At 38.3% G+C, this 55,114-nt stretch carries 65 protein-coding genes and 6 pseudogenes (1 of these 71 cut by a window edge); 24 read left to right on the forward strand and 47 right to left on the reverse strand.

The window, feature by feature from the left end; all coding sequences use genetic code 11:
• Positions 1–102 (forward strand): annotated as a pseudogene (locus tag ACNPNW_RS12195) (IS5/IS1182 family transposase); the annotation flags it as partial.
• A gap of 39 nt (positions 103–141) precedes the next feature.
• The gene (locus tag ACNPNW_RS12200) at positions 142–351 is read left to right on the forward strand and encodes a hypothetical protein (protein ID WP_448767000.1); all 210 of its coding nucleotides are present in this window, start codon (positions 142–144) and stop codon (positions 349–351) included.
• Between the two features lie 39 nt (positions 352–390).
• Here ACNPNW_RS12200 and ACNPNW_RS12205 read toward each other — a convergent pair whose 3' ends face one another.
• Positions 391–1,398 (reverse strand): AraC family transcriptional regulator, encoded by a 1,008-nt coding sequence (locus ACNPNW_RS12205; protein WP_448767001.1) that lies wholly within the window; start codon positions 1,396–1,398, stop codon positions 391–393.
• Between the two features lie 115 nt (positions 1,399–1,513).
• Here ACNPNW_RS12205 and ACNPNW_RS12210 point away from each other — a divergent pair, with 115 nt between their 5' ends.
• Positions 1,514–2,161, forward strand: coding sequence for a hypothetical protein (locus ACNPNW_RS12210; RefSeq protein ID WP_448767002.1), 648 nt, complete (start codon positions 1,514–1,516; stop codon positions 2,159–2,161).
• Between the two features lie 231 nt (positions 2,162–2,392).
• On the opposite strand, the gene ACNPNW_RS12215 is transcribed toward ACNPNW_RS12210, so the two are convergent.
• Both ACNPNW_RS12215 and hisF read right to left on the reverse strand, forming a co-directional pair.
• Positions 2,393–2,836 carry a hypothetical protein gene (locus ACNPNW_RS12215; protein ID WP_448767003.1) on the reverse strand — a complete coding sequence of 148 codons (444 nt, stop codon included), beginning with the start codon at positions 2,834–2,836 and terminating at the stop codon, positions 2,393–2,395.
• A 53-nt stretch (positions 2,837–2,889) separates the two neighbouring features.
• A complete protein-coding gene (gene hisF, locus ACNPNW_RS12220; RefSeq protein WP_004659983.1) occupies positions 2,890–3,648 on the reverse strand; it encodes an imidazole glycerol phosphate synthase subunit HisF in 759 nt (252 codons plus the stop codon).
• A gap of 101 nt (positions 3,649–3,749) precedes the next feature.
• On the opposite strand from hisF, the gene ACNPNW_RS12225 reads away from it, so the two are divergent.
• The 3 genes and pseudogenes from ACNPNW_RS12225 to ACNPNW_RS12235 all read left to right on the forward strand — a co-directional run.
• The gene (locus ACNPNW_RS12225; RefSeq protein ID WP_004659984.1) at positions 3,750–4,706 is read left to right on the forward strand and encodes a homoserine kinase; all 957 of its coding nucleotides are present in this window, start codon (positions 3,750–3,752) and stop codon (positions 4,704–4,706) included.
• A gap of 4 nt (positions 4,707–4,710) precedes the next feature.
• Positions 4,711–5,328, forward strand: a complete 618-nt coding sequence (locus tag ACNPNW_RS12230) for a DUF1294 domain-containing protein (RefSeq protein ID WP_004659985.1) — start codon at positions 4,711–4,713, stop codon at positions 5,326–5,328.
• Between the two features lie 31 nt (positions 5,329–5,359).
• A pseudogene (locus ACNPNW_RS12235) lies at positions 5,360–5,458 on the forward strand (DUF4870 family protein); the annotation flags it as partial.
• A gap of 54 nt (positions 5,459–5,512) precedes the next feature.
• Here ACNPNW_RS12235 and ACNPNW_RS12240 read toward each other — a convergent pair.
• Complete coding sequence (locus ACNPNW_RS12240) at positions 5,513–6,847, reverse strand: ISNCY family transposase (RefSeq protein ID WP_042084965.1); 1,335 nt, start codon at positions 6,845–6,847, stop codon at positions 5,513–5,515.
• 95 nt (positions 6,848–6,942) lie between these two features.
• On the opposite strand from ACNPNW_RS12240, the pseudogene ACNPNW_RS12245 reads away from it, so the two are divergent.
• The 4 genes and pseudogenes from ACNPNW_RS12245 to ACNPNW_RS12260 form a co-directional block, all read left to right on the forward strand.
• A pseudogene (locus tag ACNPNW_RS12245) lies at positions 6,943–7,239 on the forward strand (DUF4870 family protein); the annotation flags it as partial.
• Between the two features lie 12 nt (positions 7,240–7,251).
• Positions 7,252–7,563 (forward strand): antibiotic biosynthesis monooxygenase family protein, encoded by a 312-nt coding sequence (locus tag ACNPNW_RS12250; RefSeq protein ID WP_004659987.1) that lies wholly within the window; start codon positions 7,252–7,254, stop codon positions 7,561–7,563.
• A 214-nt stretch (positions 7,564–7,777) separates the two neighbouring features.
• Positions 7,778–8,338, forward strand: a complete 561-nt coding sequence (locus tag ACNPNW_RS12255; RefSeq protein ID WP_144583734.1) for a translesion error-prone DNA polymerase V autoproteolytic subunit — start codon at positions 7,778–7,780, stop codon at positions 8,336–8,338.
• Positions 8,335–9,624, forward strand: a complete 1,290-nt coding sequence (locus ACNPNW_RS12260) for a Y-family DNA polymerase (protein ID WP_005006021.1) — start codon at positions 8,335–8,337, stop codon at positions 9,622–9,624. Before ACNPNW_RS12255 ends, ACNPNW_RS12260 begins: the two co-directional genes overlap by 4 nt.
• A 155-nt stretch (positions 9,625–9,779) precedes the next feature.
• Here the strand turns inward: ACNPNW_RS12260 and ACNPNW_RS12265 are convergent, their stop codons facing one another.
• The 14 genes and pseudogenes from ACNPNW_RS12265 to ACNPNW_RS12325 all read right to left on the reverse strand — a co-directional run bounded on the left by ACNPNW_RS12265 (position 9,780) and on the right by ACNPNW_RS12325 (position 18,414).
• Entirely contained in the window at positions 9,780–10,028 is a 249-nt protein-coding gene (locus ACNPNW_RS12265) for a hypothetical protein (RefSeq protein ID WP_005006022.1), read from the reverse strand.
• 34 nt (positions 10,029–10,062) lie between these two features.
• Entirely contained in the window at positions 10,063–10,524 is a 462-nt protein-coding gene (locus tag ACNPNW_RS12270) for a hypothetical protein (RefSeq protein ID WP_005006024.1), read from the reverse strand.
• Positions 10,525–10,546: 22 nt separating this feature from the next.
• Positions 10,547–10,774: pseudogene (locus tag ACNPNW_RS19350) on the reverse strand (DUF8336 domain-containing protein); the annotation flags it as partial.
• A gap of 10 nt (positions 10,775–10,784) precedes the next feature.
• Complete coding sequence (locus ACNPNW_RS12275; protein WP_005006026.1) at positions 10,785–11,018, reverse strand: hypothetical protein; 234 nt, start codon at positions 11,016–11,018, stop codon at positions 10,785–10,787.
• 331 nt (positions 11,019–11,349) lie between these two features.
• Complete coding sequence (locus ACNPNW_RS12280) at positions 11,350–11,775, reverse strand: hypothetical protein (protein WP_448767004.1); 426 nt, start codon at positions 11,773–11,775, stop codon at positions 11,350–11,352.
• Between the two features lie 38 nt (positions 11,776–11,813).
• On the reverse strand, positions 11,814–11,969 hold the full coding sequence (locus ACNPNW_RS12285) for a hypothetical protein (RefSeq protein ID WP_005006030.1): 156 nt from the start codon (positions 11,967–11,969) through the stop codon (positions 11,814–11,816).
• 181 nt (positions 11,970–12,150) lie between these two features.
• Positions 12,151–13,299 (reverse strand): hypothetical protein, encoded by a 1,149-nt coding sequence (locus tag ACNPNW_RS12290; RefSeq protein ID WP_005006031.1) that lies wholly within the window; start codon positions 13,297–13,299, stop codon positions 12,151–12,153.
• Between the two features lie 180 nt (positions 13,300–13,479).
• A complete protein-coding gene (locus ACNPNW_RS12295) occupies positions 13,480–14,238 on the reverse strand; it encodes a zinc-finger-containing protein (protein WP_081311903.1) in 759 nt (252 codons plus the stop codon).
• A gap of 101 nt (positions 14,239–14,339) precedes the next feature.
• Positions 14,340–14,948 carry a hypothetical protein gene (locus tag ACNPNW_RS12300; protein WP_005006032.1) on the reverse strand — a complete coding sequence of 203 codons (609 nt, stop codon included), beginning with the start codon at positions 14,946–14,948 and terminating at the stop codon, positions 14,340–14,342.
• A 31-nt stretch (positions 14,949–14,979) separates the two neighbouring features.
• Positions 14,980–15,813, reverse strand: a complete 834-nt coding sequence (locus tag ACNPNW_RS12305) for a hypothetical protein (protein ID WP_005006035.1) — start codon at positions 15,811–15,813, stop codon at positions 14,980–14,982.
• Between the two features lie 12 nt (positions 15,814–15,825).
• On the reverse strand, positions 15,826–16,467 hold the full coding sequence (locus ACNPNW_RS12310; RefSeq protein ID WP_005006038.1) for a hypothetical protein: 642 nt from the start codon (positions 16,465–16,467) through the stop codon (positions 15,826–15,828).
• A gap of 220 nt (positions 16,468–16,687) precedes the next feature.
• Entirely contained in the window at positions 16,688–17,218 is a 531-nt protein-coding gene (locus ACNPNW_RS12315) for a hypothetical protein (protein WP_005006040.1), read from the reverse strand.
• 200 nt (positions 17,219–17,418) lie between these two features.
• Positions 17,419–17,907 (reverse strand): hypothetical protein, encoded by a 489-nt coding sequence (locus ACNPNW_RS12320; protein WP_005006043.1) that lies wholly within the window; start codon positions 17,905–17,907, stop codon positions 17,419–17,421.
• A 72-nt stretch (positions 17,908–17,979) separates the two neighbouring features.
• Positions 17,980–18,414 carry a DUF6573 family protein gene (locus tag ACNPNW_RS12325; protein WP_005006045.1) on the reverse strand — a complete coding sequence of 145 codons (435 nt, stop codon included), beginning with the start codon at positions 18,412–18,414 and terminating at the stop codon, positions 17,980–17,982.
• A gap of 152 nt (positions 18,415–18,566) precedes the next feature.
• Between ACNPNW_RS12325 and ACNPNW_RS12330 the strand changes: the two are divergent.
• Positions 18,567–18,743, forward strand: a pseudogene (locus ACNPNW_RS12330) (cold shock domain-containing protein); the annotation flags it as partial.
• Positions 18,744–18,926: 183 nt separating this feature from the next.
• Positions 18,927–19,064, forward strand: a pseudogene (locus ACNPNW_RS12335) (excalibur calcium-binding domain-containing protein); the annotation flags it as partial.
• 69 nt (positions 19,065–19,133) lie between these two features.
• Here the strand turns inward: ACNPNW_RS12335 and ACNPNW_RS12340 are convergent.
• From ACNPNW_RS12340 to ACNPNW_RS12380, 9 genes are all read right to left on the reverse strand, one after another.
• Positions 19,134–19,472, reverse strand: coding sequence for a hypothetical protein (locus ACNPNW_RS12340; protein ID WP_005006049.1), 339 nt, complete (start codon positions 19,470–19,472; stop codon positions 19,134–19,136).
• 157 nt (positions 19,473–19,629) lie between these two features.
• A complete protein-coding gene (locus ACNPNW_RS12345; protein ID WP_005028536.1) occupies positions 19,630–20,727 on the reverse strand; it encodes an adenine nucleotide alpha hydrolase family protein in 1,098 nt (365 codons plus the stop codon).
• 176 nt (positions 20,728–20,903) lie between these two features.
• A complete protein-coding gene (locus ACNPNW_RS12350) occupies positions 20,904–21,380 on the reverse strand; it encodes a hypothetical protein (RefSeq protein ID WP_005006052.1) in 477 nt (158 codons plus the stop codon).
• A gap of 72 nt (positions 21,381–21,452) precedes the next feature.
• The gene (locus tag ACNPNW_RS12355; RefSeq protein ID WP_005006055.1) at positions 21,453–21,767 is read right to left on the reverse strand and encodes a hypothetical protein; all 315 of its coding nucleotides are present in this window, start codon (positions 21,765–21,767) and stop codon (positions 21,453–21,455) included.
• A gap of 12 nt (positions 21,768–21,779) precedes the next feature.
• The gene (locus tag ACNPNW_RS12360) at positions 21,780–22,622 is read right to left on the reverse strand and encodes a hypothetical protein (protein ID WP_005006057.1); all 843 of its coding nucleotides are present in this window, start codon (positions 22,620–22,622) and stop codon (positions 21,780–21,782) included.
• Between the two features lie 250 nt (positions 22,623–22,872).
• Positions 22,873–23,403: a hypothetical protein gene (locus ACNPNW_RS12365; protein WP_005006061.1), complete on the reverse strand. Its 531-nt coding sequence runs from the start codon at positions 23,401–23,403 to the stop codon at positions 22,873–22,875.
• Between the two features lie 43 nt (positions 23,404–23,446).
• Positions 23,447–24,010: a hypothetical protein gene (locus ACNPNW_RS12370; RefSeq protein ID WP_063454734.1), complete on the reverse strand. Its 564-nt coding sequence runs from the start codon at positions 24,008–24,010 to the stop codon at positions 23,447–23,449.
• Between the two features lie 146 nt (positions 24,011–24,156).
• A complete protein-coding gene (locus ACNPNW_RS12375) occupies positions 24,157–24,915 on the reverse strand; it encodes a Fic/DOC family protein (protein WP_005006069.1) in 759 nt (252 codons plus the stop codon).
• Between the two features lie 69 nt (positions 24,916–24,984).
• Positions 24,985–25,197 carry a hypothetical protein gene (locus tag ACNPNW_RS12380; RefSeq protein ID WP_005006071.1) on the reverse strand — a complete coding sequence of 71 codons (213 nt, stop codon included), beginning with the start codon at positions 25,195–25,197 and terminating at the stop codon, positions 24,985–24,987.
• A gap of 197 nt (positions 25,198–25,394) precedes the next feature.
• Here ACNPNW_RS12380 and ACNPNW_RS12385 point away from each other — a divergent pair, with 197 nt between their 5' ends.
• Positions 25,395–25,850 carry a hypothetical protein gene (locus ACNPNW_RS12385; RefSeq protein WP_005006073.1) on the forward strand — a complete coding sequence of 152 codons (456 nt, stop codon included), beginning with the start codon at positions 25,395–25,397 and terminating at the stop codon, positions 25,848–25,850.
• A gap of 103 nt (positions 25,851–25,953) precedes the next feature.
• Here the strand turns inward: ACNPNW_RS12385 and ACNPNW_RS12390 are convergent, their stop codons facing one another.
• From ACNPNW_RS12390 to ACNPNW_RS12415, 6 genes are all read right to left on the reverse strand, one after another.
• Positions 25,954–26,490: a hypothetical protein gene (locus ACNPNW_RS12390; RefSeq protein WP_032056393.1), complete on the reverse strand. Its 537-nt coding sequence runs from the start codon at positions 26,488–26,490 to the stop codon at positions 25,954–25,956.
• Positions 26,491–27,100: 610 nt separating this feature from the next.
• Positions 27,101–27,595 (reverse strand): hypothetical protein, encoded by a 495-nt coding sequence (locus tag ACNPNW_RS12395; protein WP_228199072.1) that lies wholly within the window; start codon positions 27,593–27,595, stop codon positions 27,101–27,103.
• Positions 27,596–27,688: 93 nt separating this feature from the next.
• Entirely contained in the window at positions 27,689–28,114 is a 426-nt protein-coding gene (locus tag ACNPNW_RS12400) for a hypothetical protein (RefSeq protein WP_005006077.1), read from the reverse strand.
• Between the two features lie 41 nt (positions 28,115–28,155).
• Entirely contained in the window at positions 28,156–29,049 is an 894-nt protein-coding gene (locus ACNPNW_RS12405) for a hypothetical protein (protein ID WP_005006080.1), read from the reverse strand.
• Complete coding sequence (locus ACNPNW_RS12410) at positions 29,049–29,477, reverse strand: hypothetical protein (RefSeq protein WP_005006083.1); 429 nt, start codon at positions 29,475–29,477, stop codon at positions 29,049–29,051. Before ACNPNW_RS12410 ends, ACNPNW_RS12405 begins: the two co-directional genes overlap by 1 nt.
• A gap of 227 nt (positions 29,478–29,704) precedes the next feature.
• Entirely contained in the window at positions 29,705–30,514 is an 810-nt protein-coding gene (locus tag ACNPNW_RS12415) for a hypothetical protein (RefSeq protein ID WP_223213866.1), read from the reverse strand.
• A 201-nt stretch (positions 30,515–30,715) separates the two neighbouring features.
• On the opposite strand from ACNPNW_RS12415, the gene ACNPNW_RS12420 reads away from it, so the two are divergent.
• Positions 30,716–31,042 carry an H-NS histone family protein gene (locus ACNPNW_RS12420; RefSeq protein WP_448767005.1) on the forward strand — a complete coding sequence of 109 codons (327 nt, stop codon included), beginning with the start codon at positions 30,716–30,718 and terminating at the stop codon, positions 31,040–31,042.
• 79 nt (positions 31,043–31,121) lie between these two features.
• On the opposite strand, the gene ACNPNW_RS12425 is transcribed toward ACNPNW_RS12420, so the two are convergent.
• The 4 genes from ACNPNW_RS12425 to ACNPNW_RS12440 form a co-directional block, all read right to left on the reverse strand.
• On the reverse strand, positions 31,122–31,391 hold the full coding sequence (locus ACNPNW_RS12425; RefSeq protein WP_005028520.1) for a hypothetical protein: 270 nt from the start codon (positions 31,389–31,391) through the stop codon (positions 31,122–31,124).
• Positions 31,391–31,735 (reverse strand): hypothetical protein, encoded by a 345-nt coding sequence (locus ACNPNW_RS12430; protein ID WP_005006095.1) that lies wholly within the window; start codon positions 31,733–31,735, stop codon positions 31,391–31,393. Before ACNPNW_RS12430 ends, ACNPNW_RS12425 begins: the two co-directional genes overlap by 1 nt.
• A 239-nt stretch (positions 31,736–31,974) precedes the next feature.
• A complete protein-coding gene (locus ACNPNW_RS12435) occupies positions 31,975–33,057 on the reverse strand; it encodes an AcrVA2 family anti-CRISPR protein (RefSeq protein WP_005006100.1) in 1,083 nt (360 codons plus the stop codon).
• A gap of 76 nt (positions 33,058–33,133) precedes the next feature.
• Complete coding sequence (locus tag ACNPNW_RS12440; protein ID WP_063454684.1) at positions 33,134–33,865, reverse strand: type I-E CRISPR-associated protein Cas6/Cse3/CasE; 732 nt, start codon at positions 33,863–33,865, stop codon at positions 33,134–33,136.
• A gap of 281 nt (positions 33,866–34,146) precedes the next feature.
• On the opposite strand from ACNPNW_RS12440, the gene ACNPNW_RS12445 reads away from it, so the two are divergent.
• Genes ACNPNW_RS12445 through ACNPNW_RS12455 form a run of 3 tightly spaced genes read left to right on the forward strand, consistent with a single transcriptional unit; the run spans position 34,147 to position 37,294 of the window.
• A complete protein-coding gene (locus ACNPNW_RS12445; protein WP_005028515.1) occupies positions 34,147–35,262 on the forward strand; it encodes a SprT-like domain-containing protein in 1,116 nt (371 codons plus the stop codon).
• Positions 35,259–35,627 carry a hypothetical protein gene (locus ACNPNW_RS12450; protein ID WP_005006108.1) on the forward strand — a complete coding sequence of 123 codons (369 nt, stop codon included), beginning with the start codon at positions 35,259–35,261 and terminating at the stop codon, positions 35,625–35,627. Before ACNPNW_RS12445 ends, ACNPNW_RS12450 begins: the two co-directional genes overlap by 4 nt.
• The gene (locus ACNPNW_RS12455; RefSeq protein ID WP_005006110.1) at positions 35,627–37,294 is read left to right on the forward strand and encodes an SNF2-related protein; all 1,668 of its coding nucleotides are present in this window, start codon (positions 35,627–35,629) and stop codon (positions 37,292–37,294) included. Before ACNPNW_RS12450 ends, ACNPNW_RS12455 begins: the two co-directional genes overlap by 1 nt.
• A 145-nt stretch (positions 37,295–37,439) precedes the next feature.
• Here ACNPNW_RS12455 and ACNPNW_RS12460 read toward each other — a convergent pair whose 3' ends face one another.
• Positions 37,440–38,279: a hypothetical protein gene (locus ACNPNW_RS12460; RefSeq protein ID WP_227553478.1), complete on the reverse strand. Its 840-nt coding sequence runs from the start codon at positions 38,277–38,279 to the stop codon at positions 37,440–37,442.
• Between the two features lie 201 nt (positions 38,280–38,480).
• Between ACNPNW_RS12460 and ACNPNW_RS12465 the strand changes: the two genes are divergently transcribed.
• Together ACNPNW_RS12465 and ACNPNW_RS12470 are read left to right on the forward strand one after the other, a co-directional pair.
• Complete coding sequence (locus ACNPNW_RS12465; RefSeq protein WP_024160879.1) at positions 38,481–39,131, forward strand: hypothetical protein; 651 nt, start codon at positions 38,481–38,483, stop codon at positions 39,129–39,131.
• Complete coding sequence (locus ACNPNW_RS12470) at positions 39,107–39,898, forward strand: TraX family protein (protein ID WP_038350041.1); 792 nt, start codon at positions 39,107–39,109, stop codon at positions 39,896–39,898. The genes ACNPNW_RS12465 and ACNPNW_RS12470 overlap by 25 nt, the downstream gene beginning before the upstream one ends.
• Positions 39,899–39,966: 68 nt before the next feature.
• Here ACNPNW_RS12470 and ACNPNW_RS12475 read toward each other — a convergent pair whose 3' ends face one another.
• The 4 genes from ACNPNW_RS12475 to ACNPNW_RS12490 form a co-directional block, all read right to left on the reverse strand.
• A complete protein-coding gene (locus ACNPNW_RS12475; protein WP_024160733.1) occupies positions 39,967–40,713 on the reverse strand; it encodes a hypothetical protein in 747 nt (248 codons plus the stop codon).
• A 117-nt stretch (positions 40,714–40,830) separates the two neighbouring features.
• Positions 40,831–41,571, reverse strand: coding sequence for a hypothetical protein (locus ACNPNW_RS12480; RefSeq protein ID WP_044111932.1), 741 nt, complete (start codon positions 41,569–41,571; stop codon positions 40,831–40,833).
• Positions 41,572–41,605: 34 nt separating this feature from the next.
• Positions 41,606–42,145 (reverse strand): hypothetical protein, encoded by a 540-nt coding sequence (locus ACNPNW_RS12485; RefSeq protein WP_024160732.1) that lies wholly within the window; start codon positions 42,143–42,145, stop codon positions 41,606–41,608.
• Between the two features lie 80 nt (positions 42,146–42,225).
• On the reverse strand, positions 42,226–42,648 hold the full coding sequence (locus tag ACNPNW_RS12490; protein WP_024160731.1) for a hypothetical protein: 423 nt from the start codon (positions 42,646–42,648) through the stop codon (positions 42,226–42,228).
• Between the two features lie 59 nt (positions 42,649–42,707).
• On the opposite strand from ACNPNW_RS12490, the gene ACNPNW_RS12495 reads away from it, so the two are divergent.
• The 4 genes from ACNPNW_RS12495 (at position 42,708) to ACNPNW_RS12510 (ending at position 45,276) form a co-directional block, all read left to right on the forward strand.
• Complete coding sequence (locus tag ACNPNW_RS12495) at positions 42,708–43,514, forward strand: hypothetical protein (protein ID WP_448767006.1); 807 nt, start codon at positions 42,708–42,710, stop codon at positions 43,512–43,514.
• Between the two features lie 148 nt (positions 43,515–43,662).
• Entirely contained in the window at positions 43,663–44,370 is a 708-nt protein-coding gene (locus ACNPNW_RS12500; RefSeq protein WP_448767007.1) for a transglycosylase SLT domain-containing protein, read from the forward strand.
• A gap of 85 nt (positions 44,371–44,455) precedes the next feature.
• Positions 44,456–44,962, forward strand: a complete 507-nt coding sequence (locus ACNPNW_RS12505; protein WP_005006141.1) for a thermonuclease family protein — start codon at positions 44,456–44,458, stop codon at positions 44,960–44,962.
• A 5-nt stretch (positions 44,963–44,967) separates the two neighbouring features.
• Positions 44,968–45,276, forward strand: coding sequence for a hypothetical protein (locus tag ACNPNW_RS12510; RefSeq protein WP_005006143.1), 309 nt, complete (start codon positions 44,968–44,970; stop codon positions 45,274–45,276).
• A gap of 305 nt (positions 45,277–45,581) precedes the next feature.
• On the opposite strand, the gene ACNPNW_RS12515 is transcribed toward ACNPNW_RS12510, so the two are convergent.
• The 5 genes from ACNPNW_RS12515 to ACNPNW_RS12535 all read right to left on the reverse strand — a co-directional run bounded on the left by ACNPNW_RS12515 (position 45,582) and on the right by ACNPNW_RS12535 (position 54,778).
• Complete coding sequence (locus ACNPNW_RS12515) at positions 45,582–46,931, reverse strand: ISL3 family transposase (protein ID WP_047471638.1); 1,350 nt, start codon at positions 46,929–46,931, stop codon at positions 45,582–45,584.
• Positions 46,932–46,943: 12 nt separating this feature from the next.
• A complete protein-coding gene (locus ACNPNW_RS12520; protein ID WP_047471635.1) occupies positions 46,944–50,228 on the reverse strand; it encodes a type I restriction endonuclease subunit R in 3,285 nt (1,094 codons plus the stop codon).
• A gap of 10 nt (positions 50,229–50,238) precedes the next feature.
• A complete protein-coding gene (locus tag ACNPNW_RS12525; protein WP_047471632.1) occupies positions 50,239–51,282 on the reverse strand; it encodes an Abi family protein in 1,044 nt (347 codons plus the stop codon).
• A gap of 140 nt (positions 51,283–51,422) precedes the next feature.
• Positions 51,423–52,772 carry a restriction endonuclease subunit S gene (locus ACNPNW_RS12530; RefSeq protein ID WP_047471629.1) on the reverse strand — a complete coding sequence of 450 codons (1,350 nt, stop codon included), beginning with the start codon at positions 52,770–52,772 and terminating at the stop codon, positions 51,423–51,425.
• A gap of 2 nt (positions 52,773–52,774) precedes the next feature.
• Complete coding sequence (locus tag ACNPNW_RS12535; protein ID WP_047471625.1) at positions 52,775–54,778, reverse strand: type I restriction-modification system subunit M; 2,004 nt, start codon at positions 54,776–54,778, stop codon at positions 52,775–52,777.
• 168 nt (positions 54,779–54,946) lie between these two features.
• Here ACNPNW_RS12535 and ACNPNW_RS12540 point away from each other — a divergent pair, with 168 nt between their 5' ends.
• Positions 54,947–55,114, forward strand: partial view of a hypothetical protein gene (locus ACNPNW_RS12540; RefSeq protein ID WP_228269669.1) — the 5' portion only. 312 nt of this gene lie beyond the right edge of the window; only the first 168 of its 480 coding nucleotides appear in the window; its start codon is at positions 54,947–54,949; the stop codon falls past the right edge of the window.

Below are 55,114 nucleotides of genomic sequence, written 5' to 3' on the forward strand. Positions count from 1 at the left end.
GCAAGGAGTTTTGATAGCCAAGTGAATGAGATCCATGCACGTGTAGCAGTCCTTAACAGATTTACGGAATTAGGTCGACCACTTACCCAAGTTACGCCTTAAATTTGGCTCAATTAGGGGCGCTTTGCATTTCAAATCTTTGTGCAACAAAGCCACCTGACCCTGGAAAATCAGGTCGATTGTGTGAGCCTATATGGCAATCTGCAAATAACCAAAGATCAGGTCGGTTTACAGGCTGCCAAGAAGTTGCAAGCCTTTATTAATGAGCTGGTGGCAGCCCTGGAACAGGAAAATCTCCCTGAAAAAATTCAGCGCCAACCTGAACAGGAAATCGAAAATCCATTTCTATAAAAAATGCTTTAAGAAACCATCGTTTCCTTATCAACTTGATTAAGAACTATAAATGGTATTGTTCTTCCGCCACTGTTGTGGGGTTAAACCAGTCCAAAGCTTAAATGCGCGCTGAAAGGCACTTTGTTCTGAATAGCAAAGCAGCAGGGCAATCTCCTGTAAACTCAGGTGTGGGTCTTTTAGATATTCAGTTGCCAGCATAAAGCGAACTTCCTGTACCCGTTCCTGAAAAGTGGCATTTTGCTGTTGCAGGTGGCGTTGAAGCTGCCGAACCGAGACTCCCAGTTTCTTCGCAATAAAGTCGATCTTGTATTGGTTCTTTTGCAGGCCTGTCGAAATGGCATGTTGCAAGCGTTGATCAAGTTGGGTCGAGTTGGGTAATTTGTCCAGAAGCGCCTGTGCCTGCTGTAAAAGTAGTTGCTGTAAGGTGTGGTCTCCATTCCTCAGTGGCTTGAATGCCTCAGCCACAGGCAAAATTAGTTGGGTTCTGGGTTGGTCAAAGCGCACACGGCACTGAAAATATTGTTCATAAACAGAAATATTCTTTGGTGCAGAATTTAAAAAATGGACTTCATGCAGATTGATGCCTTCACCCGACATAAACAGTTTAAGGAACTGTATCATCAAGGCAATCGCAATCTCATCGGTCAGTTGGGTGGGATTGGGTTCGGGTGCTTCCCAGCGAATCGAGACATATGGATGGTCGAATTCCACCAGTAGCGGGCTGCCATCATAAATAAGACGGTGAAAGTCCTGGTAGCGTGCCATGGCCTCACCCAGATTTTCACAGGACAGGGCTAGGTAGGCGATAATTCCCAAATGCTTGGGTTGGACATATGCGGCAATTTCCAGTCCCAAACCTGTCCGTGGATGGAGACGGTTTAAGTCTTCAAGCAGGTCGCGCCAAATGACATAATCAAAGCGTTCAAGGTTTTGAATTTTTTGTAATTGTTCGGGTAAAGCTAGATTTTTAGCTTCACAATAAGTCGCCAGTAAATGACCCAAGCCACCGTAAACTGATCCTGTATAATTCTTGAGTTGAGACATCCTGTCTATTCCTCTTATTGTCGTGTTTTGTCAATATTAATATATCGTATCGTCAATACTCCGCCTACAAAAATTTATATCTTAAATAAAAAGAAGCACAGTATAGGAGATCAAAATGATCAAGGGTTTTGTTGCAGGTTTGGTGATTTTAAACGGTTATGAATGGTTTGCCCATAAATATCTACTGCATGGGGTTCACCGTAAAGGCAAGCCACGTTATAGCCCTGTACCTAAAAGCATGGAGTCGCATTGGGCGCATCATCGTGAAGTACGTAAACAAGATTTCTCAGATGAATGTTATGTGGAGGGCATTGATCACTGGCGTACGCGCCATGAGTTAATGTCACTTGCTGTAGCCGCAGGTGTGGCAAGTGTTGTGTTCTATCCTTTTTCAAAAGGCATGGCGCTTGCAGCGATTTATAGTGCGGGGAATTATTATTATGTTCATCGCCGTGCCCATCTTGAGCCTGATTGGGCGAAGCGTACAATCCCGTGGCACTATGATCACCACATGAACTCGAACCAAGATGCAAATTGGTGTGTTACTCGTCCTTGGTTTGATTATGTGATGGGGACGCGTGTGGTGTCTTCAGCAGATTTGAAAGAAGCTAATCCATTGGGTCTGCCTTTACCTGCACCGATTTCGAAGATATTAACTGAAGCGATTGAATCCGTATTTCCTGCAAAATGGGTAGAACAGAAACCAAAATTGGTGGCCGCCGCTCAAACAGAAGAGATCGAAAAGGTATCGGTTGCATCTTGATAAAGCGTGAAGAGGGTATTTTGACAAAATATGATGCTAGTCGTGTGTTTATGTCGTGAATTGTCAATAAAATTGGTTTTTAATGTCAATATTTTTGCTGAGTTTCTCGCTACCTTAGCTCAAGCCTTTTTATTGCTTAATATTTATCCAGATTTGCTGTATTTTGTTTACCCTCTAGCGTTGTATAAACGCAGTTTCCATACCTTGTTCCGCAAGGTATTTTTTTGCCTGTTAGTTTTGTAAGCTCAAACCTGTCAAAAGATAGCGTGTATTACTATCTTCAAAATTGGGTGAATACTGGAAGCATATTTTCTGATTAGGTTGAATTTGAGCCATGATTGGCAAATGTTTAGCAACAGCACGAGTACGTGCAAAAACAAAAATCTGTCCTTGTTCTGTTTTAAACTCATATAGGATTTGAGTCCAATTACCATTCCTTGAATAATGCTCAATGCTTTGATATTGAGTGAAAATTCCACAGTGGTGTTCTTGCTTGGGACTATTCACTGCAAAATAATAGTAAATTTGATGAGCATAAACGTATAAAAATATAATACTGGGAACGCTTATAAGAGAGATTACAACACTAAGAAAAACAGACTCCTTATGTTTGAGCCAATAGATAATCAGACCTATACAACCAAAAAGAATAATCCAAACTAAAGTTTCATTCATATTTTTTCAGCTAAAGATTTAGGCGTAACTGAAAGCTACGCCCGTTATAGACTTTAGAGACGCATCTCAATCCCTTGCTCAGCAAGATATTGTTTTGCTTCAGGAATGGTATGTTGACCAAAATGGAAAATAGAGGCAGCCAGTACCGCATCTGCACCGCCTTTCAAAATTCCGTCAGCCAAATGTTGTAAATTGCCTACGCCACCTGATGCGATGGTCGGAATATTGACACGATCATTGATTTGACGCATCAAGGCTATGTCATAACCAGCTTTGGTTCCATCGGCATCCATACTGGTAATCAGCAATTCGCCCGCACCGAAGTCAGCCATTTTCACAGCCCATTCAATCGCATCGATTCCTGTGGGTTTACGACCACCGTGGGTAAAGATTTCCCACTTATTTTCGCCAGTTTTTTTCGCATCAATTGCGACCACAATACATTGTGCGCCAAAACGTTGAGAAGCTTCTTGAACAAACTCAGGCGTAAATACTGCTGCCGAGTTGATACTGACTTTATCAGCACCCGCATTTAGTAATAAACGAATATCTTCAACTTTACGGACACCACCACCTACAGTTAAAGGGACAAACACGCTTTCAGCCATACGTTCTACCGTACGGTAAGTCGTATCGCGTCCATGATGGGTAGCAGTAATATCTAAAAAGGTAATTTCATCGGCGCCTTGTTCGTTATAACGACGTGCGACTTCAACAGGGTCACCTGCGTCACGAATATCAAGGAATTGAACGCCTTTGACGACTCGACCATTATCAACATCTAAGCAAGGGATAATACGTTTTGCGAGCATAAAATTTTCCAAAAAATCGCCAATAAAGAAAGGGGTGCTACACCTTCATGGAGGGAACAGGTATTCTATCAAACTTCACAGCTATTTTTTGCAGGTTTTCCATGTCGGTTTATACCCCGTTGAGTTTAGAAGAAGTTCAAGCATTCGCTGAGCCTTATGGTTTAGCGATCATTGAGCTGATTCCAATCCAAGGCGGTATTCAAAACACCAACTATTTTTTGGTGGATCAATCACAGAAACAATATGTTTTAACAGTTTTTGAAGAATTAGATGCTGAAGGGGCAGGTGAACTCGTCCCAGTACTCGATTGTTTAGGGAAGGCGGGTGTGCCTGTGGCTGTACCATTAAAATATGATGGTCAGGCAATTCACAGCATTGCAGATAAACCTGCTCAGATTGCACCGCGCTTGATGGGGGAACATCCTGAAGAAGCCAGTATTAAGCAAGTACAGGCGATTGCCCAAGCGCAGGCAAAATTGCATTTGGCTTTGCAGGGCTTTCCTTTGGAACGTGATTTTAATCGCAATCATCAATACTGGTCAGAAGTGGCAAGCCAATTACGTCCTCAATTGATTCAAGTAGATCAACAACTTTTAAATCAGGTCTTTCATTTATTTACAGTGATTACGCAAACCTACCCAAACCGACCAATAGGCTTTATTCATTCCGATTTATTTCGGGATAATACCTTGTTTGAGGGTAATCAATTACAAGGCATTCTTGATTTTTATGAACTGAATCAAGATGAATGGCTGTTTGATATTGCAATTAGTATCAATGACTTCTGTACCGCTTATCCACAAGCCCATTTGGATATAGAAAAAGCTGAGGCATTCTTAAGTGCTTATCAAAGCATTCGCCCACTGACACAAGATGAATTGGCTTGTCTGGATATTTTTCTAGCAATGGCTGCTTGTCGTTTTTGGAGTATGCGTTTACAGGTTGCACAGAAAAATGCAGCAGAAGGGCGCACAGGTGAAGATATTTTGCAAAAAGACCCCATGGAAATGCGCATGATGTTACAAAACCGTTTACAACAAGTTTTAGGTTTAGGGTAGGAATATGCGAGATCAAGGGCGTTTAGTTGAATGGTTCGATGATAAAGGCTATGGCTTTATTCAACCCAATGATGCACATAAAGATCGTGTCTTTATCCATATCAAAGACTTTGCTCGCACAGGGCCGCGCCCAATTGTGGGGTGTGCCTTGGAATATGTGGTCATTTTGGATGAGCGTGGTCGTTATCGCGCTCAGCAAGCAACTTATTTAAAAGCATCGCAAGTGATTGAACATCGTCGGAAACCGAATACGCCTTCATCGTCTAAGCGTTGGTCAGCGATGCAGATTGGTATTGTGATTTATATTGTATTTATGCTGATTGCGAGCTTTAGCAAGTTATTGCCGCCGTACACTTTGTTGTTTGTTAGCTTGATGAATGTCGTTAGTTATTGGTTGTATGCGCAAGACAAAGAAGCAGCACAATTGGGGAATCGACGCATTCCAGAGCAGACTTTGCATATCGTGGATTCTTTGGGTGGTTGGTGTGGAGGGTGGCTTGCTCAGCAAAAACTGAGACATAAAACACAAAAACAACCATTTCGTAAGATTTATTTCTGTACCATAGTCTTTCATATATTGTTGATATGTTGGTTAATTTCTCCACTCAATGTGTTTTATTGATTGAGGGAGTTTGTTTTGGAGATAAATAAAAATGAATTATTCTGTTGACCAAGATCCGAATCGCACCTTAACTTTGGTGCTCTATGTACTTTATATCATTGCAATTTTTACGGGCGGTCTATTCGCGATTTGTTATTCACCAATTAAAATGTCTATGTGATAAACCATTTAAAATGTCCTGTTTTTAACCACAAGAGTCAAGCACAGGATTTAACTTTCTTTGTTCAATAACAGCTTTCTGAGCTTTACGACTCGGCATACTTTTCTTGAGACGGGAACGTTTATTCTGTTTCTCCAACTCTTCATGTTGTTGCTGGATATGCGCCAGAACTGAGCCTAATCTTTTATTCTCAACCACTTCATTCTGCTGTAGTCCAGCCAGTTTATTGAAGACGCTATAGTTGATCTTCCGTCCTTCATGCATGAGGGCCACAGTGCCATCCGGGTACTCCAGAAATGAAATGTATTGCCCAACAAGCTTATGATTCAGCTCTGTCGGTTCAAGCAGATAAATACACTTGTCATAGGTGATGGTTAGGTTCTTCGTGACCTTACGCGGTTCCTGCCAAGTGAATATATCCTCCAGCTCAGCATCAGATTCCGTTAAAGATCGATGTAAATTCTTCGAGTTTCTCGCACACTTGGCAAACTTCTGATTGAAGTGCTCAATGAAGCAGGGTAGCCATGCATTGGCTTCGGCAATTGAACTGATGCCTTCCAGACGCATCTCCTTGATCAAACGGTCTTGAAGGGTTCTATTCGCGCGTTCTACGCGACCTTTAGCCTGTGGTGAGTTGGCAAAGATAATATCAATATTTAACTCGTTCAGAATCCGCCCAAATTGCGTGATCTGGCTGTCTTTCCTGGATTTCTGATTAACTCTGAATACCGAATGTTTGTCGCTATAAAAGGCCAGAGGTTTGCCGTATTGTTCAATGTAGGCTCGGGTTGAAAGCATATAGTCGAAGGTGGTTTCCGCCTCACAGAAGCGTAGATGCAACAGCTTTCCAGTGGCATCATCGATATACACCAATAAACAGCACTTAGCAGCGCGTCCTTCGAACCAGTCATGATATGAGCCATCAATCTGGATCAGCTCACCGAAGCAATCCCGGTTATAACGTGGCTGATATGGACGTTTAAGGCGCTTGGATCGCGGAATCCAGAGGTCATTGGCCATCATCCAGCGCCGAACCGTTTCTACCGGGATATTCAGGTCAAATATGCTGCTGAGCTTCTCATGCGCCAAGGTAGGTCCAAAGCCCAGCAGATGTTCAGAAATAATGGAAAGACATTTTGATTTTAATAACTCATCATGGCGATGATGGCCAGGTTGACCACGACTGGCATGTGCCAGACCTGAAACACCGTCTTGATTGAGTTTCTGCAATAACCGGGTAATTTGACGAGTGGAAAGATTCAGGATTTCAGCAGCACGGACCTGGGTAATACGATGATCTCGAACGTCTTGCAGAACTGCAAGACGTTGAATTTCCTTGTCAGACATAGTGATCAACATCTCTAATTTATATCCAGTCCATGGTGATAAAAACCATCATAAACCAGACATTTTTATTGGTGAGAATATAGACACTTTAAATGGTTTCTAACACGATTATTGCGTTAATTATTAATTATGTAAAACGTACTGATGTACAAGGTTCAATTTTTGAGAGCCATTTTACTTGGCAAATTCGTACCTTTTGGTGGTATTTGGCTTGGACACTTTTTGCATTTTCTCCTTTTCTGTTATTAATTTTTACTGGAAGTAATCTAGATTCATCTACGATGGTTGTGATATTTGGGTGGATATTCTGTTTTATTACCATTGTTGTTACTTTTATTTGGGGGTTATATAGAGCAATTCGTGGTTTAATCGCACTCAATGATAATCAACCCATGTACCAATAAATTGGATCAACTATGATTATTGAACATGTACATTTAAATATTAAGCCCGATCAAAGCGAGGCTTTTGAATCCGCATTTCAAACCGCGAAAGAGATGATTTATCCAATGGAAGGTTTGAATGCTGTACAGCTCATTAAACATGTCGAAGACCATCATCGCTATATTTTGATGGTCTTTTGGGATCGTATCGAAAATCATACTGAAGGTTTTAGGAAATCGCCTGAATATCAGCAGTGGAAAGTATTATTGCATCCATTCTATGAACAGATACCAACGGTTGAATATTATCAGCCACAGATGTTGTTAAAAAAGAAAACACCATAGATTATAGAAAAGGGAGCACTATTTAGCTCTCTTTTTGTTTTTCTAATAACTTAAATTTCAACTCACTGACTAAAACACCAAGCATTCATAAGATAGACGATCTTTATTCTAACTCCAAGGATAACCCATTGTGTATTGGTAACTTTTAAGAAATATTTGAACAAACATACAGCTCTCAATACAATGGGTCTCAAATCATAGTAAGGTTTTTTTCATGTCTACTTGCAGTTCAACGTCAGGAAAACCTGAAACGAAAGTTATCGCATTTAGCGGTGCAAATAAAAAGATAAGCGATATTCTTGACCTCGAGCACGTCAGATCTAACTCGCTTTTACAAATTCCTATTGCAGCTGAATTATTATCAGCTGGATTTCCTTCACCAGCACAAGATTTTATTGAAAAGTCGGTCGATCTCAACGAAATGCTGATCACCAATGAGTACTCTACGTTTATTGGTAAAGTAGGCTCTCGTTCCATGCTAAATGCTGGTATAGATATTAACGATAAGCTCATAATCGATAGAAGCTTCGATGCCAAGCATCTAGATATTATTGTTGCTCAGCTAGAAACAGACTTTACCGTTAAGCGGTTGATGATCACCAAGCAAATGTCAGCTGGTGAAATTAATGAAATTTTTGGTCCAGATGCAAAATCTATCCCTCCAGTTTGGCTTAAAGCAGAAAACGAAGAGCACTCACATATTTTTCTAAAACCTGAACAGGAATTGATTGTGTGGGGCGTAGTGACTTACATCATTAAAGACGCACGAAAATGACAAACCGGGTATTTATTCATGTTGATATAAATTCGGCATATTGTTCGATGGAAGCATTTTGGAACCCTAAGTTAAAGGGTAAACCATGCGTTGTCTTAAGCTCTAATGACGGAACAATCATCGCGAGAAGCGCTGAAGCTAAACTCTTAAAAATCCCGATGGGTGCACCACTCTTTAAGGTCCAAGACATCATCAATAAACATAACGTTCATGTGCTATCGAGCAATTTTGCGCTGTATGGCGAAATGTCACGTCGTTTTCATGGAATATTATCTGGTTTTGTAGATCCAAGCTGTTACAGCATTTACAGCATTGATGAAGGCTTTATAGAATTTACTCAATTTACTAAAAACTTTGATGCTACTGAAATGGCACGGGAGATTCGGCATCAAGTATATAAGCTTATTGGCTTAACAACGTGCGTGGGTGTTGGTAGAACACTGACTGAAAGTAAAATGGCCAACAACCTTGCCAAAAAGAATCCAGAATTAAATGGAATCTGTAATTTAGTGACAATGAGCCTGGTAGATGTCGAAAGCTACTATCAAAGCATGCCAGTTGATGAAATATGGGGTGTAGGGCGAAAGTACGCTAAAAAGCTTAATGACATGGGGATTTTAACTGTGCTGGATCTTGCAACATCCAACCCGAATCGAATGCGTGAACTCTTCAATGTGAATATGCAAAGTACGATTTTAGAATTGCTTGGCCAGTCATGCTTTGAATTTGAAAGTTCACCTAAGGCGAAACAACAGATTGTCTCGAGCAAATCTTTCGGCCAGAAAATTACTGAGCTCTCAATTCTTCAAGAAGCCGTCAGCAAATATACCCATAATGCATTCAATCGGCTTGTTGATGAACACCAGCTTTGCGGATCTCTGATTGTTTTCTTGCAATCCAACCCATTTGACCAGTCAAAACCGTATTACAGCAAGTCGTTAACATACACGTTTACCCAACCTACAAACAATTTGATGCAACTTGTTAAAGCTGCCACATCACTGATTGATAAATTGTACAAAGAGGGGATAGAGTTTAAGAAATGTGGCGTGATGTTGTGTGAATTGATAAAAGAAGAACATCGCACGATCGGCCTACTAACTGACGTAGAGCAGCTTGAAAAAGAGCAAGCGTTAATGACGGCGTTTCAAAGCATTCAAAGTAAGTTTGGCAAGGCTAAAATTGCTGCTGGATCATGTAATCTGAAAAATAGAGATTGGGAACCTAAGTCAGAACGTCAAAGCCGTAACTATTTTAGTGAGGCTGGTATGATTGTCTTCAATTGATTCATTTGAGGGAATTTGTTGGCAATGACGGGGATGGTCAGACTCGAACTGACATTCAAGGAATTAAACCTTTGCTTTAATGAGATTGATCAGATCTCAAAACCAATTGGCTACACCCTCGGAAATATAAGTACTTTTACCTCCAAAATAAGAAATTAAGATTGCTGATAGCTTCTTGGTGATTCAGCTGGTGTACCATCATCATATCGCCAAAATAAGAAGCTTCCACTCCATTCGACATCACCTGAAGCATAGTCACGGATCTTATCGCTCCAGCGGATAGGTTTAATTTCATGGTCTAAGAATTCATCCCACACAATAAACGCCGTGCCATCTTTGTTTGGGATTTGGTCCTCGATGAAGAACCAGGGTGACTTCACATCACCAGAACAGCGTTTTGTCATTTTGTCTCTCTCACACTTTTGAGTAAGCCTCAAATTAATTGAAAAGATCATGAAAACTGTTTTGAACGTCAGACCGTGCGATCGGCGCTGTTTCTTGCTGCACAACTTCATCAATCAAATAAGCAACAGGACTTACAGATTGGCTTTTTGTGAAAGTCGGTGCACCAACTTCAGCGATAAACTTCTCGCTAATCGGTTTTTTTATTTCTAAGCGATACACACGGCGCAGCTTGTTTAAGCAATCAGACATCGATCCATCGCCAATACCGTGACGGGTTTTCTTGTTATCACGAGTCTTAAACGTGAAGTATGGAAAATGTTTGGCCATGACTGCAGTAATGTCTTTACCAACCAGGTAAATGTGGCTGTGTGTTTCGTAGAAGTGGGTAAATGACGCCTCTACGTGATAAGCAGCCAACAAGCTTTTTGCTTGTGGGTCAGTGATAACCGATTTAACTTGGTTAATCATTTTTTTGGCAATTGTTTTGTTATTCATGATGAACACCTTATAAATTTGATTAATTAGATTGAGTTAATGCTAGTTGCGTAAAAATACGTGATAGGCACACTTTACATGTAACAAGGTGCGGTACCGTGTCCACGGTAACATCACCTACTTTCATTTTGAATTCTTTCTTTGCTTCATCTGCAGGGAATAAGCCTCCAGCTGAGCACAAGTACTGGTTTTTCTCACGAACCAATTTAGATCCTGAGTAGTCTTCAGCAAAAACCAAGTGAGTCACTGTATTTGATTTCTCACCATCGCGTTGCTAAAACCTTGGTGGACCATTCCTCCCACAAATTGAACTTTTTAGCTTGTTCAACCATATGGTGCAGATCTGCAGTAGAAATTCTAACTGATGGCATTGAAGGGTTATTTACTGATTCTGGCGCACGAGTTACACGAACAAGTTCTATAACTTCATGAGCTTCAATTGGACCATATTTGCGATCAAGGTTTTTGCTCAATAATTCATTAATAGTAGCCATTTCAACTCCAAGTTTTAAGCGTTGTGCTTCTAATTGTTAATTTTAAGATAGAACCTAAACCAAAAAACTTTTTTGAAATTATTTATTATTGTTTTACTGATCCTTGCTGCGACTTTTAACAGATAGCAGCTAAAAATGGTAATGAGGATGCTATTAAAATGATGGAAGCAATTAAGGAACCATAAAAATAAGCATTGATCCTGGTGCGCCAGATCTAGCGCTGGCCACAACCAAATTTCTAAACCTTTTTTTAATCAACTAAAAAAACATCGAATGCGGTTTTCAACTGCCAAAAAGTGAAGCAATAGACATGCTTCACTAGTTATTGTTATTAAACTTCAGTCAATTCATTAATATCTAGGATATGAACGCCGTTTGATGTCAGTAGCCAACATGGGAGGGTATGTGCTTCAGTGACTTGAAGTATGAGGCTTTTAAGAGTGTCACTAGATTTTTTGCAGTAAAGGCAATCAGGCTCAGGATTGCTACCATCATCATCAATCAATGGCGTGTCAGCAATTAAGCGGTATGAAGCATACTTAATGATGTCAATATCATCGGCATTGATTGGCTCTTTTGAGATTAGGAGTACTTGCTCTAAGCTGAATGCTTCAGGTTCAATCCATTTAACCTTGCTGGTGTTTTCAATCTGGTAACTTAACTGAGTGCCATCAGCAAAAAACACGACAAATTGACCATCTTCAATGTGCTGTACTTTAAAATTGCATGGAATGGTGAATGTGTTGTAGTAATTCATGGGGTTTCTCCAAGTTGTAGGCGTTGAGCCTAAGTTGATTAATCGTTTAAAACAGATTCGATAAAAGAGAGTATTTCAGCTTTAAGAGATGCTGAAATGGTTGCAGTATTTAACTGGCTTAAATACATATCAGCTTTGTCTTTTATTTCTTTTGACGTTGCGGTTTTACGAATTAAAACTAATGTATTCCACATATTAAAACCTTTAAGGATAGTGATTAAATCTATATTCATTATACAAAGCGCAATAGCTGTTTAATTTTTCTTAAAATTTAAAAATTCAAAACCTTTTTAATCAATTAAAAAACATCGAATGCGCTTTAAAAAATGCCCAAAAGAAAAGGGATAAGGTTTTACGCTTATCCCTGTTTGGGTTTTAGATATGGCAATCAACAATCGTGATTATATAGTCGCTTGGAAAGCTCTTGAGCAAGGCTTGGTTTTTGTTTTCCCAATCTTCTTCCTTGCGAATATCCTGTCCAAACATGCCACACTCTGAACCTGTCCAGTCGCCTATTTCATCACCACTGGTCGCATCTAAGAAACAGTATGTACCGAATGGGTTTGCTGATTTTTTAGCTACGAATTCTTCACGGCTCACCAAAAATTCATCAAAATCATAGCCACTCAAGCCATAAAACTTATCAGTGTCATTGGCTCTAATTGTTTTGATTGAATCTTGGTTATGATAAATGTCACGCTTTTCATTGACTGTTTCGATTGATTCATCAGCCCACAATTCACTTAATGGACGCCAAGTACGTGAAGCATCACCGATACATTTTTCAAAGTAGTCATAAACACGGTTGGCTTCGGTTTTTAAACGGTTGATTTCGGATTCAAAATCAAGCTCACCAATCGGGCAACTATTCACATTACGTCCATCAAGACGCAACAGCATGTTTTTCCAACGTCCTCCGATTTCATACCAATCGTATTTCGGATTCGGGTTGGTGGTGGTGAAGTAATCGACCACTTTGCCATCAGCATCAAGCTCTATCCATTCTGTCCAACTTTCATCAGGTTTTTCACCTGTCAAAACAGTTGGCGTAACTTCTTCGTTATACCAATTAATGAACTGTTGAAGCTCAAAGACTTCAGTACATGGCACATCTTTTTGATGCCATTGAATGAACATGCCTAAATCACGAATGCGACTTGAGTACGTACCATCATCGTTTTTGACCTGTACCACTGATAAATGCTCACCGCCGTTCGGGAAGTCAGCAAAAATATCACCTTTGTTGTTTTTGATGGCATCAAGCTCTAAGTCTGTTGCATCACGCACGAAACGAGGGTCGTCAAGAAACGCATAGCGTTCTTCACCATCATCTAAGATAGGCTTTGAGTTTTTCATCAAAGTGATTTCTGTCGATTCGTATTGGTCTTTAATTTCGTCCAATGATGATTCTGAAATGCAATATTTGTTTTTAATGCCTGAGCATTCAAATTCGTAAAATGGTTCTAGGGCATCTACAACATCACCATCAGGGGTGGTAACTACTGCAACTGTGAAATGTGACATTTTAAAATCTCCAAGTTTTGAGCCGTGTGCTCTACATCTGAGATTCCATAATAGCTATTAAGTGGCGTTTATAACTTTTTCTTAAAATATAAATGAAGCTGAATATAACAACGGTAGTGGTTCAGCAATGAAAATATTTTAATCAATTAAAATCACCGTATACGTTGAATAAAAGTAATATCAATTATTTCTATTTAATGAAATAAAATAAGGCTCACATATTAAAATAACCTGATTACATAGATCTATATCAAAAAAAGCAATGTGGCATAAATGGTGCGATATATTTAACTTTTCTGATAACCACTTATAGCCTAATCTTCTTGCTTGGTTTTTTGTTAGGTTCGGGTGTGTAATTAACTTTCTTTGCCATAAGTTATCAAAAAAATAATGTGCTTTTTTTCTGCAAGCTCTAAGTTCTTCATCTGCAATATATCCTAATGGTCTACCATCGCTATTAATTCCAACATACTTTGAACAAATAGGGCATATATAAGATTTATTTACTAATTCTAACTGAACTTCGCATTCAAGACATTTATATGATGGTAGGTGAATATTATTATGCCAGCCAAACTTAGACTCTATGCTATCTAGTGGTGCGGATATTTTATTTAATGGGCTATTTAAATAAACAGATAATTCTTTTAGAACACCAACATTGTTGCAACTATTAGCCCACCACAATAAAAAGTTATATTTCTGCTTTAAAATAACAATATTTTGAGTCTGGTTTTTCCAATACTGAAAAAGTACATTTATGTGTCTACCTTTAATCTCATTTGATCTAAGCCTGAACGTGTTATATCCGAATGATTTTAATATTGCATCACATTCTTTTATTAAGTAAAAGTTGTAATGCATCAGGTGATCTTCATTTGTATTTTTACTTTTATTCTGTTTTTTATTTAGTTCATTAAGCTGATAACTTAAAGTCATAAGGAATCCTATATTTAGGGTTTATAATTTATATGTTAAAGAAAATAAATAAAAGATGGCAATAATTAATAGTTGCCATCTTTTTGAGTTCTAGTTAATGATTAAATATATTCTTCAACCGTACTGGTCATAAGTTTTTTCATCTTGTAAGGTTTGTAATGAGGAACATAACAAGGCTTGCAAACTGATTCATAGGTTTTGGTATCAGAATGATAATAAAAACGATCCAGTGGTTCATAACCGTTGCAATGATGGCAATAACGCTCAAAACCCAATGAAGTGAAGATCATCTTCTCCATAAATGCTTGTTTTTTATGTTTTGCTTTAAGTGTGGGTGAGTTTTTGACTTCACAAGAACAGATGTAATCTTGGTAATTATCTAACTCTGGTGATTCTTGGTATATACAAACAAACCGACTTAAGACATTCGGATCAAAAATATTCCATTGCTGGTCATGTTCTGAAAATAGGAAATATCCATCTGCACCTGATGGCATTTCTTTACTGTATTTCGAGTAATGGATAACATGTTTTTCCGTTGGCTCAAAGTCATTCAGGAACATTCTCAAGGTATTGATGTTCGGGAATTGGACTTTCATTAACTGTGCTTGAGTCACCAGATTGGATCTTGATTCGTAGTTCACCAGAACCATAATTTTACGGCTTTTGTCGATTCTGCCGATGATGTAATTATAGATATGATCAGACATTGTATTTTCTCCTATTCCATAGAGATCCATGTTAAGAACATGGATCATTCCCAAAAAATGCAATGAGATCGTTGCTCTGGTAGCTAAACTGCAATTCGATGTAGTCCATTTTCAGTGTGCTATCTAAGTACGGTGTAATGTCGAGTTGCACGAATGAATCAATAAATTCACTTTCTGCGCCATACGCATCTATTGAGCCTTTGAACAGCTCCAGTACATTGCATGTTACATAGTCGCCAATTTCTGATTTATGTGTCTTACATGATGGTAGGAGTGCCAAGTCATTCAGGATCACTTGAACATGAGTGCCATCATATGAGCCTTGATATAGGCTGTAATGTTTTTCAGGATTCAAGATACATTCAAGAACTAAATCAAAGTTGTTGCTGTAAGAGTTACGCATAGCGACATATACACTTTCTGCTACTGGCTTTTCGACTTTGGTGAGAGTGATTGAGTCTGAATACTCATGAGCGAACAAAATAGGGTCGTCTTCGTCTTGTTCTTCATCTGGCTCAATGTCCAGTAACGCCAAGCGTCTATCTTTGGTTTCTTGGTCGAGAATTTCCCAACCATCGATAGATAAAGTACCGCCGTCAGCAAGTTGAATGAGAACAGGGGTTTCTTTGTCCTGATCTGAATTGTCCAGAATGGTGAAGATCCCTAGTAATCGAACCCATGAAGTGATTAACTGGCAAATGGGTAGGTTTTCATTAATTTCATGGCGATTCTTGCAAGACTCGCTAAACATCGCCAGATTTTCAGGGTGATTAATATCAATATAGACATTGTGCAAAACAGCATCAGCACTGGTGTTGTTTGGTGCTTCGTAGCTCAATTCAATCAAAAAGTATTTTTTAGACATGATCAATATTCCTTAGTACAAAACTTCAGTGCCAACAACGCAATCCAAAAACCTACCTTGCAGATCAAACACAAAAAATTGTTGCAGTTCTTTTTGTGTCGAGTGGATGTTAAAAACAGGCACAATCAAGCTGTCTTTTTCAAATAGGTTATGGTTGTTAATGACGAAATCATGAGCTGAATAGCAATGACCTTGCAGATATACACCGCAACGCATCAGCTTATCTAAATCAAAAGATTGAGAGATGTAGTGAACATCTTCTGGTGCATATTCACTGGCAATATCTCGGCTATATGCAAGATTGACTTGTTTGACCAAGCTTTGTTGAAAAAAGTCGCTGTCATGCACTTCTGAACGTGCGATGTCAGTAACAACTAAAATGGGTTGTGTTTCCCAAAAAATGCTGAGTAATTGATTAAAATCAAGATGTTCAGGGAATTGAACTTTTGAAGTAATCACGCCCCAATCATCAAGGGTTAAAGATAGAAAGTTTCCGTAATGATCACGCGGAATAACCGTTAATACATTAAGGTCTTGATGCAATTCTTCGTTATACGAAAAATCAGCAAGGGAATGACCTGTATTTAATTCAGGATTCACAATAATGTTTAATGTTTTAGAACGGTTTGTAAAAAAATCAAGTACGCTTTTCATATCTTCAACTCCAAGTTTTAAGCAATTGCTTAGGTATGAATTAATTATATCTGTGAAATATCCCTTAAAAACTTTTCTCAAATTACTTATGGAACTGGCAATGAAAAATTTCAATATTTTTTTAATCAATTAAAAAACATCGTATACGTCATTAAATCTAATGGCATAAAAAAAGAGGGTAGACCTTTATTGGATCTCCCTCTATTTGTTTAATGGTTTCTTATGACAGGTTGTTTTTAAAGTACTCAATCAGTCTTAAATAAACAGTGTTCGCCATAAAATGTGAGCTATGCAGCGCATTAAAATCTGCGACATCTTCAAAACATTCAGTCAGTAATGCACTGGCGAAACCTTTATTCCATGTATTGAACTTTTCCAGTTCTGCATCTGACAGCAAATCATATTGAATCATGTCATTAATGGCTTGGTGTTGTAAATTTATCGCCACATCCATGACTTCGCCCTCAATCAATGCATGAGAATCATCAGGACTGAATCTAAATGATTCGTGAGCGTCTGCGATGGCTTGAACCTGTAACGGTGCATTGACTTCAATGCAGTAGGCTTGTGACTTATGTTGGTGAAATAAAACGACATCCAGTTCAATGTTAAAAATAAACTGCGGATCTGCTTTGGTTGCTACGCCAATCACATTGATGACGCAACTTGGTAAACCGTCATACGCTTGGGTGAAGCTTTGTAGCAAGTGGCGCACATTAGCAGTACCAGTATTAAATTTTTGTAGTTGCATTGTCGTATCTCCAAGTTTTAAGCAATGAGCTTTGATGTATTCATTATATCGGTGCATGTGGCCTGTATAACTTTTCAGTAAAAGTATTTCGGCTGATAGGCTCATGATTTCAAGTTATTTTTAATCAATTAAAAACACCGTTTACGGCCATCATCTTATGAAAGGAATAAGCTATGGGTGCTTATTCCTGGTGGGTGTGATTAGTGCGGTTCTACGTCATACGTGTTTTCATTTTCTTTAAGTCTGGCTTTTTCACGCTTCAGTCTTAAACGCTCTTGATGTTCCCTGTACAGGTTGGTGAGTTGACCGACTGGCAAATGTAGAAACTTTAGATCAATGTTTCTTACCCAGCTATTAACAGCAAACTTTTTGCTTTTTTTAACGTCTGGTATTTCGTAATGATCACCCTTGATTGCGCCTTTTACGGCATTTAACACGAGATCCGCGGTAGCTTCATTCCAGCACTTGAATAATTTAATGCCTTTAAACGCCTTATATTTAGCTGGTACTTTTTCACTGTACTTAAACAGCTCTCCAGTAGATGTCACGGCGATAAACCAGTCACAACGGACAAGCTTCATCGTTTCTATACGTTTTAATTCGTTTTTTTCTCTTTGTTGTTCTATTGCTTGCATATTTGCAAAGCCGAATAGGTCAAGGTTGTCAATTTTCATAGTAGCCATTTGCATTTTTAATACCTCTCAATGAACGTTCGGATCTCAAAAAACCTAGCATTGGTTGGTCAATGCTAGGTGTTGTGTTTATTGGTCTTCAGGCATCATAAAAGTAATGATAGGCTCACCATTCACGCCAGGCCCAACCGTAGCAATATTGGTGATTAAGGTGTCAGAAAAGGTATGCGGTGTATCTTGTAGAGCATATTTAAACTTAACGCTTTGGTCATTAAGTGCAACTGAACCACGAACGCTCATGTTCAACATATCAAAGATGGTATATCCCATTAAATCATTGATTTTTTCAGCATCAGCTTCCGTACCATTCGGAAAAATTGCTTTTGCAGCTGTCAGGTGCTTGTTATACAAGTTGCTTGTAATATAAACAGGGAACTTATAGAACTGTTTGCAATCTTTGGCATGTTCTTCTTTATCGCTAAGGCAAAGAATCACGCCCTCTTCTAAAGCGTCTTGTAAAGAAAAAACAGTGATGACTTCAGCACCAGCGAAAAAATTATTCATAATAGCTACTCCAAGTTTTAAGCAATTGCTTTTGATGTTTTAATTATAATAAATCCATAAACCTTAAAACTTTTTTTTAAAAAAAAGATAGTATTTATTCAGGTTTAATAATTATAATTAATATAGCTTTTAATATATATTTGAGGTTTTAGGTGGTACTAACAGGAACAATTAAAAATTATAATATTGAGCGTGGTTTTGGTTTTATATCCACGAGTAATTTTGGTGATGTATTTTTCCATATTAAGGATTTTCAGAAAGGTGAACAGCCAATACCAGGTCGAGAGGTTTATTTCGAGGTAGTTAAAAAAGAAAATAAAAATAGGGCAATCCATGTTTACTATTCCGACCATGAACAAACGCAAGACAAGCAAAAACCATTGCCAATATATCTATGGATAATTTTTATTAGCATAGCTATTGGGGTGGCATATCTAGGTAGCATTCAATTAAAGAAATATCTATATAAAGATAATCAAACTACAAATGCTATATATCAAAAGCCAGTAGCCTATAAATGCGATGGTCGTAAGCATTGCTCTCAAATGCGATCTAAAGAAGAAGCTGATTGGTTTGTGAAAAACTGCCCAGATACCATGATGGATGGTGACGGCGATGGCGATGCCTGTGAAAATGATTCAAGGTGGTAGTTGTATAGTTTCAGACAATAAAAAATGAGCTATTAATACTTAATTAATAACTCATTCCTTAGGTTGATTTTAGATTTCTGCCAGTGTTTTACCGTCTTGTAATTCATTAATCTGCGCCAGTGTGACAGCTTGAGCGTCATATTCTTCTGTCACATACGATACAATTTCTTCTATTGAGCATTCACCAACTACACCCCAAAGCGTAAAATTGGTATGGGTTTTTTCATTCCAGATCTGCTCAACTTGTTCTAGATCCAGATGTCCAATACTCACCAAAAGGTCATAAGCCAATGCCCAATTTTCGTAACGGCTGACAGATTCATCAATGATAGGATCATCAGACATTAAATAGGTCATCATTGCCTTAGCTTTACAGAACTTTTGCATTGTTTCGTTTAAAGTTGTCATAAACATCATCTCATATTGATTGGTTTAAAATCATTTTATGCTGACAGGTGGTGTCAAAAACTTATTCAAAAACAAAATTATTCCAAACCATTTTTAATCAATTAAAAAACATCGCTTGCGGTTTTCATCCTAAAAAGGTGCCAAAAGGCACCCTAATTTACAGCGATCCACAACCCTCCTTGTTGAATGCGCCTGGTGGAACCGTCCAGTTATCCGTGAACACTGGTAGGTAATAACTTTCAATTTTGGACTGTACCAGTGCTTCCATATCCTGAATGTCGAATGGCTCAATGCGATTGCTCAGACTGACGACATCGATCTTTGAGCGACTGATCGTACAGTCAAACTTTTGTTCATAACCAGCGATCAGCTGAGCGCGTTCAGGGTAGTAGGTGCTGATGGTTGACCAGATTTTAGGACTGTTGAAGATACAGGTCATGCATGAGCTACGGCCCCAACCTAAGCGATATGGCACTGGTGGCGTAACCTTGTACTTCTCCAGTAACGCCCATACTTGCTCTTCAGTGAAGTGAAGCACGTTCTTCCACCAGTCAACGCGTCTTGCTTTCTTACCGCTTCTACGGTCGCATGGGTGCGGTTCTAGCTGGTTGTACTTACTGCGGTTTGGTGACTCTTCACGGCGTTCACCAGTGATAAAACAAATGTTCTTGCCGTCAAAACGTTCTTGGTTGTTCAATGCTCTGCGTCCGACATCGATCTTTAACGCTGAAGAACACCAGCGCGTCATGAGGCTGGCTGCTTGTTGTGGGAACTTCAAGCGTGTGCCTGGTTTACTGCGGTTGTTATCGCGTTCAAGCTTAATTAAGCCCTCTGGTGTTTCTACGAAGTGGGGTTTTGAGTAGCTGTTTTCTTTGAGCATTTCGCCAAGGAAACCGCCCTCGAGCCAACTGAAGTACAATGGTGTGTCGAATGCCTGAGCGAATGCTTTGGTATAGTTTTCCATGAACACCCAATCCATGAACGGCTGGTTTTCTTCATCAATTTTGTGGTGCCAAAGCTCAATTTTGCTTTTATCTACTCCAGCATCCAGTAAGCGTAAATACGCTGCAATCGAATCCTTACCGCCACTTAAGCAGACAATAAAAATGTCATAGATACTTAGATCGATGTCTGGTGCTTCATGAAAAACATGCTCAGCCAGTTCTTTGTTTAGATCGGTACCAGACAGCAACTCCAGTTGCCCGGCTATTGTGGGGATGATGACTTGATCATCGTACTTATGCGCTGTATTCATTCGACTTACTCCAGATTTAAGGCTTTGTGCCTTGCTTGCTATGGATTAAGTATAGAGGGGTGTACCAGGGGAAAAACTTTTCTCAAAATTTAAAAATATCGAGATATTTTAATCAAATAAAATCCATCGTAAGCGGTTATAACGCCTAGCAAAACGGCATTGCGCCGTTTCGGTGGTTACTTATATTTTTGGATGATGCGTTCAATAAATCGAATCATTGTGTCCTTATCAATTTTGGCCTGGTCGTAATTGTCATAGCTAAACATCACCAAAGCATCTTCCTGAGTGATGCCAAAAAACTCACGTACTGCTTTCCACTGGTAAACGACTGGTACAGTGACAACAGGCGCATCTTTTAGCTCTTCATTGCTGAGTATTTTTTCATACATGAAGATTGGCCCAACAGAACCATGAAAATTGAAACCTAGATTTTGGAAATACTCGACAGACGTAGCCCAACCAATCAGGCATCCTACAATATTTTTATCTAACAATTCTTCAGTGGTGAAACCTGAAAAGAAATCGGTGTGTTGTTCTGTATGGCTTGCGTCATAATCACGCCAAATGTCGAAATCAAAGCTTTCATCAGGAATGACCTCGATCACTAGCTCAATCAGCTTTTCTAAACGCTCAACGGTCGTTGCTTTGTTCATATCTGCTCCAAGTTTTAGGCGGTGTGCCAAAAGGGGTAGCGGTACATACTGGCGCACGTACCGCTGTTGGACTTACAAATCCAGTTGAATTAAGAACAGTGGTAAAGGTGCATCACTGTCTTGTGTAATGAGCATAGGCAAGAAGAAACTAAATCCCTCAAAAAACACGCCCATGTCGTAATCATCTTGAAAATAAAAGGGCTGTGAAGTGATACTGACATTCTCAATAGCACTAATTAGTGCCTCGATGTTGGTATGTTTTGCTGTATCGATCACATACACACGAAAACCGGCTTCTGTGGTGTTCGGTATCTGTTGTACTTGCTGTGGCAAGTAAAAGCCAAGTTCGTTGATGGCACTGACGAATTGCGGATTTTCAATTTTCATGGGTAGGTTTCCTTATTGAACTACTTTTGCGTTATTTAAATTTTGCAATGCGATATGCGTTAAACGTTGATTAATGATTTCGTCATACGGCGAAATGAAATCCTCTTGCCAGTTATGCATGAGATATTCGATCGGGTATGTTTCCAGATATTCTTCTAATGCTTCATTCGGCTTAGGAACGAAAGCTAATGGCTCTTTAATGTTGTAATTGCTGGCGATGTATTCCAGTGGATCACAATCACCTGGTACGTTGACCGTAGCAATAAACTCAAGATAAGCACCATCGGGGAAAAACTTATTGAAGCAATCAACCACAACAGATATTTCACGGACTTCATCATCATTTAAAGTGAACTCACGGACTTCTTTATCCAGTGCAACAATTGAGCTAGATAACAAATGGTCAAGGTCTTGTGGACGGATGTTTACACGATCAATAACATGGTTGATATGATCAATAATCTCGTCTTTGATTGGGTCTTCAAAAGCGTAGTTGCTCTCAAAAATAATATGATCGACATCTTCATAATTGAGTCCAAAAAACTCACGTACTGCTTCAGAACCGCGATAAACAACATTTGTTTTGAGTTCTTCATAAGTGAATGGCTCACCAGTATTCGCACGGAATGGCGCATAAAGGGGAACGCCGTCAAACAACATGAAGTTAAGTCTTCTAAAAGTAGCATCAGCTGTCGCCCAACCCATGACGCAACAATCAGCATCACTAAGTAAAAGCTGAGCAAAAGTCACATTTTCGGTTTTTGAATCCGTGCGCCATTTGTCCAGATCAAAACGTTCATGTGGTACTTGCTTAATAATATTTTTTAAATGATTTAGCTTATCTAGTTGATGCATTAGAGGACTCCAAGTTTTAAGCAATTGCTTTCGATAGAGTCATTTTATTTAAAAAATACTAATGAATAACTTTATTGGAATTAATTAACCGACCTAAAACACGTAAAGGATATTTAAAATATTTTAATCAATTAAAATCATCGTATACGTTTTAAGCCATGCTTAGACAGCGTATATACCGGTCTATTTTTCTAATGCAAAAAAAAGAGTACTTAAGTTCGGACTTAAATACTCTTAATGAGTTGGGGCATTATTCCCGATTGGCTAAGTTGAAAAATAGTGAATACATTGCATTCTTAAATAACCAAAAGGTGAGGGGATTATCCGCTTCATCTTTAGACTGGTGGCGAATGATATTCCAGTTGAAATACTTTTCTGAATAGCCCATGTGAGTGACATAAGCAAAATTACGAACGTCATTTTCTGAAACGTATTGGAATGCTTGTTTAAGCTCATTTTGGGTGTTTTGTTCGCCGTCATGGTCAAAAGCATCAGCTTCTAAGATAAGTTCGCGCATGCCGACCATAGCAAGGTATATGACTGCTTCAAAGTCATAGTTCATCATGCGTAGGAAGTGTTTTTTCAAAAAGGCTTCGTCAATGTGTTCAACTTCTTTGTAATTTTTAAGTGCGCTTAGACCATGCACACCAAAGATATATTTAAGTACACGAAATTGAGCGCATAACGGCAAGTTTTCACCCTCCACATGTGAGCAAAGGGCGGTGTAGCGGTTCATGTCGATGACTGAGCTTAGAGATTGTTTTAAAGCGCCTAATAGCATTGTTATATCCTTTTTCGGGTTTTGTTTATTGTATGGTGTACGGTTAAGCAAGAAATGTGTTAACTAAATGAGTTGTGTCATGGTGTTGAGATAACTTTTCGGCATCCATGTCGTTATGTTCTTCATAGATAGTTTTTAAGGTTTTGATGGTTTCATGCATCAAGGTTTCATGATGCTCAGTATTGAATTTGAACTTGTGGCACTCTTTAGCAAGGGATACACGAACTTTGAATTTTTCTAAAAATTCGATGGTTTTATTGGTGGTGTCGCTTTCACATCCAAAGTAACAAACATTATCAATATGCAATGTGGTTGTTTTCAGCATTAATGGATTTTTATCAAACACAAAATAAGCAAAAATGCAGTTTTCACGACTGTTGTAAGTAATGTAAGACTTCTCAACATTAATTGCGTCCACTGATTTAAACCAAACAACGCCATCGTCATAGGTTTCAGCATGGCTTGAGAAAAGCATATAAATTAAGGTGTCGATAATTTCTGCGGTGCTGTTGCCGATAATTAAATGATTCAGACTTGAATCACTTCCGTTTGTAAATTGGTATTGAGCGACCACTTTATTTGCAAATTGATGTGCTGTGTTATTCATTATTCATCTCCAAGTTTCGGACAATATTTTCCTAAGGTTTTATTTTAATCTGAGTCACTTCATTATAAATTTTTCTCAAAAAAAAAAGATTCTTTTTTCAAGAATCTTTTAATCAATTAAAAGCTATCGTATACAGATTAATCTAATTATCCGTAACTCGGTGAATCATCATCATTTGATTTATCCTGGTCATTTTCCTGTTCTTGCTCTTGTTCTTCCGTATTTTCAAGCTTCAGGACTAGATCGTATGGTTCAATGATATTGTCCATGACTTTTAAAAGGTAAGAGAGGTCTTGTTCCATCGGTTCTAGGTTTTCATAGTTTTCACCGACATAAAGCTCTTGATCTGTCAGTGAACGTTTAAACGCATAGTTCCAATCTGATACGGCGACCTTGCTATATACCATGGTGTAACCAGCATCATTCGCCAGCTGGTTCATCATCAGTTTAGCAGCGCGACCGTTACCCTCTTCAAAAGGGTGAGCTTCATTTAACTTGGCATAAAGCTGAGTGAACTCTTGCACAAACTGGTCTTTGTCCAAACCTTTCAGGTGGTCTTTTTCTTTAACCGCCTGTGAGAACTTATTCAGTTCATCAGGGATCAGGTTTTTATCTAGGAAATGACCGATTTCATAATTACCGTTCGGGTCGATCGCACGTTTAGAAATGTCGTCCAGACGCACTTCTCCAGCCCAATCGTAAATATGCTCAAAGATTTTTTCATGGATTTTAGAGAGGTGGTCGAGATCGTAATTGCCACGTAACGGCGAAATTTCCATTTTCGCTATTCGATGTTCCGTGATTTCTTTTTCCAGTGCCTTTTTATAGTCGCCTTGCGCTTGGCAACTGGTAGGTTGAGATAAGATGTCTTTCGCATCTAAATAAAACTCAAGTTTATCGTCCATATTGTTCTACTTATGAGTGATTGGGTTTGGTAATCCGCTGTAAGCTAGATTAGGTTGTATTCGCGATGATTAGGCTTTGTTTTTAAGTGCATTCCATTTCTTCATCAATGCAGCTTCTTCCTCGTCAAATGTTGTTTGACCAGTTGCTAAGCGCTCCATACGTGCGTTTGATGATGCTTCACATGCTTTAACAATGTGAGGGGAGAACTCTTGAGCTACATTGCCTTGAGCAGAACGGTATGCAGCACGTACACGGTCTTCGTATTTTACTTCTTCAGACATATCGGTTTCCTGTATCAACAATCTGTAAATTACAATAATTGTAACCCCAAACAAGGGGGCGATTCTTGCTAAATTGCGTATAAACAATCTTATTGGTATATACCGATTAACAAAATCAAATAAGATTAAAATTCCAAAAAAATCAAATATCGTATATTAAGTATATAATTTAAGTATATACAGGAAAGTCGTTAAACATGAACGTATTCAAAACACTAAAACTATCTGCAGTTGCAATAATCTCAGTGTCTATGTCGTGCGCTGTTTTAGCTAATAGTTCTTTAAATAACCTGAATACAAACAGCTTAAAATCTGCTGTTGCGCTTTCTCCTACTGCTGAAAACAAACGTAAAGTTGAGCGTTTACTTAACACTAAAACACCGTACCAGATTGAAACTGGTGCGGTACTTAAAAAAGTGAAGTATTCAAAACACTTTAATATGAACGTTCAGATGTCTAGCAAAACTGCAGATAAATACTCTTCTGATGAAACTGACTCTTTAAACCGCTTTGTGAATGAAAAGATTCATCCGTTTTATTGCTCTGTATTCGCCAATGCTCCAGTTAAACCAGATCTGTATGTAGACATCGTGGACAATCAGGGTAAATCATTCTTTGGAAGTGCTGAGCGTTATTCAGATACTTGCCAATAGTTTTAAGGGCTAAATATTACATAGATCTGTTAACGCCGTTTTAGGCAAAAAAAATAGACCGCTTAATTGCGGTCTATTTGTTTTTATACTGACACCTAAAACCTTATGGAAAGGTCTTAGGTAGCACCGCTGTATAGCCTACGATCTTGCGTATTTTGATCTGCATATCAAGATGCAACGGCTGTACTGTCAAACGATTGAAGTAAGACTTAATCTCGCGCATCCACGCATGGAAACGATCATCACAATGACGCATAAGCTTCTTAAGGTGATTGCGGTCAGCTTCTTGTAAGAAACTGAGTTCGCTGTCGATTGACCAAAGATTAATATCCTGATCATCTATACATAACAAGTACTGCGTATCAACGACCAATGAAGATACCAACTTGCCTTGGTCTTGCTTGTAGATCAGCTCAAAATCAACTTGTGCATCTAAAGCGCCGTTGATGTTTTCGATTTGAATGTCACGGCGTAAACGTACTGGTAGCTCCAGCAGTACAGTATTCTTATTTGACTGGTAATAATCAGCACGGACTTGGCTATCCCATGCAATATTTTCCAACATAAAATTTTGAAAAGAGGTGAGAGAATTTTCTTGTAGACCGACAACTTTTGTTTTAGATAAGATTTCAAAGTTCATATAATTTCTCCAAATGGTGAGCATTGAGCTCATACATTCATTATATTTCACTGTACATTTTTAAAACTTTTTTCAAAAAATATAGATTGTTTTAATGCTGTCCACTTTTACATTACATAGACAAGGGCAAAAAATCTAATTAAACTGACCTTGAATAAGAAATGCGTTCAAGTGTTTTGTGTTTTTTTATTCACCTTTCAATTTTAAAGAGCCAGGCGTTTTGCGTCTGGTTCTTTGCTTTCTGGTATATACCAAGCACATTTTGGTAATGTGCATTGACCAATCTCAATCATAAAGTTTCAGTTTTAAACCTTATTTATCGCTACGATTAAGCCAGTTGCTAGATGGGCTTTAAGATATGAATGCATCAAGTACAATAGCTTTAATGGCTGTATCTATTGGTTTTCCAGTGGTATTAAACTTTGACTTTGCTTTTACTTATTTAATTGGTTTTACCTTATTCGCCTGCACGATCGTTTTAATGTCTATGATTGTGTTTTTTGTTTATAACAGTGCTGTGACGGAAAAGATTAGCGTAATAATTAAAAGGATGTTCTTTTTTGCTGGTTATTGCGCTTGTGTATTAGGTGCGGTTTTCCTTACAAGATGTCTAGTTTAGTACGTTAATGTTTAATGCATATTTGCTAAATAAGTAATACCCAAACATACAGATCGCTAATGTAATTACCGTCACTTTACGCGTTGAGTTCACAACTTCAGCACTGTCTTTCTTGCTATTAAAAATACCAACTTTGATCAACTTAAACACTGAGTCTAAAAGGGTGATGGCAAACCACGTTCCTAAAAAGTAAATTGCCATGGTCAAATATTCCTGTTTGTGCAACACATACTTATATAAATAGACCAGTGTAGTGACCACAATTAATGAAAATGAAGCGCCATAGTGCAAGGTTTTGACGGCATTGCGATGTTGTTTTTCATTGTTGATGTTAATCGCTGCGTTGATAAAACAAAAAATTGCCAATTGTCCAATGATGACGACAATCCCCATTGCAAATAATTGGATGTTAAGACCATAAGCCTTTTTTACTAAAATTACGGCGCTTGCAAACGCAAGGAACATTAAATATATGAGATAAGGCATGATTTTCTTGGTATGAAGCGATGATATTGGATGATTCTAGGCTAAGGTTCAAAAAAAAAGAAGTATGCTGGTCGCAACATACTTCCGATCTGATCAGGCTTCTACGTTCTGATTGATATAGTTTTTGTAGGCTAACTTCACTTCACTTAAAAGGGCTTCTTTCAAAACACCTTTGTCTTTTATCGTTGGATTGTGCAAACCAAGTGACGCACGGCGCTGTTGAGTGGTGTTTTTATTGGCATCTGTTACCCAAACTGAGTCGATATAATCATCAACTAAAGCATGCAATTCGTTTGGTTTTACTGCATTGTCTAAATTGGAAAGTATAGCCTTATTGTTTACGATCGCTAAACTTTCATCATATTCTCGATAGCTTGTACGTAAAGTATTCTTAAAATGAAGCAATTGATCTTCAATTTTTAATTTACCGCCATCAAGCTCGATGTCGATTACAAATGTCGTGATTTTAGATGATAGACCTAAAACACCAACTGATTTAACACGAACAATAGTATCCATAACAACTCCAAGGTTTTGAGCAATGAGCTCAGGTAAAACGGTTAAACTTTTGTGAGATCTGCTTCAATATCTATCAGCAATTCTTTTACTGCTTTCATGTGTGGCAATAAAGTATAGGTGTTCATTTCGCTATTAAATGCACCAGCTTCAAGTTGTACACCAGCAATAAACGGCTCATTGATTAAGTTGTTGCCAATGAGATGACTTAAGCAAGCCTGTACCAGTTCGTTATTTTCTTCAGACTTAACCAGTAGGGGATACAAAACCACGAGTATTGGTAAATCACAAAACTCCATGTTGTTTGCATCAAGTAGCTGTTTAAGTGCATCCTTAATATCTTCGTTGAGAACCAACAGTTCTAAACCTTTTTTCATGTCTTTATAGGCGTTATCAATGGTCACTTCGGAAAAGTAAAACCAATCGCGCTGGTCATCGAGCATGAAGCTATCTAATGCAGCGATTTTCTGTAAGATCTGCAATTGTTCAGGGTTGAACGTGCGAATCGCTGTTCCATTGATTTTATGCTGTAACAACAGCTTTAACGCCGTTTGCGCTTGATCGTTTAACTGCTGTACTTCTTGATTGAAGAAGTTGCATAACTGATTCGACAGATCTACAAAGATAGAATTGTCATAGCAATCAGGTACCACGTTTTGAGTGGATAGCAACATAAAGCCATTTTCTGACAGCTCAGGATTCATATAGATACAAAGATTATGATCTTCGGTCAGCTCTGCAAAACCTTTTAAAGTGGTATATGCAATTTCATGATCAGGCAATTCAATACCAGCATGGATATTAATGTGGAAGCTTGGGCTTTGGTCGCCGTGGTCTTGATCTGCAGTACTGATCATAGATAACAGGGTTTCCAAAAGCGCCATATTCTTACGAATAGGCGCCATAGCTTCATTAATTAAGATAAAGCTACTATTCATTAAAGTGCCTCCAAGAATAGTGAACCCACAATATCAGTATTGAGTGGGTTAATTTCAATGAATTCGACCAGCTCCAGCGCTTTATCAAGTGTGAGTTCCTTAACGCGGAAATCAAAAAGCGTATCCTCGCCAACGCCATCAATCACACCATATGAAGACATCAACTCTTCCAATTCAGGGATATTTTGATAATTTTCTTCAGCCAAGTTTTCCAAGGTCAAAAGGGCATTATCTACATGTGATTTGAACATGTGGGCAAGGAAGAAAGCCAAACGGTTCTCATGAGGTGCACGAATGAAGAAATACTCACTATGCTCGTCATCGTTAGAATCCTGGCGTGACGCTTTAACCAAAAACAAAGGTAAATTGTCAGTACCGCCGTGAACTTCGTTAAAATCGATCGGGCAAAAATTAGGGTTTAAATTCATGAGCTTTCTCCAAATTTTAAGCTATTTGCTTGATTAGGTTTCATTATATTAAGAATATGAACGGATAAAGTTTTTTTAAAAAATACTTATTTAAGCATCAAGAAAGAATTAATAATGACGAGCGCCATTGCAGCGCTAAAAATAAAAAACCTTTTTTAATCAATTAAAAAAACATCGTTTACGTTTTTAAGCGCAACTTTAAGAGATTTCTCTCTTAAAGGCTTGGTTTATTCAAAAGTGTTGGTGTATAAGTCGGTTTTAATGAGGTTTAATACATACTGGCATTCAGTCAGTAGATTTGCATATTCATCATCAAAGCATTGTTCTTCTTCAAGCATGATTTCTATATTTAAAGGTTCAACCACTGTGTAAGGCTCTTTAACGCCAGTTTCTTTATAATTTGAAATAATGACCTGAATTGCTCCAGATGCAAAGTCACCCTCAAGCGTGTGGCTATAGTAGAAACGGTTTCTAATATCGCTGTGATTACTGTCGATTAGTTCTAAAGCTGTACCAAACTTGTAGGTAGTCAGTAATTCTATAACGTCTTGGGCGAACACTGTGTTTAATGAGTCGTCAGTTTTTAAATTGAACGCAATGTCTTTAAACCTTTTTAAGATTTCTTGCTCTTTAGACTCGTTAAAGTCTTTGAAATATTCGTCAAACTTATGCTCACCATGACTCGACAAAAGTTTATGGTGGTAGTTGTATTCGTCTACCACGGTCAACAGGTCAAGTTTTTGCAATAACTCAAACTCGTCTTTTGTAATTTCTTTAAAACCCAAAACGTAAAAAGAATCACCGCTGATTTCCCAAGAGTCATAGCGAGTTTTAAAATCATGTTCTTCTAATAAGGTTTTAATGTCTTCAAGTTCTTCACTCTCATAGCTTGAATACTTAAACAGGGTGTAATTAACAAATGCCATCAAAGCTGGCACTTCTGAAATTTTCTTAGAGACATATAAGCCGATATTAAAATCACAAATACGGATACCAATTGGTAGTGCTGATGTTTCGTTAATCGCAAGATTCATCATGAGATACTTGTACATATTAATTTACCTAACAGGTTGAATGTATTTTTAGTTTAATGGATTTAAAGTGGGAATAATTTTTGCTTAAAAATTAGAATAGCCATGGAATAAGTTGAATATTTTAATCAATTAAATTCACCGTATGCGGTTGTAAACAAAACGCACTGATGTATATTTGATATAACCAACTTTTCGAGTTTAGTTATGGAAATTGAAAACCTAAGAAAAGACCAGTTAGAATGCCTAATTAAAAAGGCACAAAACCAAATTGTTGTAGTAGAGAATACGAACCTTGATGATGGTTATCTCAAAATGTTTGAGATCGCAAAAGAATTAGGCTTAACTATTCTTGAATTAAATGAGCACGGCGAAAATCGTAAATTAAATAAAAAGCCAGTGGTTAAAGCAGATCCTAAATATCGCAACCCGAATAACCACAAAGAAGTGTGGGCCGGTCGTGGTAAACGTCCATCCTGGTTAAATCGTGAGATTGAATCTGGTAAAACTTTAGAAAGTTTTCTTATCGTATAAATATGAAAAGGGCTTAATTGATTTAAGCCCTTTTTTTAAATGCCATTGTCAGTGTTGTTTAGAGCAGCTGCGCGACTACTTAACAGAGTTCAGCTTTGATGTGTTCTAAGACATCATCTTCAACACCCTCATTTGAAAATGCTTCAATGAATTCATTCAGGTTTTCATTGCTTAATGGCAAACTACCGTATTGATCTACTGCAATCTTTTGTGAGTTATGCACCAGATATTCAATACTGCAGTCAACAGAACAAAAGGTTTCTTGAATTACATCATTCACCTGATGGCCAGACTTTTTATCGTTAGTATCAATATCACTATTACAGTGATGGCAAGTAAATAATCCCATTACGCAACTCCTTTCTCAATTAAGCTAATTACACCGTGTTCTAATTGGGCATCAAACCAGTGCCAGATAATAAAGCGGTCTGTACCCTTGCCCCATAGATGAAAGTCTTCTTCGATTTCATCATCATTGTTTATCGGGGTGTTGCCAAACTCTTCCCATAAGGTTTTATGGGTTTTGCCTTGCAAGCTTAATACTCCATTTTCAGAATTTGCTTCAAACCAATCTAGGATCTGATAGCGATATGCACCTTTATTCCAGATATGGAATTCGCATGGTAGGGAATTAGATTCATCAAATTGAATCTGCTGTAATTCACTCCATAACTGGTCTATTGATTTAGCCATGTTTTATAACTCCTTGCTTAATAATTCAATTTTAATAAATAAAAGTGCTCAAAAACTTTTCTTAAAAAATATATAAAATCCGCTAATAATTTCTTTTGGAAAAAAATGCTATTTAAGCATATCTATTGTTATTATCGAGTGAGCTTATTAAGAGGTTTAAGCATGAATCTAGATAAAAACGAAAAAGAAATTCTTGTTTGACCAACCCAAAAAAAAGAGCCTTAGGGCTCTTTCTATTTTTAGGTGGCTTTTTCTTTAGGCACACCGCCAACAATCTGAAATGGTATCCAATGGTTAACCCATTTTTCTTTGGTACCACGTTTGCCCAACCAGTAAAAGTTCCAGTGAGGAATCCGTGGATGTGGTTTTTTGGTACCTTTGTAGTTGCCAGACTTTAGATCTTCATCGCGCTTTAGGATCGCTTCATTGATCTTTTTATTTGTTTCGGTACCAACAATAGTCGGCTTGTACTTATTAGCCTCAAATAAACGCAATTCACGCTTAATCAGCTCTAATTTAGGCTTGGCTTGTGTTGTTTCTGGTGTTAATGGTCTGAGATCTGGTTCTTTTTGGCTGAACCATAGAATCAAATTGATTAGCTTCTTCTGCAGTTCCATGAACGTGTTAATTTCTTGTTCATCTGGCAAGTTCTTTTCATCAAAAAACGTATCAATGAAATCGGTCATGCAGTCCTCAACAGTTGATTCAAAATCATCATCATCAGGGAAGTGCATGGTAATGGTTTTTGCTAAGCCAGTATCGGTATATACCGTGGTAAATAGCACCTTGCGATCGTTTAACGTGTTTTTCGCAAAAATAACACCGACCACTTGTTCATTTTGCACATAGAGGTTGGCGTTATCTGTTTGAACGTAGATCGCAATATCAGGTAGGTTTAATAGGAATCCGGGGATACTGCGGTTATATTCGGTCTTCACAAGCATTTGAATGACTTGATCTTCAAACCGATAAATATTTTTGGTTAGGCTCCATGAGCCAAGGGTAATGATTTCACCAATGTTGCAAGGTAGCTGATTGATAAATGAGAGTGGGATTTCTTGGCCAGTGGCTTGAACACCCATAATGGTACTGGTGCGTTTCATTCGTTCACGCCAGATAGGATCTCGACAATCTAGTGCAGCATATGTCCATTCATCACCACTGATTAGGCATTCGTGCGGATCTTTACTGTTTTGTCGTGCGATCGCATAAGCTTCTACACGTTTCATTAAGCCATTGAGGTTAAACTTCACATGCTCTAATCGCGCTGTGATGACTTTAAGCGGTATTCCTATCTTTGGATCTAAATCTTTATTTCTCATGTTGAGTAACCAGGATCTACATCAGATCAATATCTGAAAAAATTCGTTTAAAAAAGGACTTTAAAAGTCCTTTCGATTAGGCGTGAGCACTATTATTACAAGGCGGTGTAAACAAAGTGCCATCTAAGCGGATCATTCCAAAGCCGTAGCTTTTATCACGACCAATACCATTGAGCCATGCTGTTTTAAATAGCTCTAAATCCCCAACAGTCGCACTAAATGAAATATCTCTGGTCTGGACTGGAATATTCAAAATGCTGAGCTGTGGTCCACATTGTTGCTCAATTATAGTGACATCCAATAGACCTTTGCTACTAAGAGCGTTTTTGGTGAATTCGGCTGCTTCATCTGCAGTTAGATTTTTACGCTTCTTACCTGAATTGCCTTTGGGTTTTTCGCCGTGGACCGAAATGTATTCTTCAATTTCTTGACGGTTAAAGCTACACTCTCGGTTAAGAGGAACCATGATTTTTCCAGTGATTTGCTGACCGTGCGAAATTTCAATGTATTCTTTGGCCATTGGGATTTTGACGTCCGATACGCACGTTCTTAAATAGATGTGCTTGCCATCAGTAAAAAATATGACTTTTGCGGAACAGAATGTCTCGACCTTATTTCGTTTAAACATTTCTCTAAAAATGTACTTGAACAAGTTCTTTTCATTTTCAGGGTGTGTAAGGGCAAAACAATTGGCTGTTAGTTTTATGTTATTCAGACTCATTTCGATATCCAGTTTTCTATAAACAGCATTATTAAGAACCATTACTTTAAATAAAGCCCTATTGACAATAAGGGTATTATTCAGCATTTATAAACGCTAAAAGTAACTTCTATGTGCATTAAACAAAAGTGGCTTATAATATACTTAAAACCCTCAAAAAGCGTAATACTCGTATTATGAAAATCAACCACAATTCATTAAACCCACACTTTCATGATACTTATTTTTGTGTTGGAAACTTTTTTTTTAAAAAATATATGCTTTGCTGATTATTTTAAACTATTGACTGTATTTTAAGCTGTGCGTAAACTTTAAGCGTTGTTTTGTACAATCCACACCTAGTTTGATCCTGTTTGGACGACTGAAAAATGAACATAAAGAATAGAACTACGTTGCAGTTTTATGAAGAACTGCAGTTGGTGTATGACCGTTTCAATGAAAGGCTATTCAAAAATGAATTACCAGATTGTTTGATTACGCTTCAACGTATCAACAAAAATACCGGTTATTGGTCTGAGAATAGATTTGCTTCGACAGAAGATGATACGGCGTATACGCACGAACTGGCCCTTAACCCTGATTACTTTGGCACCCAACCATTGCTTAACATTTTTAAATGCTATGCACATGAGATGTGTCATATGAAACAAAGCATTTGTGGTGAGCCATCTAAACGCTCATATCACAATGCTGAGTTTGCGACATTTATGCTTGAGATCGGTTTGATTATGACTGATGACGGCACAAAAGAAGGTCGCACGACAGGCGAGAAGATGACCGAAATCGTTGTACCTGATGGCTTGTTTATTCAAGTGTGCAATGAGCTTGTCGATGAAGGGCGTATCATCAAATGGTATGACAAGTACGCACCCAAAACGATTTCCAGTCTTGAAATGATTCAAGAGCAAGTGCAGTTGTTGGAGTCCATTCCGACTGCTTCTCCAAAGCTATTTCATATTGCCTTACTTGGCAATGAAATCAATTCAGCTTTGAAATCACCTAAAAAAGAGAAGCCAGTTGAGGAACCGACTCCCACTACAATGAATCCCTTTGATGTAGCGATCGGACTAATCGACATATCAAATACCGCTGCAAACCTTGGCGGTTATTATCCAACGGCTTTTGATGAAGATCCGCTAGATGATGACGACCAACCAATACCAGAACCTAAGGTTGTTAAACTTTATAAGGGTGAACAACCAAACGGCGATGATAACGAGTTTTTTGTACTCAAAGAAACTATGATCGGTGAAACACTCTATCAAGAGCTTGGTTCAGCCAATTTTGAAGAGCCTGAGCCTAAGAAACAGACTAGGGCATCTTTTGCGTGTCCTGAGTGTGGCCGTGGTGCAACGTGTAGTCCTACTTTTAGATTGTCGTGTACTGAATGTGAAGTTGAACTGGTACCGTCAAAATCCATTGATAAAAGCCAGGTGAAGAAAAACAAAAAGGCTGCTAAAGCTGACCAAGGGGATGCAGAATGAAAACGATTGAAGAGCTTGGAATTCTGTTTTCTTCACACAAATACCGTTTTTATAACGAAAAAGACCTACAACTCGCGATTGAGCAAATGTTTATTGCCAATGAGATTCCGTATGAACGTGAGGTTCGTCTATCAAATAAAGACATCATTGATTTTACTGTTGAGCTTGATGTCGGCAAGGTGGGTGTTGAATTAAAAATAGATGGTGCACGTAACGCATTATTGCGTCAGATCAATCGTTATTTAAGCCATGACAGCATAAAAGCGCTCTATGTGGTTGGTACACCGTATTGGGTGAATAACATTCCAATCCAACTGAACAATAAATTTATTTACCGCCATCGTATTTTAGTGGGGGTCTTCTAATGTATAAATCTTACGGCACCATTTCTCGTCAAGAAAAAAACTGGCACATTGAATGTGAACCACATGTTAAAACACGACTTAAGCGTGTATTCCCAAAAGTCAGCCAACATGCATCAAAATTTATTGAGTTAAGCGATACGCCGTCTAATTGTCACGACCTACTTTGGTTTATTGAACGTTATCCAATGCGTGTTGATGATCTTAAATACATGAAAGCGCAATCTAAGGCTTATGTGTCGCTAAAAGAAGATATTTTGGATGTGATGGACTATAAACGTCCGATCAAAACATTTGATCTTGCTGTGCCTCCATATGAGTATCAAAGAGCAGCTGCAGATCTACTACTTAATGTTAAAGGTTTGCTCTTGGGGGATGATTTGGGCCTTGGCAAAACAGCGAGTGGAATATGTCCGATGATTCTACCTGAATCGCTCCCGGCGCTTTTTGTGACAATGACACATCTTCCAATGCAAATTAAGAATGAAATTGAACGCTTTGCTCCGCACCTAAAATGTCACATCCTAAAGAAAGCATCGCCTTATCCATTGCACAAAGAGGGTGAAGCAGCACCCGATGTCATTATCACCAGTTATTCAAAGTTGAACGGTTGGGCTGAATATCTTGCCGGAAAGATTAAGTACGTAGTGTTTGACGAGATCCAAGAGTTACGGACTGGCTATACATCGCAAAAGTATTCCGCTGCTAAACTCATTAGTGACCAAGCTGAATTACGCCTCGGTCTATCAGCTACACCGATTTATAACTACGGTGATGAATTCTACAACATCATTGAAATATTGCGTCCAGATAGCTTAGGTACCGCTACTGAATTCGCTCGTGAGTGGTGTTCACAAGAAAAACGTATTAATGATCCTAAAGCGTTTGGGATGTTTTTACGTGATGAAGGTCTAATGTTGCGCCGTACTCGAGCAGATGTAAATCGAGAGTTACCGCCAGTACAAATCATCCCTCAATATGTCGAAAGCGATCCTAAAGTACTGGATCAAATTAAGGGCAAGGCAATGGAACTGGCAAAAGTAATTTTAAGCTCTACTCAGGAATTCCAAGGGCAAAAGCTTCGTGCGACAGAAGAATTCAATATTATGATGCGCCAAGCAACAGGTATCGCCAAAGCGCCGTATGTCGCTGAGTTCGTGCGTATGCTTGTTGAGTCTGGTGAATCAGTCATGCTTTATGGTTGGCATCGAGATGTGTACAACATTTGGCTAGAACGCTTGGCTGAATTCAATCCTGTTATGTATACAGGTACGGAAGGACCTGCAGCTAAGGAACGATCTAAACAAGCATTCTTGAATGATGAAAGTAAAGTCTTCATTAGTTCATTACGTTCATCTGCCGGGCTTGATGGCTTGCAGTACCACTCAAAATGCAAAACATTTGTGTTTGGTGAGTTGGATTGGTCGCCTGGTGTTCATGATCAATGTATTGGTCGCTTAGACCGTGACGGTCAAATCAAACAGATCTCGGCATATTACTTGTTGGCTGATTCGGGTTCAGATCCAATTATTTCTGATGTCTTAGGCATCAAAAAAGGCCAGTTGGAAGGAGTTAAAAACCCGAATGGCGAATTATTTGAACATTTAATTACGGACGGTGGCGGTATCAAGCGCTTAGCCGAACACATACTGAATAAGAAGGTAGCTTAAGAGAAACTTTATGACTGAACTTTACCTAGCTTGTTTTAGAGATTCTGCTACAAAACTTCGGTATGACCAGGCCCTTTCGTTAAAAGATCGCTATATTCTTCTTCCTTTTGATATAGCCGATGCACATAAACTACCATGGTGCTATTTATGAATATTGAAATGCTTTTGTGTATGTCCAACTTAAATTGACCAACAAATTAGGTTCTTTATCCAAAGCGAATAGATCTGAATAAACATTAAAGTTTTTACCCAAAAATGCATTGTGTAAGAAGTGAATAAGGTCTAGATCCACGTAGTTAACCGTAGACACAATCTTTAAGTATTCAGACAAAGCTTTAAACATCGGTGTTAGCTCTGCGATGGCACGGCTATACCGCTGTTCTGATTTATGCTCTCTATATTTTTCAAAGCCATTTTTCAAAATCCTTTTGAGCTCTGCATCATCAAATGGAATATTTGAATAAAACTCACCAGTACTAAGATCTCCAAAATTAGACATAAAGTTATCAATCACGGGTAATTTACGTTCTAGAGATAAGCGCTGCGTTGATCTGATTAATTTAATGAATGAATAGAAAAACGGTAAGAAGCGTCTGTAGTAATCATAAATGACCTCTGCAAGCTTACGATCGCGAACATCAGCATTGATGGGTACACATTTAGGATATTGCGTAACAAAATTGGGTTTCTGCAGATAAATGGTTAGGTCCTTAAACACCTCAGCACCATTTAGGCGATTAGATTTAAGAAATGACCAATCTACCAAGTCATAATCTACTGCACGAATCTCTCTTAGATTTAATTCATCAAACTTAAAGTTGAGTAGGCGTAGGTAATCTACAAAATTAGCCAAGTACCATGGCTGAGTTTTATCGATGTTGTATTCAGGATGACTATCAATGTCCAAGTGATTTAATAAATTGGTCCACGACTGGTCAATTCCAGCCAAATTAACTTGTTTGTCTATTCGATCAGGGGTAAGCATAGTAATCCCAATTGTATATACTAATTCGTAAGAAATTAGATACATTGTATCAATAATTCCTAGAATAAATATTCTTTTAAATTTTTTATCAATTCTAATTCGCCACACAACAAAAATGCTTATTTACTGAGCTAAAAACTTATATCCAATTAATTAAAACCCTATATAATTATTTTAATACTCTAATTCGAGTGAGTTGTTATGATTAGTGATCCAATCGAAATCGCAAAATTAAAACAAAGCATCTTAGATTTAAGAAACAATATTTTTCCTCCACAAAACCTTTTAACGGTTGATGGATTACCAATTTATTATGGTGAGAAAAAGTTTGTTGATGAATATCTTGCACAATGGATGGACTTTTATCAAAAAGCATTAGAACTTTCTAATCCTTTTGGTGATCCTATTGATTTGTCCGAAATAAATGAAATTCATTTGCCTGTGCATTTTAATTTGCCCGTGTTTGCTCGTAATGTCACTCGCATGATTTTAAATAAAACACTGGCCAAGGAATCTATTACTTTTCGTTCAAGTGCAGATCTGTTTGAGAAGTGCGGATACTTCAATCGTGAATATACGGATTTAATTTATGAGTACTTTGATCGTGATGAAGATAACGTATTGGTCGGGCATCGACCGTATAACGATATTCGTGCGTACTTGTTTTATGCCGGCGATGAAGAGCGTCATCGCACGAGATTTTATAACTCTGGCCTGGTGCTCGGTTATCCCGAAGGTTGGAATAGCATTGAGATCTTAGATAATCGTAACAACACCCGAAAACAGCGTAGTGATGCTTATACAAACCCTTTAGCGAAAAATAACACATGGTTCATCTACAAGAAGCTGTAATTAGCCAAAGCGCCGTGCGAGATCGCAATAGAGCCTTGGATCTATTGAAGTGGATTGCGATTGTGACCATGGTTATTGACCACGCATCAATATTATTTCCTCAATATAATCTGTTGTTGAGGACGATTGGCCGTTGGGCTTTTCCTATTTTTTGTATCATGCTTGCATTCAATTTGAACCAAGCTATTTCTAAAAAGAAAACCCATACATTAAAAAACTATTTTAAAAATTTGGCGTTGTTTTGTGTGCTATCAGAAGTACCGTATCAACTATTCAACCAAGAGCCATTTACAACTCTGAACGTCATGCCTACGTTGCTTTTAGGATTTTTGCTTGTTGTATTAGGGGAATCTAAACATAAATATGCAACGCTGCAGTTTGTCTCTCTGTTAGTCGTGATCACATTGCTATCTAATTTTATTATGTATAGCGTGTGGGGCGTTTTATTAATTGTATTCCTGTATTTATTCTTTAAAACAACCAACGTTCATTCTAAGAAATACTTTTTAATGATCAGCGTCTTGCTCACTTCATTGGCCAACATTTTCAACTGGTTGATTGGTGGCTACTATACGGATATGACTACATATTCTTTGGCATTCTCATTTGCTGTCAGTAGCGCCATTGCAACGTGTATTGGTGCACAATTCCTACTGAAAGGACAGCACATGAATTTACCTTTTGAATTACCGCCAGTGGGGAAGTGGGCGTACTGGTTCTATCCAGTACATCTCGTCATCATTTGGATTCTTTTTAAATTTGCATAATAAATTTAGGCATAAAAAAAGCACCAAAGTATTTATGACTAAGGTGCTTTTTTATTGCTTAATCAGCGTTATTCGCTAGATCCAGCATCTAAACCGAATGAGCTAATTTCTTGCTGTCTTTCTTGCTCAGCTGCTTGTTCTGGTGATGCTTGTGGAGTAGGTGCACCAGATTGGTTATTTTGTTGATCATATTGATTCAGCAATTGCTTTAATGCTTCAGGATCTTGAGCAATTTGATTCGCAATTTCTAATGTTGGGTCCTGTTGTTTTTTACCAGCAGCATAACCAAAAATAGCCAAACCAATGAAAGCAGCAAAGAAAGTGGCAAGTACGATCAGTACAAATTTACCAATAATGCTACCTTTGAAGCGTTCAAACCAAGTTTCATCTTCATAGTGGTAAGGTTGGTTAATGTTTTGGCAACCATAGCTAAATGCATCCATCCACGCATTACGAACCAATTGTTTAATTTGTTCTGTTTGCGGTAAATGACCTTTTTTAGCCACGTTTACTTTGATTTTTGGCTCTGCTAATACAAAACGTTTTTCTTCACCATTACCTAGTGTATTAACGAGCTCTACGGTACCAGAACAAGTGAAATAACGACCAACATCATTGTTTTCTAAAGTATCAAAACCACTGATTTGTATTGTTAACTCTTTAAGATCGGCATTCGGGATTTTTATATTTTTAGGTTGACGATTCAAATCTTCAGAATCCGTATCAACTGAGATTGTTAAAAGGTCATTGTTACTAAAAATTGAAACAAGAGGGTCGTGAGATAGAATGTCTTTTTGCTTCTTAATTAAACTCACAATGTATCACCAGTTAAAATAGAAATTAAAAGTATTATATTTTAAAAAAGGGTTTTAGTGATAGTTTATTTTATGTTTAACGTAAAAAAGCCACTTTTAAGAAAGTGGCTTTTAGGTTTAAGGGAGGTAGTTATTATTTATAAAATATTCCTTTTTAATTCTCTTAATCTCCATGCCTTTGTCTAAAAGCAATTTAAACTCATTAAAATCATCACGCATAAGCTTATGAACCTTTAATGATTTTTGACTCTTAGCTTTGATAGCACTGTTGTATTGTACTGCAGCAACCAGATCGTAATGCTTATTTAGATCCAAACCATAAAGTGATGTTAATTTTTCAGAAATATAATCAAATATAACGGTCAAACAGATGACCTTATTGTTAGTGTTAGTCAGTATCTCTTCTGGAAATTCATTATTTCCCGAAGCTGCACTGGCTAAACGTGCCCATTCTGTCATGGGTAGGGAACCATCTTCACCAATCACGTTGATTAAGTTGTTTAAAAAGATAAAGCGGTGATTAAAAAACTTCACTTTGCTTTTTTGCAAAATTCTAAATGTATAAACGTTTGCCCAATACACAACATAGTTTTTAATCTTTAGACCATTGATTGAGTCTTGCGTTAATAAATCTTCATTGGTGATGCCATGATATTGAGTTGCTTCTTCAGTGACTTGTTTTTTTGGCTTCCAGTAGCTCTCTTCAGCATTATAAAGATACTGAGCCTGTTCTATTGATGATGTGCGGCACTTTTTAATACGCGTCAAAATAGACGACTTAATAATGTCAGGCACATCAACTGGATTCTTGACTTTGGCGGTAAATTCCAGTGTGAGGAAACATAATGGTGCTGGCATAGCTTGGCCTTTCTAATATCCCTTAATTTATAACTTAAAACGTTCTATTTTCTGAATTGATATTCGCGAAATAAGGAACTAATTGCTTTTCTCGGTCATGAATGTATGCAGTTGATGACATATCCAATACCGCACCTGGTACATAAGTTAGGTTTAGATTGATATTTTCACCGTTACCATCGATCAAGACGCCATTAAACCGCGCTTTGTCTGGATCTCCTTTTACAAATAGCTGTTGGCCAACATAACCGGACAAGCTATTGATATAGAGGTTTTTCATTTTTTCCGAAGATTGCAAAGCATTTATATAGAGAAGATCCATAATTTTTTCTTCTCCATTTTGATTTCTAATTTTTACTGTTTTTGGACCAACAACATCCACAATTGTAGCAATCCATAAGTCATGATGTTCAACTTCCCAACCATTGTAGCGACTTTCAATCCAATCGGGGCTTAAGAGTCTTGGCTTAAAGGGGTAGGAGTAGATTTTGAATATTAAGATCGAAACCACAATTATGATTGGCAAGCCAAAACATATTTTTATTTTATGTTTCTTAAAAGCACTGTTAAACATAACCGTATATACCAAAAAATTTAAAATCATTTTAACTTAAAATAATAAGTTTGTATTGGTTAAAACCATTGATATATCAATTATTCATCACTGTTATAGGTATAACCATCATCACTACTGCGATCTTTACCTACTAATAATTCTTCAATACGCTTAGCTTCAGCTATTGTTCTGAGTGCATTTTCCTTTTTTTCTTGTCGTTCTGTATTTTCACGAATCGCTTCAAGAATCTCAGGAGATAAGGCCTTTTCAGGTTGTTGTTCTTGGGCTTCAGGCTCGGAAGCACTTGCTTCTTCAGCCTTTATAGGTTGGTCTTTTTTCTTAGGATCTACCAAGTCATAAAACACAAGTTCTTTTGATTCACTCGTTGCGGATTCGTCTAAAAACTTCTTTTCTTGACCTTTTAATGGATCTTGTTCATTTGGAGTATTAGAGTTATTACAGGCACTTAAAAGGGTGGAAATTAAAATAACCGTTGCGAAGTTAAAAAGGGTTTTAGACACGTTGAAAATCCTTTAATATAATAACGTATTCTACATAATAAAAGTCCGTAGGTAAAAGTATGTCTTCAGATAAAAATAGTTCTGATAGAGCTACACAAAAGGTAAATATTACCAATGAGGTTTTAGATGAAGCTGCCATTAAACAGGCAATTGAAGCTAATCAACCCCGTAAATCAGGTATTTTAAAGCGAGTCTTTTTTGATTTCGGGCGTAAAAGCCACTGGAGTTCAGCTAGAAAAGGGTTTTTACCGCATTTATCTAATATTAGATCAATGCTGTCGCCAACATGCCCCGAATGCGGTAAATCGATTTTAATGCATGACAACAGGATTCCACGTTCTTATAAAGGCAACGTGAATTGGGTATGTGCACACCCTTTATGTGAATATGAAATTGTCGCACCTAACAATTTTAAACAACTGAAAAAACTCATTGCTAATACTCACTACCCAAGAGGGCAAGAACGTTTAGCTTCAATGAGTAATGATGAAATAGACAAGCTTATTAAAAACCATCAGTTTTCTTCTTATTTGTATTTAGCATTATCTATGTTTACAGGCTTGTACGTAGTTTATATGTTCTTTAAAGCGCTATATCCAATGCTTGTTGTACCAGGTGTATTATTGGTGTTTTATCTATACATGGTTAGCATCAATTCAGCTTATCGTGCATGGCAAGTCCGTACTGGTCTTTTATTCTTACCGAATTCGCCATTCTTGGCATGGTTCCGCTATGCGCCAAAAAAATATAGCTTATCGTGGTATGACGGCAAAAACCCATTGCCAGTTGAAACACTGAATAAGTTAGCTGACCGTAAACAGCACCTAATCGACAATTTCAACAACAACGATAAAGGTGCTGATTAATATGCTGTTAAAACCAACGCTATTTGCGACTCTATTAGGATCAAGCGTTGCTTATGCTCAATTGCCTCAAAGTTCTGAGGCTCTAGGTTCATATGCAAACCATGTCAATTCTAATGGATCAAGTACACCATATCGACCATTTCAGGTCATGACCAACACTCAGCAAGAAACGGCGCCAGCAAAGCAAAGAGGCTTTACGAGTCGTTACTTGGGCGTGAAGTACACACCGAAAAAAACTGAAGAAACTTCGACTAGCACTGAGCGCACGGCAGTTGCACAAAATGGACCACAACCTAGTGGCCAGCAAGCACCAGCACCACAACAACAACCCGTTCGCCAGAATATCCGTCCTGTTACTTATACCTATCCAACTACGCAATACAATCAAGCGAGTGCATCTTACGATCAAACCGTACCGGGTAGAGTCGCTACTTTGAGTTGTGTTATTCATGCTGCGCGGTCAGAAGGTGTTCCGCTGTATGTTTTATTGGGTATACATAGCAAAGAGCGTGGTACCAATGGACAAACAGTGCAAAACAAAAACCTTTCATTGGATATGGGGCAATTCCAAATCAATACCATACACTTTAAACGTGGCGGTATGTTTGAAAATTATAACAGCCATTATGTGCGTACTGATGGATGTCTGAATGCGCGACTTGCAGCCAAGATCTTGCGAAATCGATTAACCACAAAACCGTCAACCGATTTTTGGGTTAGAGCAGCTGCTTACCACTCATGGACGCCATCTTTTAATGCGATATATCGCAATGGCACGGCGAAACAACCTGGTTTAGTTGCGTATGCACTTCAATGGAAAAAATGGCTTGAGAGAAAGGGGATAAATCCTAACTAATCAGCTGAATATATTTTTTAAGAAAAAAATTGCAGTTACGTAATGCGATATAATTTACCTATTCTTTACCCACTAAGGATTCAAAATGAACCTTAATACAACTTTAAAAAGTTTAGCTTTAACCTTATCCATGTCTGTTGTTGCTACTGCAGCTCAAGCCGATTTTGTTGGCAAAGTTGTACGTATTTCTGACGGCGACACTATCACCGTTTTAAACAACAACAATGAGCAGATCCGTGTTCGCTTCAACCAGATTGATGCACCAGAAAAAAGTCAAGCTTTTGGTCAGAAATCGCGTCAGAACATCAGTTTCTTGCATGAAACGATTGTGTATGTGCAAGAAAATAGTAAGGACCGCTACGGTCGTACTCTTGGTACCATTTTTCAGATGCGTACAAACCAAGTGCCCAACTTAAACATCGTGAATAGTGTTAACTATAAGCAAGTTAAAGATGGCTATGCATGGGCTTATCGTGAATATCTCAAAGATAAAATTATTTTGAGTGCTGAAAGCAACGCACGTTCTCAACGCCTTGGTTTATGGGCTGATCCAAACCCTGTTTATCCAAGCCAGTACCGTCACAATAAGTAATATTGATGAACGGTGAATTAAATACCGCTAAAGCCGTAGCGGTATTAAATAAATATCTACTGCAACAACAATGTGGTAATCGTATGGAACTGCAGTTTTTCAGTGAAGAACTGCAAGCTCAGATTGAAGCTCTCAGCTTGGCTTCTGTACGAAATGAGTTGGTTACTCAGTTGGCAAATTTGGGAAAATGTCTTTGTGATGAAAAGTTGGTGAATTGTTCAGCCAACGCAAATTACTCAGAAGTGGCAATAGATTTCCTTGAAATGCACTTAGAGTCGCTGGAAGGGCGACAGTTCAAAGAAGGTTTTATATGACATCTATTGTCATATCCACGGAATCCAATTAATCACCAGATCAGAACGAACCACTAAGCAATTAGTGGTTTTTTTCCTAAGGGAACTAGATCAATTGTAGATTTTTAAAAGGTAATGTTATGCCGAACAAAGATGATGAACATGCAACTAAATAAAGCTTTCTACCTTTACCTTACTTTTGTAGCGATTCTTTGGGCTATTATCTGGTGGTGTTTACTGATTAATATGCACCAGTACTTTAGTGCGGTTTTTTATGTTTTAACGGGGTACTATTTTATTAATAAAATTTTGATGAAAATTAGTCCTTATATGGTTGAAATTAGTTCTTCATCTAAATATTCATCACCGCCATACAATTCAACCAAGGTTGGAATATAAGCGCCATATTCCAACTTATTATTCTCTTGCTTGGTTGGAAATGCAGTTAAACCCTCATAACCTTCGGTTGATTTTAATGAAGATGAAGGAGTCTTTAAAGTTGAAATAGATCGAGCCACTTTGTTATATAACATTTTTGCTCGAAGCACCTCAAAGGTATATCCTCGTCCCATTCGATTTGCGACCCTTGTAATACCATTATGCCCCTCAGTATAAGCATTGGTAATTCTTATTGGCGCATCCCAATAGGTGAATATATCCTCAAAGTGATTATTCACAGTTTTAGCAACGTCACGGAAAGACTTTAAATATTTGGGAATACTGCTTTCCCATTCATGAAACCTTTGTATGGCATCGTCTTTGGTTGTTGCTTCATAAATATTATAAAACTGCTCTTTGAGGTCATAAGCTTCCTTAAACTCAGGATGCCATTTTTCTAAATTTCCTAAAATTCTTTGTTGATCTTCGGTCAATGAATTTGGTCGTCTAAGCAGTATCCACCGTAAATGTTTTTTCATATTCAGTCGGGCATCACGATCCAAACTATTTTGTAAAGCTTTACGTTCAGTGTCTAAAGCTTCACTTGCCATTCTCACTACATGAAACTTATCAATAACCAACTTGGCATTTGGTAGGTGCAGACGGAATGACTTTTTGAAGGGTCGCCACATATCACTACAAATCCATTCTACTTTTTCTGCATCAGGCAGTTTGGCGAAGTATGGTATCAATGTATCTTGAGTTCTTTCAGGCAACATATCATATAAGCTGTTCATAGCAAGGTTGGTGATGATACAGCGATATGTTCCCATCAATTTAAGTTCATCAATACCCATAATCGTTGGAGTTTCAAACTTAATATCTCGTTCTAATTCCTCCACGAAATCGAGCGTAATATTTTTAATGGTGTTCACGACTACACCCGTATCTTCGGCAAGCTGTGTAAAAGTTCGATCTAAGCAACGCTTGCGTACTTGCTGAATCAGCCGATGGGTCGCTCTGCGTTTTTCATCTAAGAAGCTGAGTTGAGGGGTAATCATGCTTTTGCATTCAGAACAGCGATAGCGTGTTCGTATCACCTCAATTTTTACAGGTTGCATCTGCAAGGGGGTATCAGCAAAATGATTGATACGCTGGCCGTGCTTATATAAGCGTCCACCGCATTCAGGGCATGTTTCCAAATGCTCACCGCTTGACTGTACGGTAATCATAATACAGCCATCTTCATTACGGTAATCTATCGGCTGTACACCTTCCAGTTGCAGAATATCAATCATTCCAATACTCCGTTATGTTAGACGATGCACATCAATGGTTTCACCATCTTTAAGCAATTTATACAGCACCTTGATCACATTCTGCATCGCTTGTGCATCGGTCTTGAGCAACAATGCTGATAAGTCTTGATGTGAGGTCAGTGCTTGAATAATTGCGCCTTTCGTTGCCGATGGCAAATTACCTTGCAAGGCTGTGGATTCAGGATTATTTTCAATCTGAGCCATAACTACATCGTTATTTCGTAGAATGGTTACTAAATGATTGATGTACACTACCTGTTCTTCACGGGTAGAAATATCCCCAAAGGTCTGTGCAATCAGCTCGATCACTTCTTTGAGATAAGTCATTTTGTTTGGCTGTAAGTCACCGTTCGCTGTGCCTTGGATGGGGGCTAATGATTGAGGTTCATCCGCTTCGGGATGATCGGTATCATCGGTTTTAAGTTTCTTTTTAAAGATGCCAAAGCCAGTCAGTACCAAGCCTGAAATATCAATTTCTTTAGCAGACATACCATTTAATCGTTTGGATAAGAGCTTGGTAAATGCCGAGAAGTTTTCAAGTTCAGGATCGCCAAAGTCAATAAGCTGTGCCACATAGGAATAAATACGGCCAAACTTATCCAAATTGCCCTTAAAGCGCATCAAGGTTTGTAATTCTACGTCTAACTGCTTGCGCTCAAATTCCGCTTTTTCTGCGCCTTCATCATTGCCGTCTGCTTTGGCTTGATCAAATACGGTTTCCTGTAGCTGAATCGCCTGTTTGAGCATTTTCAGTTTTTGGTTAAACAGGCGGGCGACACGATCGGTTGCTTTAAACAGGTCGGGATGTGTGGTTTCTTTGAAATCATGATTACTAATATCGCGGATAGTTTTAAAACGAGCTGCTTTAAACTCCTCCAAATCATCTTCGGTAATCAGATCAAGTTCTTCAATATTATCTTTGATGGTATAAACCACATTCGGGTCTTGTACATCCACCATTTTTGCCCCGTTGTCGTACTTCTTGAAGCACTTTAAAATCCATTCAGGGTCATTTACAAAGTCAATTACAAAAGTTTGATCTTTGCCTGTGGTGGTACGGTTTAAGCGTGACAAGGTTTGTACCACTTCAACTTCATTGGCAATGACTTTATCAAGATACATGGCGCAGAGTTTGGGTTGGTCAAAACCTGTTTGGAATTTATTCGCCACTACCATTAAACGATATTCAGGGCGGTCAAATGCGATGCGTAAATCAGAATTAGGTACATCGGCATTCATATTGGCTTCGGTAAATTCAGCATCTTCACCAACTTGAAATAGCGCCCCGTTTTCGTTATCACCATCTGCTTCATGGCTAATCTGTTTGCCAGTGAGCTTACCCGAAAATGCCACCAAGACACGGTAAGCACTGTATTCAGGGTTATCTTCAATATATTTTTCCAAGGCAATTTTATATCGTGCTGCCGCAGGGCGTGAACTGGTCACAATCATGGCTTTGGCTTGACCATTAAGCAAATTGGCAACATTGTGGTGAAAGTGTTGAATAATAAACTGCACCTTTTGCGTGACATTGGTCGCGTGTAAAGCCATCCAACGGGCTAAGGCTTTCTTGGCTGCTTTAGAATTGACCCGTTTATCATCATCAACAGCTTCACCGCCAAGTTTAAAAGCTGTTTTATAAGGCACGTAGCCTTGCAGTACATCTAAAATAAAGCCTTCTTCAATGGCTTGACGTTGCGGATATAGATGGAAGGATTCAGGCAAGTTATCATCACTGGCAGGCTCACCATTTTTAGTGCGCCCAAACAGCATTTTAGTCGAGTGTTTTGGTGTTGCAGTAAAGGCAAAGTGACTGATGTTTTTGGACTGTACACGCGCTTTTTGAATCTGCTCAAGCAATTCCTCAACAGTCAGGTTAGCCATTGCTTCACCCGACTGCAATGCCAATGTCGCTTGCAGTTTAGATGCTGTTGAGCCTGTTTGCGAGGTATGTGCTTCATCAATCACAATACCGTAGTTACGGTCGCTTAAACTGGTATTGGTCAGAATCGCTTCCATCACATGCGGGAAAGTCTGAATGGTCACAATAATGATCTGTTTATTGGACAATAGTGCATCTTCAAGCTGTTTACTTTTCGATTTGCCTGCATGTTCTTTGTCATCACGGTTAATTGCAGCAATTAAGCCTTTCTGATGATCTAATTGTTGAATCGCTTCCTGTAACTGGTCATCCAGTACCGTTCTGTCTGTCACCACAATGACGGAGTTATAAAACGGTGTACCGTCATTGTGACGCAAACGCACCAGTGAATGACACACCCAAGAGATTGTCGATGTTTTGCCTGAGCCTGCACTGTGTTCACACAGATAATTCAGTCCTACGCCTTTTTCTTGCACATCGGCAATGATTTTATTCACCGCATCAAACTGATGATAACGCGGGAAGATCAGACGTTCCTGTACCGTCCAATTACCATATAGATCGACTTTGTTTTTCTTTTCTACATAGACAAAATTATGGAAAATTTTCAGCCAATTATCACGTTGGCAGACATAATCCCAAAAATACGCCACTGGATAATCTTCACCTTTGGCTGAATCCGCAGGGGGGTTGCCTGCATGTCCCTGATTACCTTTATTAAACGGCAAGAAATAGGTGCTTTCACCATCTAAAGCCGTGGTCATGGCAATTTCAGATTCAGACAAAGCAAAATGCACAATTGCACCACGCTTAGGTGTCAGCAATGGCTCTTTACGTCTTGTTTTAGGGTCTATCGGCTTACGGTCATTTTTATACTGCTCAATGGCATCTTCTAAAGACTGGTTAAACTCGGTCTTAATTTCCACCGTTGCCATTGGCAAGCCATTAATAAAAAATACGAGGTCTAAAATGCCTGCATCTTTGGATGGATGATATTTGAGTTGTGGGACAACACGTAGAATATTGGCGTTATAGCGGTCAATGACGGCTTGATTGCGTCCATCTTCGGGTGCGCTTTCACTGAGGTCGATTGTGCCTGCGCCCGCCATGCTAAAGCCATTCCGAAAGATATGGATTGTGCCTTTCTTATTCAGTTCATCATCCAAGCGGTCGATGATGCGTTTTTCGGTATTACTACCATTCAGTGCTTGCAGTTTTTCCCACTTTTCAGGCTGTGTTGCTTGAATCCATGTAAGTAAATCTTCGGGATAGAGTGCATATTCGGTATGATAATTTTTACTTTGCCCAACTACCCAACCTTGCGCTTGCAGTTTTTGCACAATATAGGCTTCTAAGTGGCTCTCAAAATGGGCTTTGTCTGCCAATATATTCATGTGATTCCCCTTATTCTTCATTTTGTTGTAATGCGTGTTGCCAAAACGGGTCTTGATGCCATAACTCAGGCATTCCCATGTTGGCTTTGGATAGTGATGGATACTGCTCGATTAAGTCTTTGAGTCGTTTTGCCCATGTTGAATTTGGGCTGATCTTGTAAAGTAGGGTTTGCATTGCCACCAAAAGCATGTAGCTGCGCTTCTCATAGCGGATTGCACTATTACTCAAGGTGACAGGGTTGTGCAGCCATTGAATCGCATTTGACGTTGGAATCTTGATGCTGCGACCATGTTCTTTATTCCACAGTCGACTATGATGGGCACATAGATTACGCACATCATTGAGACTTTTCAGCCACGACTCTAAGACTTCGGCATGTAACCCTAAATTCTGGGCAATTTGTTTTTTTGCAGGATTGGATTTTAGCCCAACATAGAGATGGCTCAGTTCACCCCATGTCAGCATTTCGATCATCATCCATGATGGCGGTAATTTCGGGCTGTCATATTTAGATAAGTAGTGGCGTAAGAAGTTTTCTTTACGAACCCTGTCTTTCAAAGCATCTTTATCAGCTTGCGAAAGTGGACGTTTATCAATCGCTTTTTCATCACGCTCTAAACGGCTTTTTTCATCCAGTAATTGCCGTTCAATACTGGCAAGTAAACGCATGTGGGCATAGTTCGGACTAAAATGCTGTTCATCGGTGTACCAAAAGGCATCTCCCGATTGATCACACAGTACATTACAAATTTGTGCCCGTATAGCGACTTCGATACGTTCAATCGCATCCATGACCAAGAGCCTTAGCTCTCGATCAAAGATATATAGGTTGAGTACATCATCAAATGAGGTATTGGCTTTGAATTGATGCAATACGTTTGAATTGGCTGTGACTGCTTGCTGAAAAGGAATGGTATAAGCAGATAGGCGATAGTAGCCAATAAAGCTTAAATAGCGATCAGCCCGTGTCAGATCAGGAATGATTAAGCCACGGTCTTGCCATGTTTGTAGGTGTTGTTGGTTGCTTTTTGCCTGTTTAGTAAATTGAACCATGGCAATTTCTCAGGCAAAAAAAACCTGCCGATTTGTGCGTGAACAAGCGAACTTGAACCTAGGCATGGCAGGTATGTTGGAAAGAATAATGACAAATGTCGCTATTGAAGTAAAGCGAAATTTACATTTTGCTAAAGAAATCATGCGCCGAACTCCCTTACGTCAATTTTGCCTGTGACAGCATGGGAGATAATCGAAGCACGATATTCTTTCAGTTTTTCGATTAAAGATTTTTGTTTTAAAACTGATATATCAATTCTTGCGGTTTCTTTATCAAGAAACTCTGCAATTTTCTGTTGCTCAACTAAAGATATATCAGGGATATAGATTTTTTTTAAATCATCTAAATTAAATCTAAAAACTTTAAGACCTGTGGCATATCTCTGCAAATATGAAGAAAATGCTTTCGTTGCATAATAAATATATTTACCAAAATTTTGGTTCTTAGGTTTTAATAAGAATTGCTCTCCACCAATTAACCCAACATCATGTCGAGCATAAAAACACGAGTGCCCTAAATCTTCTAATGTTTCTGATGTGGAAATAAGAATAATATCTCCAAATTCTGTAATTTGAGATTTTTTAAAAAACTCTTGATTCACATAAGAGCCGAAGCTCTCATTTATCTCATTAACTTTGTAAGTTTTTCCATATTGTAGTGCTACATATTTACCACTTTCCAATAAATCCATTTTAGAAAATGCGGAATTACCTCTAACGATTTTTGATACAGCATCTAATCTACTAAAATTCCAATCATTAGGCACTTCCCCCAACCATTCCACACCACTGTCTTTCATCGGTGCATTAGGGTTTAAACCTTTAGTAACAGCATGAGAAATAATCGACTTACGCTGTTCTTCCAAAAGCTCAATTAACTTTTCTTGCTTGGCAACAAGGTTGTCAATTCGTGCAGTTTCAGTGTCGAGGAATGCAACAATTTGGTTTTGTTCACTTATACTTGGACAAGGGAGAACTACTTGGTTTAGTTTCTCCATTGGGATTTTTAAGCGAATAGTATTGAGCTTGCCATCCTCTGATTCTTTATACATGATGCCATTTCCCAAGCCAAACAGACCTTTTTGGAAAAATGGATTATGGAAAATGTAGCTAAAGAATTTAATATTATTATTTTTATTCCTGTTATATAGAGCGTAATAAGCAGGACTAATAAGCCCCGTATACTTATTAAGACCAACAGAACCAACAATGACATTCATACTATTAAGAACAATGTCATTAGGATAAGAGATTTTATAATTTTCTAAATTCTCTTTAGGTTTATTACCGCCATTACCTTGCTTTTCTGATACAGGAATAACACCTTGATACATCGTGACTGATAATAAATTATCAGTTTTTATTGGCGAGTTTTTTTCATTTCTTTCAATCAAATATTTTTTTAAACGATTAGATTCCCAATGCTCAGGTACATCACCTAACCATTCCACACCACTTTTTTTATAACTTGGGTATTGTTTAAATTCCATTTTTAAACCTCCCCAAGCAACTGTGCAACTTCGGCAGAAAGCTCTTTAATTTCAGCCATAATCTCATTCGGATGGCGTGGATGCTCAAATACATAGAAATAGCGGTTAAAGTTAATTTCATAACCCACTACACCAACTTGATTATCTTTGGCATCGGTATAACTTGTATCAATTACTGCATCAGGCGCATGAGGAAGTACCTCTTTTGCCATATATGCAGCAATATCTTGATTTAGCGGGATGTTCTCGTAATCGGTAAGTTCACTGTCCATTTGCACTTCACCATTAATTTCAACGGCTTCGGCATCAGGATTTTGCACCCCAAACGCAGCGATCAAGGCATTCTTTAAACCCTTACTGACTTTGCTGAGTGGTAGTTTTTTCAGGAATGTATTCTCAAACCAAGCATAGTCTTTGCTGTCACCAAAATGCTGCTCAATATAAGCTGATACCGTGTTTTGGTCGCTGTCTGATAACTTGCCAAACTCTTTCGATGCTTTAAACGATTCCAGTTTTTCCGCATCAAATTGAAGATCAATGCGTAGAGGGCGCAAGACTTTTACTCTGCGATAGCCAAAATCGGTATAGTCAAAAATCTTACTCACCGAACTTTCTTCAAAATCGGCATAAATACGGCTAATTTCATCAATTGAATTTTGGTCAATAAACTTGCGTTTGTTGCCCTCATTCTTGCGCATAGATGAACCCATGCCTGTAGCATCAATGAGCTGTACTTTGCCTTTGCGCTGTTCAGGTTTACGGTTTGAAATCAGCCAAATATATGTACCAATACCTGTACGGAAGAAAATATCAGTCGGTAATGCAACAATTGCTTCGAGATAATCATTTTCTAAAATGAAGCGTCTAATTTCTGACTCGCCTGAGCCTGCACCACCGTTAAACAATGGTGAACCTGATAGCACAATCGCACCACGACCACCACCATTTTCAGGCAGTTCTAGTTTGGAAATTAGATTTTGTAAAAACAGCATTGAGCCGTCACTGGCTTTAGGCAAACCCGCACCAAAACGACCATTTAAGCCTTTTTCTTTATGCTCTAATTGAACCGCACTGGCATCCTTCGCCCATGACATACCGAAAGGCGGGTTAGAACATTGATAGTGGAAACGCTGCCCTACAAATAAGTCATTACTGAGGGTACTGCCCAATTTAATATTTTGCGATAAATCACGGCTTGGGTCAGATTCCAGTTTTTTGAGCAACATTGAACCCAATGCGACCGCATGAGTTTCAGGCTGCAATTCCTGTCCGTGGGGTACAAGTACAGGGGCAATTTTATAGCGGTCTTTGAAACCGTCTACATAGTTCATCATGTCGGTTAGGAAGCCCGATGTACCGCACGTTTGATCATAGATAGTTCTGATTAAACCATTCTTTTGTTCAAACAGCTCATTATCAGGCTCAAGCAATAAAGTCGCTGCCAAATGTACAATATCACGCGGGGTCATAAAGTCCTCTGACCCCGTACCGACTTCTGCACCAAATCTAGCGATTAAATGTTCATAGACATTACTCATGGTGCGGTCAGGAACAACATTCGGATGTAAGTCGATGGCAGCGAAATTATTGCAAATGCGTAGCAGTAAATTCGCTTTAGAAAGCTTGTTAATCGTTGTATTGAAATCAAACTGTTCAAAGATGACACGCACGTTTTCAGAAAAATTAGAAATGTAATCTTCAAGGTTGGCTTTAGTTTTTGTACCGCCTAAATTGGAAAGGTTATAAGTCGATTTGTTATAGAACGGATTGCCGCTTACGTTAGTAAGAATATCGTCAAGCGCCATCCCTTGATCTTTAAATTGCTCATAAGTATTGAGAACAGCATCTTTAGTTGGTTCAAGTACACATTCCAAACGTCTTAATACCGTAAAGGGCAAAATGATTTTACCGAACTCTGTATGCGGAAAGTCACCCCAAAGATCATTCGCATTGTTCCAAATAAAACTTGCCAGTGTAGATTCAGTATTGTTTGGTGCAGAAGCCATTTTGTTTTTCAACCTTATTTTGCAATAGTTAAATATTATGCAATTAATGCAGATTTTTCAACCTTGAAATGCAATATTTAAAAATTTCAAATCTGAGTAATTTTTTATTTCATAATAAAGACTTAATGTTAAAATTTATCATAGGATAATCATTAGGCTTGGTGTGAGATGTCAAATAAGCAAGAAAAAATGACAGCATTTGGACAGTTTCGTATCTTAAAAATTGGAACAAAGTATATTCAAGCTGAACTGATCGGTAGTGTAAAAAATTATCAAGCCCAACTTGTCAAAAATGCCGTGCTATCAGATATAGAAATAGGTGCAACCATTTTTCTG

It is taken from the genome of Acinetobacter endophylla (assembly GCF_053543775.1).

What these genes read in the sequence shown, in the direction of transcription:
- ACNPNW_RS12400 (WP_005006077.1), bottom strand. Translation starts at nt 28,114, where the DNA reads ATGGATACTATTGTTCGTGTTAAATCAGTTGGTGTTTTAGGTCTATCA.
- ACNPNW_RS12415 (WP_223213866.1), bottom strand. Translation starts at nt 30,514, where the DNA reads ATGATGAATCTTGCGATTAACGAAACATCAGCACTACCAATTGGTATC.
- ACNPNW_RS12275 (WP_005006026.1), bottom strand. Translation starts at nt 11,018, where the DNA reads ATGGCTACTATTAATGAATTATTGAGCAAAAACCTTGATCGCAAATAT.
- ACNPNW_RS12305 (WP_005006035.1), bottom strand. Translation starts at nt 15,813, where the DNA reads ATGTCTAAAAAATACTTTTTGATTGAATTGAGCTACGAAGCACCAAAC.
- ACNPNW_RS12350 (WP_005006052.1), bottom strand. Translation starts at nt 21,380, where the DNA reads ATGAACAAAGCAACGACCGTTGAGCGTTTAGAAAAGCTGATTGAGCTA.
- ACNPNW_RS12270 (WP_005006024.1), bottom strand. Translation starts at nt 10,524, where the DNA reads ATGAATAACAAAACAATTGCCAAAAAAATGATTAACCAAGTTAAATCG.
- ACNPNW_RS12215 (WP_448767003.1), bottom strand. Translation starts at nt 2,836, where the DNA reads ATGAATGAAACTTTAGTTTGGATTATTCTTTTTGGTTGTATAGGTCTG.
- ACNPNW_RS12480 (WP_044111932.1), bottom strand. Translation starts at nt 41,571, where the DNA reads ATGCCAGCACCATTATGTTTCCTCACACTGGAATTTACCGCCAAAGTC.
- ACNPNW_RS12530 (WP_047471629.1), bottom strand. Translation starts at nt 52,772, where the DNA reads ATGGAATTTAAACAATACCCAAGTTATAAAAAAAGTGGTGTGGAATGG.
- ACNPNW_RS12465 (WP_024160879.1), top strand. Translation starts at nt 38,481, where the DNA reads ATGATTAGTGATCCAATCGAAATCGCAAAATTAAAACAAAGCATCTTA.
- ACNPNW_RS12460 (WP_227553478.1), bottom strand. Translation starts at nt 38,279, where the DNA reads ATGCTTACCCCTGATCGAATAGACAAACAAGTTAATTTGGCTGGAATT.
- ACNPNW_RS12310 (WP_005006038.1), bottom strand. Translation starts at nt 16,467, where the DNA reads ATGAAAAGCGTACTTGATTTTTTTACAAACCGTTCTAAAACATTAAAC.
- ACNPNW_RS12260 (WP_005006021.1), top strand. Translation starts at nt 8,335, where the DNA reads ATGACAAACCGGGTATTTATTCATGTTGATATAAATTCGGCATATTGT.
- ACNPNW_RS12525 (WP_047471632.1), bottom strand. Translation starts at nt 51,282, where the DNA reads ATGGTTCAATTTACTAAACAGGCAAAAAGCAACCAACAACACCTACAA.
- ACNPNW_RS12495 (WP_448767006.1), top strand. Translation starts at nt 42,708, where the DNA reads ATGTCTTCAGATAAAAATAGTTCTGATAGAGCTACACAAAAGGTAAAT.
- ACNPNW_RS12425 (WP_005028520.1), bottom strand. Translation starts at nt 31,391, where the DNA reads ATGGGATTATTTACTTGCCATCACTGTAATAGTGATATTGATACTAAC.
- ACNPNW_RS12300 (WP_005006032.1), bottom strand. Translation starts at nt 14,948, where the DNA reads ATGTCTGATCATATCTATAATTACATCATCGGCAGAATCGACAAAAGC.
- ACNPNW_RS12250 (WP_004659987.1), top strand. Translation starts at nt 7,252, where the DNA reads ATGATTATTGAACATGTACATTTAAATATTAAGCCCGATCAAAGCGAG.
- ACNPNW_RS12290 (WP_005006031.1), bottom strand. Translation starts at nt 13,299, where the DNA reads ATGTCACATTTCACAGTTGCAGTAGTTACCACCCCTGATGGTGATGTT.
- ACNPNW_RS12395 (WP_228199072.1), bottom strand. Translation starts at nt 27,595, where the DNA reads ATGCCTTATCTCATATATTTAATGTTCCTTGCGTTTGCAAGCGCCGTA.
- ACNPNW_RS12380 (WP_005006071.1), bottom strand. Translation starts at nt 25,197, where the DNA reads ATGTCTGAAGAAGTAAAATACGAAGACCGTGTACGTGCTGCATACCGT.
- ACNPNW_RS12315 (WP_005006040.1), bottom strand. Translation starts at nt 17,218, where the DNA reads ATGCAACTACAAAAATTTAATACTGGTACTGCTAATGTGCGCCACTTG.
- ACNPNW_RS12450 (WP_005006108.1), top strand. Translation starts at nt 35,259, where the DNA reads ATGAAAACGATTGAAGAGCTTGGAATTCTGTTTTCTTCACACAAATAC.
- ACNPNW_RS12240 (WP_042084965.1), bottom strand. Translation starts at nt 6,847, where the DNA reads ATGTTGATCACTATGTCTGACAAGGAAATTCAACGTCTTGCAGTTCTG.
- ACNPNW_RS12375 (WP_005006069.1), bottom strand. Translation starts at nt 24,915, where the DNA reads ATGGACGATAAACTTGAGTTTTATTTAGATGCGAAAGACATCTTATCT.
- ACNPNW_RS12500 (WP_448767007.1), top strand. Translation starts at nt 43,663, where the DNA reads ATGACCAACACTCAGCAAGAAACGGCGCCAGCAAAGCAAAGAGGCTTT.
- ACNPNW_RS12505 (WP_005006141.1), top strand. Translation starts at nt 44,456, where the DNA reads ATGAACCTTAATACAACTTTAAAAAGTTTAGCTTTAACCTTATCCATG.
- ACNPNW_RS12345 (WP_005028536.1), bottom strand. Translation starts at nt 20,727, where the DNA reads ATGAATACAGCGCATAAGTACGATGATCAAGTCATCATCCCCACAATA.
- ACNPNW_RS12340 (WP_005006049.1), bottom strand. Translation starts at nt 19,472, where the DNA reads ATGACAACTTTAAACGAAACAATGCAAAAGTTCTGTAAAGCTAAGGCA.
- ACNPNW_RS12385 (WP_005006073.1), top strand. Translation starts at nt 25,395, where the DNA reads ATGAACGTATTCAAAACACTAAAACTATCTGCAGTTGCAATAATCTCA.
- hisF (WP_004659983.1), bottom strand. Translation starts at nt 3,648, where the DNA reads ATGCTCGCAAAACGTATTATCCCTTGCTTAGATGTTGATAATGGTCGA.
- ACNPNW_RS12515 (WP_047471638.1), bottom strand. Translation starts at nt 46,931, where the DNA reads ATGATTGATATTCTGCAACTGGAAGGTGTACAGCCGATAGATTACCGT.
- ACNPNW_RS12510 (WP_005006143.1), top strand. Translation starts at nt 44,968, where the DNA reads ATGAACGGTGAATTAAATACCGCTAAAGCCGTAGCGGTATTAAATAAA.
- ACNPNW_RS12455 (WP_005006110.1), top strand. Translation starts at nt 35,627, where the DNA reads ATGTATAAATCTTACGGCACCATTTCTCGTCAAGAAAAAAACTGGCAC.
- ACNPNW_RS12405 (WP_005006080.1), bottom strand. Translation starts at nt 29,049, where the DNA reads ATGAATAGTAGCTTTATCTTAATTAATGAAGCTATGGCGCCTATTCGT.
- ACNPNW_RS12445 (WP_005028515.1), top strand. Translation starts at nt 34,147, where the DNA reads ATGAACATAAAGAATAGAACTACGTTGCAGTTTTATGAAGAACTGCAG.
- ACNPNW_RS12435 (WP_005006100.1), bottom strand. Translation starts at nt 33,057, where the DNA reads ATGAGAAATAAAGATTTAGATCCAAAGATAGGAATACCGCTTAAAGTC.
- ACNPNW_RS12410 (WP_005006083.1), bottom strand. Translation starts at nt 29,477, where the DNA reads ATGAATTTAAACCCTAATTTTTGCCCGATCGATTTTAACGAAGTTCAC.
- ACNPNW_RS12535 (WP_047471625.1), bottom strand. Translation starts at nt 54,778, where the DNA reads ATGGCTTCTGCACCAAACAATACTGAATCTACACTGGCAAGTTTTATT.
- ACNPNW_RS12230 (WP_004659985.1), top strand. Translation starts at nt 4,711, where the DNA reads ATGCGAGATCAAGGGCGTTTAGTTGAATGGTTCGATGATAAAGGCTAT.
- ACNPNW_RS12430 (WP_005006095.1), bottom strand. Translation starts at nt 31,735, where the DNA reads ATGGCTAAATCAATAGACCAGTTATGGAGTGAATTACAGCAGATTCAA.
- ACNPNW_RS12225 (WP_004659984.1), top strand. Translation starts at nt 3,750, where the DNA reads ATGTCGGTTTATACCCCGTTGAGTTTAGAAGAAGTTCAAGCATTCGCT.
- ACNPNW_RS12420 (WP_448767005.1), top strand. Translation starts at nt 30,716, where the DNA reads ATGGAAATTGAAAACCTAAGAAAAGACCAGTTAGAATGCCTAATTAAA.
- ACNPNW_RS12370 (WP_063454734.1), bottom strand. Translation starts at nt 24,010, where the DNA reads ATGAATAACACAGCACATCAATTTGCAAATAAAGTGGTCGCTCAATAC.
- ACNPNW_RS12265 (WP_005006022.1), bottom strand. Translation starts at nt 10,028, where the DNA reads ATGACAAAACGCTGTTCTGGTGATGTGAAGTCACCCTGGTTCTTCATC.
- ACNPNW_RS12360 (WP_005006057.1), bottom strand. Translation starts at nt 22,622, where the DNA reads ATGCATCAACTAGATAAGCTAAATCATTTAAAAAATATTATTAAGCAA.
- ACNPNW_RS12255 (WP_144583734.1), top strand. Translation starts at nt 7,778, where the DNA reads ATGTCTACTTGCAGTTCAACGTCAGGAAAACCTGAAACGAAAGTTATC.
- ACNPNW_RS12390 (WP_032056393.1), bottom strand. Translation starts at nt 26,490, where the DNA reads ATGAACTTTGAAATCTTATCTAAAACAAAAGTTGTCGGTCTACAAGAA.
- ACNPNW_RS12485 (WP_024160732.1), bottom strand. Translation starts at nt 42,145, where the DNA reads ATGTTTAACAGTGCTTTTAAGAAACATAAAATAAAAATATGTTTTGGC.
- ACNPNW_RS12365 (WP_005006061.1), bottom strand. Translation starts at nt 23,403, where the DNA reads ATGCTATTAGGCGCTTTAAAACAATCTCTAAGCTCAGTCATCGACATG.
- ACNPNW_RS12325 (WP_005006045.1), bottom strand. Translation starts at nt 18,414, where the DNA reads ATGAATAATTTTTTCGCTGGTGCTGAAGTCATCACTGTTTTTTCTTTA.
- ACNPNW_RS12355 (WP_005006055.1), bottom strand. Translation starts at nt 21,767, where the DNA reads ATGAAAATTGAAAATCCGCAATTCGTCAGTGCCATCAACGAACTTGGC.
- ACNPNW_RS12320 (WP_005006043.1), bottom strand. Translation starts at nt 17,907, where the DNA reads ATGCAAATGGCTACTATGAAAATTGACAACCTTGACCTATTCGGCTTT.
- ACNPNW_RS12295 (WP_081311903.1), bottom strand. Translation starts at nt 14,238, where the DNA reads ATGACTTTAAGTTATCAGCTTAATGAACTAAATAAAAAACAGAATAAA.
- ACNPNW_RS12440 (WP_063454684.1), bottom strand. Translation starts at nt 33,865, where the DNA reads ATGCTGAATAATACCCTTATTGTCAATAGGGCTTTATTTAAAGTAATG.
- ACNPNW_RS12280 (WP_448767004.1), bottom strand. Translation starts at nt 11,775, where the DNA reads ATGAATTACTACAACACATTCACCATTCCATGCAATTTTAAAGTACAG.
- ACNPNW_RS12285 (WP_005006030.1), bottom strand. Translation starts at nt 11,969, where the DNA reads ATGTGGAATACATTAGTTTTAATTCGTAAAACCGCAACGTCAAAAGAA.
- ACNPNW_RS12210 (WP_448767002.1), top strand. Translation starts at nt 1,514, where the DNA reads ATGATCAAGGGTTTTGTTGCAGGTTTGGTGATTTTAAACGGTTATGAA.
- ACNPNW_RS12520 (WP_047471635.1), bottom strand. Translation starts at nt 50,228, where the DNA reads ATGAATATATTGGCAGACAAAGCCCATTTTGAGAGCCACTTAGAAGCC.
- ACNPNW_RS12470 (WP_038350041.1), top strand. Translation starts at nt 39,107, where the DNA reads ATGGTTCATCTACAAGAAGCTGTAATTAGCCAAAGCGCCGTGCGAGAT.
- ACNPNW_RS12205 (WP_448767001.1), bottom strand. Translation starts at nt 1,398, where the DNA reads ATGTCTCAACTCAAGAATTATACAGGATCAGTTTACGGTGGCTTGGGT.